Here is a 57671-nt window from a genome sequence, read left to right on the forward strand (position 1 = left end):
ATTCAGCTGGTGCTTTTTTTTGTATTAAATTGTCGACGCGTTTACAAATCATGTTCATCTAAGTAATTTTTTAGTAAAATCTAGAGGAAAAAAAGCTTCTTAAAAGAATTGTTAAACATATATATATTTATACTGATAAATAATACTCACCAATTAGTCAACCTGTAGGTGAAAATAGAAGAGTAATGGCACTTATACTTAATGCATAAAATCGGAAACTATATTGATCTTTCTTGATTGCTACCAACTTATCCTTTCTTAATCGTACAAAAAAAGATTAAGAGCAAAGTAGTTTGGAAAAAATGATAAAGAGATAATAGTTGAAATTTTTTATGAAAGGAATATAATAATAGTCAAAGATAGTCAAAGTCAGTAAAGGTGGTAAATAGGTGAAAAACATATCAGATATCATTGAACAATATCTAATGCACTACTTTGACATATCAGATAAAGAATATGTCGAAATAAAAAGAAGTGAAATAGCAAATAAATTTGACTGTGTTCCTTCTCAAATAAATTATGTAATAAATACAAGATTCACTTTAGAAAGAGGATACGTAGTTGAAAGTAAACGTGGTGGAGGAGGGTATATTCGAATTATTAAAGTGCAATTTCATGATAAAGCAAGTGTAATTGATCAAATATTAGACAGCTTTAGTAATAATATTGCACAGTCTAGCTCTGAAGACTATATTCGCTTACTGCTTGAGAATAGTGTAATTACCCAACGTGAAGCCAAGATGATGTTAAGTGTATTAGACCGTTCAGTAATAATGGTAAATTTACCTTATCGAGATGAGTTAAGAGCAAGAATGTTCAAAGCAATGCTAAGAAGCTTAAAGTTTAAATAGAATATGGAGGTTGCCCAAAATGATTTGTCAAGAATGTCAAGAACGTCCGGCAACATTACACTATTCTAAAATTATTAATGGTGAAAAAACAGATATACACCTATGTGAGAAATGCGCAACTGAATCAAACAATAAATATATTTTTTCTGAAATAGGTGGTTATTCTGTAAATGATCTGTTGGCTGGATTGTTTAAAGGAAATACTGGTATTTATGAAATGAAGAAAAATAAATTTCATCAAGATTCACATATTGAATGTCCCAGATGTAAGATGACTTTTCAAAAGTTTACTAAGATTGGACGTTTAGGTTGTTCAACTTGTTATGAAACATTTATGGATCAGATGAAACCAATTGTTAAAAGAATTCATAGCGGTAACGTAACGCACACAGGTAAGTTACCTCAAAAGATAAATGGTGCTATCTCTTTAAAGAGAAAGCTACAAGATTTGAAGTCTCAAATGAAAAATTTTATTGATAGTGAGAATTTTGAGCAGGCAATTAAGGTCCGGGATGAAATCCGTGATCTTGAGAAAGATTTACAAGCCCTTCAAAAGGAGGTGGAGTAAATTATGTCTATTGACCGTATTATTAATGAGGCAATAAGTCCATGGATGAAACAAGAAGGTCCTGATGACGATATAGTCTTAAGCAGCCGTATTAGGTTAGCTAGAAACTTTAATGCGTATTTGTACCCATCGCTACTTAGCCAAGATAAGGCTAAAGAAATTTGTCATTTAGTTAAACATTATTTTGAAGGAAGTACAGCTTTACCAAACGGACCTTTTGAATATATTGAAATTAATAAGTTAGAACCAGTAGAGAAAAGGGTACTAATTGAGAAGCATTTAATAAGTCCTAATTTAGTTCAAGAGTCCGTACACGGCGCATGTATACTATCCCAAGATGAACAAATTAGCATAATGATAAATGAAGAAGATCATTTACGTATTCAGGCTTTATTTCCTGGGTTACAACTTAGAGAGGCACTTACTCAAGCGAATCATATTGATAATTATATAGAAAGTCAGCTTGAATATGCTTTTGATGAAACAATAGGCTACTTAACGAGCTGCCCTACAAATGTTGGTACCGGATTAAGAGCTTCAGTGATGATGCATCTTCCGGCGCTAGTCATAACAAAACAATTTAACCGATTAATTCCTACAATTAACCAACTTGGATTAGTTGTAAGAGGAATTTACGGTGAAGGTAGCGAAGCTTTAGGTAATATCTTTCAGATTTCAAATCAAATTACTTTGGGGAAATCGGAAGAAGAGATAATAGAAGATTTAACGACAATTGTACAACAACTGATAAAACATGAAAAATCAGCAAGAGACGCACTTGCTAGAACCTCCTTAATTCGCTTAGAGGATCGAGTTTTTCGTTCTCTCGGTACTTTGAAGTACGGAAGAATAATAGAGACAAAGGAAAGTGCTAAATGTTTATCAGACGTACAATTAGGGATTGATTTAGGATTAATTCAAGGTTTGTCTAAAAACTTTTTACATGAATTAATGATATTAACTCAACCAGGTATTTTACAACAATACGTAGGTGATCAACTTACTCCTGAGGAAAGGGATATTAAGAGGGCATCACTAATACGCGAAAGACTATCTGATAAAAATAATTAATTATATGGGAGGAACCAATTATGATGTTTGGTCGATTTACAGAACGTGCTCAAAAAGTATTAGCTCTTTCTCAAGAAGAGGCAATCCGAATTGGACACTCAAATATAGGTACAGAACATATTTTACTAGGACTTGTTCGTGAAGGAGAAGGTATTGCAGCAAAGGCATTACTTGCTCTTGGATTAAGTCCAGAAAAAGTACAACAAGAAGTAGAAACATTAATCGGACGCGGTCAAGGAGTAGCTCAAACAGTTCATTACACACCGAGAGCTAAAAAAGTAATTGAATTATCAATGGATGAGGCTCGTAAATTAGGCCATTCTTATGTAGGAACAGAACATATTCTATTAGGTCTAATTAGAGAAGGAGAAGGCGTAGCAGCAAGAGTATTAAATAATCTTGGTGTTAGCTTAAATAAAGCTCGTCAACAAGTCCTTCAATTGTTAGGTAGTAATGAAAGTTCGTCTAATCATCAAAATGGTTCTGCAAACCAAGCAAATACTCCTACATTAGACAGCTTAGCTCGTGATTTAACAGTATCGGCTAGAGAAGGCCGCTTAGATCCAGTAATTGGACGTAGTAAAGAAATTCAACGAGTTATTGAAGTATTAAGTCGCCGTACAAAAAATAATCCAGTATTAATTGGTGAGCCAGGTGTAGGTAAAACTGCAATTGCGGAAGGATTGGCTCAGCAAATTGTTAATAATGAAGTGCCAGAAATTTTAAGAGATAAACGAGTAATGACTCTTGATATGGGTACTGTAGTAGCCGGAACTAAGTACCGTGGTGAATTTGAAGATCGTTTGAAAAAAGTAATGGATGAAATTCGCCAAGCTGGTAATATTATTCTTTTCATTGATGAACTTCATACATTAATTGGTGCAGGTGGAGCTGAAGGTGCAATTGATGCTTCTAATATCTTAAAGCCATCATTAGCACGTGGTGAGCTACAATGTATCGGCGCTACAACAATTGATGAATACCGAAAATATATTGAAAAGGATGCTGCATTAGAGCGTCGCTTCCAACCAATTCAAGTCGACCAACCAAGCGTAGAAGAGTCAATTCAAATTCTTCAAGGTTTACGTGACCGATATGAGGCGCATCATAGAGTATCAATTTCTGATCAATCAATTATTGAAGCTGTAAAACTATCAGACCGATATATTACAGACCGTTTCTTACCGGATAAAGCGATTGACGTAATTGATGAGGCAGGATCTAAAGTACGCCTACGTAGCTTTACAACACCGCCAAATTTAAAAGAGTTAGAATTAAAGCTAGAGGAAGTTCGTAAAGAAAAAGATGCAGCTGTTCAAAGTCAAGAGTTTGAAAAAGCAGCATCATTAAGAGATTCTGAACAAAGACTACGTGAGCAATTAGAAGATACGAAACGTCAGTGGAAAGAAAAACAAGGCAAAGAAAATTCTGAAGTAACTGTAGAAGATATCGCAAATGTTGTGTCATCATGGACGAATATCCCAGTTACAAAATTAGCACAAACAGAGGCAGATAAACTGTTAAATATGGAAAGTGTTCTTCATAAGCGAGTAATTGGTCAAGAAGAGGCTGTTGTTGCAGTTTCTAAAGCTGTACGACGTGCTAGAGCGGGATTAAAGGATCCAAAGCGTCCGATAGGTTCATTTATTTTCCTAGGGCCTACAGGGGTAGGTAAAACAGAACTAGCGCGTGCATTAGCTGAAACAATTTTCGGTGATGAAGATGCTATGATTCGAATTGATATGTCAGAGTACATGGAAAAACACGCAACTTCTCGTTTAGTAGGGGCACCTCCTGGATATGTAGGATATGATGAAGGCGGTCAATTAACTGAGAAGGTTAGACGTAAACCTTACTCAGTAATTCTACTAGATGAAATTGAGAAAGCTCATCCGGATGTGTTTAATATCTTACTTCAAGTATTAGAGGATGGTCGTTTAACTGATTCAAAAGGACGTACAGTTGACTTTAGAAATACACTTGTCATCATGACATCAAACGTTGGAGCAAGTGCATTAAAAACAAATAAATATGTTGGATTCAATATTAATGATGGTGAAAAAGATTATAAAGATATGAAAGGGAAAGTATTGGAGGAACTGAAAAAAGCATTCCGTCCAGAATTCCTAAACCGTATCGATGAAACAATTGTATTCCATTCATTAGAGAAGAAACATATTAAAGAGATTGTTCACTTAATGGTTAATAGCTTAACGAAACGTTTAAAAGAACAAGAAATTGATTTAGAGTTGTCAGATACAGCGATCGATAAAATTTCTGATGAAGGATTCGATGCTGAATATGGAGCTCGTCCATTAAGAAGAGCAATTCAAAAACAAGTAGAAGATCGTTTATCTGAAGAGTTATTAAAAGGTAATATTGAGAAAGGTCGAAAGGTCGTTCTTGATGTACAGGATAACGAATATGTTATTAGACCAGCAGTTGAAACTGTAAATCAATAAGTATGTATAAAGTTCATCCCTTTTTGTGAAGGAATTTTGAACATTTGATTGTAAAGTTATCTAATTTGTGAAAAAGGGCGTGAAGCCCTTTTTCTTATATCAAAAAAGCGTTAGGATAGACTTAGAATACATACTCTATTAATATAGAAAATCATGTAACAAAAGAGGTATACATATGGCTAAAAAGAAAACTAAATTCGTGTGTCAATCATGTGGGTGCGAATCGGTTAAGTGGGTCGGTAAGTGTCCTGCATGTAACGAATGGAATACAATGGTTGAGTTTATCGAACAACCTCCTAGTTCTAGGAGATTAACTTTTAATACAAATGCTACAACAGAAGGAACTAGACCCATTTCGATTATGGAAGTGGAATTAGGTAATGAAACTCGTATTGGAACTTCCTTCGAAGAGTTTAACCGGGTATTAGGTGGTGGAATCGTTTTAGGCTCATTGGTCTTAATTGGCGGTGATCCTGGGATTGGTAAATCTACGATGCTCTTACAGGTTTCATCTCAATTAGCTAAAAAGGATCATAAAGTTTTATATGTTTCAGGGGAAGAATCTCAGAAACAAATTAAATTAAGAGCAGAACGTCTAGGTGTCGCTACTCAAAACTTATATGTTTTATCAGAGACCGATTTGTCTTATATTGCGAGATATATGGATGAAATGGCACCAGATTTTGTAGTAATCGATTCGATTCAAACGATCTATTTACAAGAAGTAACATCTGCTCCAGGTAGCGTTTCTCAAGTTCGAGAATGTACGTCGGAATTAATGAAAATCGCAAAGACAAAAGGTATTCCGATCTTCATTGTAGGTCATGTGACAAAAGAGGGTGCAATTGCTGGCCCACGATTATTGGAACATATGGTAGATGCAGTGTTATATTTTGAAGGTGAAAGACATCATACATATCGCATATTAAGAGCGGTTAAAAATCGTTTTGGATCTACTAATGAGACTGGTATATTTGAGATGAAAGAGCTAGGATTGGTGGAGGTACTAAATCCATCTGAAATATTTCTAGAAGAAAGGCCATTTGGAGTAGCTGGTTCAACAGTTGTAGCATCGATGGAGGGAACTAGACCGGTACTTGTGGAGCTACAGGCACTAGTTTCACCTACAAGCTTTGGGAATGCAAGACGTATGGCAACAGGTATAGACCATAATAGAGTATCTCTAATAATGGCCGTTTTAGAAAAGAGAATGGGGCTTTTGTTGCAAAATCAAGATGCTTATTTAAAAGTTGCCGGAGGTCTGAAGTTAGACGAACCAGCCGTGGATTTAGCAGTCGCAGTAAGTATAGCATCAAGCTTCCAAGATAAGCCCACAAATCCTACAGATGTAGTAATTGGTGAGATTGGTTTAACTGGAGAAGTGCGAAGAGTATCTAGAATTGAGCAAAGAGTACAAGAAGCGGCAAAGCTTGGATTTAAAAGAGCAATAATTCCATCAAAAAATATTGGAGGATGGAGTTTTCCTGAAGGAATGGAAATAATAGGTGTTAATACAGTACATGAAGCACTAAAATACGTGTTAGGAGGGTAGAAATGGAAGATCAAAAACAAAAAGCTAAATCAATGTTGCCAGTTTTACAAATGATCTCTCCGGGTACACCTTTGCGTGATGGCATAGACAATGTACTTCGGGCACAAACTGGCGGATTAATTGTACTTGGCTTTAATGATGAAACAAAGGAAATGGTCGATGGAGGATTTCATATTAATGACCCTTTCTCTCCAGCAAGTTTATATGAATTAGCAAAAATGGATGGAGCACTTATTTTAAATGAAAGTGGGACAAAAATCCTATTAGCTAATGCACAATTAATTCCGGATCAATCGATCTTTACAAAAGAAACTGGTATGCGCCATCGAACTGCAGAGCGTGTTTCACGGCAGACCGGAAACTTAGTAATCGCTATTTCACAAAGACGTAACGTTATTACACTCTATAAAGGGAACTTACGGTATACTTTGCGAGACATTGGCGTAATTTTAACAAAAGCAAATCAGGCAATTCAAACCCTTGAGAAATATAAGATTGTATGGAATCAAGGGATTACTTCACTTAGCATTTTAGAGTTTGAGGAATTAGTTACTTTATTTGAAGTCGTAAATGTTTTACATAGCGTAGAAATGGTACTTCGAATAAAAAATGAAATTAATAACTATGTAATTGAGCTTGGTGATGAAGGAAGGTTAATCGAACTACAGTTAATAGAGATAATTTCGGACCTTGAGGAGGAGGCATTACTTTTAATAAAGGATTATCATTATAATAAGGAACAGGATCCAAAGACAATCTTGTTAAAGCTACAAGAATTAGCCAATGAAGAATTGTTAGAGGACCATGCCATTATTAAATTGCTTGGTTATCCAAATAACACGAATCTCGAGGAAATGGTAGAACCAAGAGGTTACCGAATGTTGATGAAAATATCTAGATTACCGCCATTAGTAATTGAAAATTTAACACAACGGTTTAAGCATCTTAAAGGGATCTACAAAGCTACCCTTGCCGAGTTAGATGACGTAGATGGCATTGGCGAAATTCGTGCGAAGAAAATCAAAGAAGGTTTAAAGCGAATTCAGGAGCAACTGTATATCAATAGACATAACTAAGTTATTTCGTCTAAGATAGAGTTGATTATATTTTTAGTTAACCTATAATATATAATTATTTATTTAAAGGAGGTGGCGAAGTGATAAAGAGGATCGTTCAAGTCATTTATATCTTTGTCGGAAGTACGCTAGGTTTAGTGCTTTTTCCACTATTAGATAAACTGTTAAAAACAGATATGCCTAATATTTTGCATAATTCATATGTGCAAGCTTTAAGTGGAGCAGTGATCTTTTTTATTTTATCGCTTTGGTTAGTTGATCCAACAGTAACATTTATCAAGTATATTGAGGAAAAATTATTAAAAGCTCCTATTTCAATGATTTTGTTTGGTAGTTTAGGACTTGTTTTTGGACTTATTCTGGCATTTCTTATTTCATTGCCAATTGACTCAATTAGATTACAATACGTTTCATCAATTATACAAATAGTTGTTACGATTTTATTAGGCTATTTAGGCTTTCAAGTTGGAATTAAAAAAAGAGAAGAATTATTAAGTTTGTTTACCTTATCTTCAAGGTCAGCTAAGAAAAAAGCCGCTGAAGAACAGGAAATAGCTGAAATACCAGTAAAAATATTAGATACAAGTGTAATCATCGATGGTCGAATTGCTGATATATGTCAGACTGGATTCATCGAAGGAACAATTGTGATTCCACAATTCGTATTAGCAGAACTACAATATATAGCAGATTCTTCAGATACATTAAAACGAAATAGAGGACGAAGAGGATTAGATATTCTAAACAGAATCCAAAAAGAGCTTGCTATGAAGGTAGAAGTCTACGAAGGGGATTTTGAAGATGTTCCTGAAGTTGACGCAAAGTTAGTTAAGCTTGCAAAATTAAAAAGTGGTATTTTAGTGACGAATGACTTTAATTTAAATAAAGTAAGTGAACTTCAACAAATTAAAGTTTGGAATATTAATGACCTTGCGAATGCAATTAAGCCAGTAGTGTTACCTGGAGAAGTATTAACGGCATTTGTCGTAAAAGAAGGTAAAGAAAAACTACAAGGTGTGGCTTATTTAGATGATGGCACAATGATTGTTGTAGAAGACGGTAAAGAATCAATTGGAAAACGAGTAGAAACAGTGGTTACGAGTGTACTACAAACTTCTGCAGGACGTATGATATTTGCAAAAGTAAAGTAAGTTAGAGGGGTAAACGTAAAATGCAATATAAGGTCATCATTCCAGCAGCGGGATCTGGCTCTCGTATGGGTGCAGGCTTCAATAAATTATTTATTAAAATAATGAACTCACCAATTATTGAATTGACTTTAAAAGTATTTGGTGAAGATGAGCGTTGTAGTGAGATTATCTTACCAATAAAAGAATCAGAGAATCAGTTCTTTGAATCGTTAAATTTACCACACTTTATTAAGCAAAAAATAACCTTTGTAAAGGGTGGCTCAGAAAGACAGGAAAGTGTCTATAACGGTTTAAATTCAATAAAAGATACTGAGAGCTTAGTTTTAGTACATGATGGAGCAAGACCTTTTGTGACTAACTCGGTTATTAATCGGATTCTTAGTAAGATGGAGGAACATCAGGCGGTTATCTGTGCGGTTCCGATGAAAGATACAATAAAGAAGGTTGTTAATCAAGAAGTAGTTGAAACAATCGATCGTTCTACATTATGGGGAGTACAGACTCCCCAAGCATTTACATATAAATGTTTACTTGAGGCGCATCAAAAAGCAACCCGGGCTGGATATTTAGGAACTGATGATGCAAGCTTAGTTGAATGGAACGGAAGTAAAGTTTTTGTAGTAAATGGAGATTATAATAATATTAAAGTAACAACAAAAGAAGATTTGTTTTTTGCCGAAACAATCTATGAACAATATAGAGGTTAGAAGGTGCTTATATGTTTAGAATAGGACAAGGATTTGATGTCCATGCATTTGCGGAAAATCGTCCTTTAATTATAGGTGGAATAGAAATCCCGTATGAATTAGGTTTATTAGGTCATTCTGATGCTGATGTACTCCTTCATACTATATCGGATGCTTTATTAGGAGCTGTTGGAGAAGGAGATATCGGAAAACATTTTCCAGATACAGATCCAGACTTCAAGGATGCTGACTCTGCAAAGCTACTACAGCATGTATTTCAAATTGTAAAAGAAAAAGGCTATGAGCTAGTAAATGCAGACTGCACAATCATTGCTCAAGCACCAAAAATGGCACCATATATACAAGTCATGAGAGAGCGAATAGCAGAATTGCTTGAAACGACAGCCGATCGTATTAATGTAAAAGCGACAACAACTGAAAAGTTAGGTTTTACAGGAAGAAAAGAAGGAATTGCTTCCCAAGCAGTTGTATTGTTACAGAAGAAGGCTTAAACTAATAAAGTATATTAATTATTCAGTGGAGAGTGTCTATAAATGTCAAATAGAGTAAGAGTTCGTTATGCACCTAGTCCAACGGGTCATTTACATATTGGAAATGCACGTACTGCGTTATATGTCTATTTATTTGCTAAACATTTTAATGGTGATATGGTACTACGTATAGAGGATACTGATATTGAGCGTAATGTTGAAGGTGGCGAAGAAAGCCAAGCGAAATATTTACGTTGGTTAGGTATTGATTGGAATGAAGGTCCAGATAAAGGTGGCGAGTACGGTCCTTATCGTCAGTTAGAAAGATTAGACTTATACAAGCAATATGCTAATGAGTTAATTGAAAGTGGACATGCGTATAAATGCTATTGTACAGAGGAAGAACTTACAGCAGAACGTGAAGCACAAATAGCTTCTGGACTTCCAACTACACGTTACAACGGAAAATGTCGTCATTTAACAGACGAAGATCGAGCTGCTAAAGAATCAGCGGGTGCAGAATATACGATTCGTTTTGCAGTTCCTGCTAATGATACTTATGAGTGGGAAGATATCGTTCGTGGAAATATTAAGTTCGAATCGAAAGATATTGGTGACTGGGTTCTTGTTAAAAAGAACGGAATTGCTACTTACAACTACGCGGTAGTAGTTGATGATGCATTAATGAAAATTAGTCACGTACTTCGTGGAGAAGAGCATATTTCAAATACGCCTAAACAATTAATGGTTTATCGTGCATTAAATTGGGATGCTCCAGGTTTTGGTCACATGGCGGTTATCGTAAACGAAAATCGTAAAAAGCTTTCAAAACGTGATGAATCTGTCTTACAATTTATTGAACAATATCAAAACCTTGGTTACTTACCAGAAGCGTTATTTAACTTTATTGCTCTTCTTGGCTGGTCACCAGTTGGTGAGGAAGAAATTTTCAGCGAAGAAGAATTTATTAAAATTTTCGATCCTAGCCGTTTAAGTTCTGCTCCAGCTATGTTTGATAAGCAAAAACTAACATGGATTAACAATCGATATATTAAAGAGCAGCCGTTAGAAAAAGTAGTAGAAATTTCATTACCACATCTAATTAAAGCTGGTTTTGTTAATGAAGAACGCACTGCGGATGAAAATCTATGGGTAACAAATTTAGTTGCTTTATATCAAGATCAAATGAGCTTTGGTGCTGAAATCGTTGAATTATCAAGTTTATTCTTTAAAGAAGAATTAACTTTTGGTGAAGAAGAACAAACTGTTATTTCAGAAGAGCAAGTGAAGGATGTACTTTCAGCATTAGTTGAAGAGCTTAACGCATCTGAAGAGTTTACAGTTGATTCAATCAAAGCAGCAATGAAATCAGTTCAAAAGTCAACTGGTCATAAAGGTAAAAAATTATTTATGCCAATTCGTGTTGCGACAACTGGTCAATGTCATGGTCCGGAATTACCAGCTGCGATGACTTTATTAGGAAAAGAAAAAGTAATTGCTCGTTTACAAAAAATTATTGGTTAACATTTTGTTAAATTTGTAATATATATAAGTAATATTCATATAGGTAAAATGTTGATAGGGAAAAGTACATGTTTACTCGTTACCCAGAGAGAATCACAATGGTGAAAGTGATTTTAACGATATTCATGGAAGTGCCCCCTTGAGTCCTTAGCCGAAAAAATTATTTAGTAGGCTTAGGCGGTGGAAACCGTTACATTACATGAGTTGAGATAAATTATTTTATCTAAACAGAGTGGAACCGCGCTATTAAAGCGTCTCTGTGTATTTAATTACACAGGGACGCTTTTTGTTATTTAGAGACAAAAGATCAAGTTTTTAATAAATTCTTTAAGGGGAAATGAAGATGCTAAAGTACATGAAGGAAGATGTAGCGACGATATTTGAACGCGATCCAGCCGCTACTAGCTATTTAGAAGTAATTCTTACTTATGCTGGTTTACATGCATTATGGCTTTATCGGTTTGCGCATTATTTCTATCGGAAAAAATGGCACTTTATTGCAAGAAGTATTTCACAGTTTGCTCGATTCTTAACAGGAATTGAGATTCACCCAGGGGCTAAAATTGGTAGACGATTTTTTATCGATCACGGAGCAGGAGTAGTAATTGGAGAAACATGTGAAATAGGTGATGATGTTACAATTTATCAGGGAGTAACATTAGGAGGAACTGGTAAGGAAAAAGGCAAAAGGCATCCAACCTTATTAAGTGGAGTACTAGTAGCAACCGGTGCAAAAGTACTAGGCTCAATAACAATCGGAGAAAATGCAAAGATCGGTGCAAACTCAGTTGTATTAAAGGATGTTCCAAATAATACTACGGTTGTTGGTATACCTGGTAAGATAGTTGTTCAAGATGGAATTAGAGTTAATAATCAATTTGATCATTGTGATTTACCTGACCCAGTAGCAGATCGACTACTTCAATTAGAAGCGGAACTAGAAGAGTTAAGAAGTTTAATGAGAATATCTGAAAGGAAGTAAAACTATGGCAATTCAAATTTATAATACATTAACTAGGAACAAGGAAGACTTTAAACCTTTAGAAGAAGGTAAGGTCAAAATGTATGTATGTGGACCAACTGTTTATAACTATATACACATTGGTAACGCAAGACCTGCTATCGTGTTTGATACAGTGAGACGTTATTTCGAATACCGTGGATATGAAGTGAACTACGTTTCAAACTTCACTGATGTTGATGATAAGCTAATTAAAGCAGCAAATGAATTAGGCTCAGATGTTCCAACAATTGCAGATCGTTTTATTAATGCTTATTTTGAAGACGTGCAAGAGTTAGGATGCAAAACAGCAACGAATCATCCTCGTGTAATGGATAATATGGATATTATTATTGAGTTTATTGATGAACTTGTAAAAAAAGGTTATGCGTATGAATCTGAAGGTGATGTCTATTTCAAAACAAAGGAATTTAATGGATACGGTAAACTTTCACACCAATCAATTGAGGACCTTCGTATTGGTGAAAGAATTGAAATAGGTGAAAAGAAAGAAGATCCATTAGATTTCGCTCTATGGAAAGCAGCTAAACCAGGTGAAATATCTTGGGAAAGTCCATGGGGGAAAGGAAGACCGGGCTGGCATATTGAGTGCTCAGCAATGGCTAAAAAATATCTTGGCGAAACAATCGATATCCATGCAGGGGGCCAAGACTTATCATTTCCACATCATGAGAATGAGATTGCTCAGTCTGAAGCATTAAGTGGGAAAACTTTTTCAAACTATTGGATGCATAATGGTTATATCAATATTGATAATGAAAAAATGTCTAAGTCTTTAGGTAACTTTGTACTAGTACATGACATCATTAAGATCATTGATCCAATGTTATTACGTTTCTTCATGTTATCAGTTCATTATCGTCACCCGATTAACTATAGTGAAGAAATTTTACAAGAAGCAAAAAATGGTTTTGAACGTATTAAAACTGCATACCAAAATAGTAAACACCGTCTAGGAAGTAGTACTAATTTAACAGAAGATGACGCTAAGTGGTTAAAAGAAATTGAAGACGAAAAAGCAGTATTTGTAAAAGTAATGGATGATGACTTTAATACAGCTAATGCGATTTCAGTTTTATATCAATTAGTAAAAATAACTAATCAATATTTATTAGAAACTCATACTTCTACGAATGTATTAAATCAGTTAGTTGCAACTTTTGATGAATTATCAAGTGTTCTTGGTATTACATTAGTTAAAGAAGAAGCGATGTTAGATGATGAAATCGAAGCGTTGATTCAAAAACGTACAGATGCACGAAAAAATCGTGACTTTGCTTTAGCGGATCAAATTCGTGATCAATTAAAAGAAATGAATATTATCATTGAAGATACTCCACAAGGCATTCGCTGGAAAAGAGGATGACTTCATGATTGAAAGTAGTCAAAATCTAGATGTTAAACAACTAAACAGTTTAGCACTAGCATATATTGGTGATGCTGTATATGAAATTTATGTACGTCATCACCTCCTTGAAAAAGGAACTGTTAGACCTAATCAACTTCATCGAGCAGCAACAAAATTCGTTTCAGCAAAAGGGCAAGCTAAAGTGATAAGAGAAATACTTTCAACTGATTTCTTGTCCGAAGAGGAAATTGCAGTTGTTAAAAGAGGGCGTAATGCAAAATCAGGTACCGTACCAAAAAATACTGATGTGCAAACGTATCGATACGCAACAGCGATGGAGGCATTAATTGGGTACCATTATTTATTAAAAAATGAAGATAGACTCAATACAATTGTACAAGTTGCAATTCAGTTTATTGAGAATGATAAAGGAGTATAACATGTCTGAGGAATTTATTATAGGGCGTAATCCAGTTATGGAAGCAATACGTTCAGGTCGTGATATAAATAAAATATGGGTTAGTGAAGGAGCAAATAAAGGTCAAATCCATAAGCTCTTAGAATTAGCCAATCAAAACAAAGTAATCGTACAAACTGCACCGAATAAAAAATTGGATGGAATGGTTAAAGGAAACCACCAAGGTGTAGTAGCGCAAGTAGCTGCATATGAGTATGTGGAAATTGATGATTTATTCGATGTAGCGAATAGTCGTAATGAGCAACCATTCTTTTTAATCTTAGACGAAATTGAAGATCCACATAATTTAGGTTCAATTATGAGAACAGCCGATGCAGTTGGCGCACATGGTATTATCATTCCTAAAAGAAGAGCGGTAGGTTTAACTTCAGCGGTTGCGAAAGCTTCGACAGGCGCAATTGAATACATTCCGGTTGCTCGAGTAACAAATTTAGCAAGAACAATAGATGAATTAAAAGAAAGAGGAGTTTGGATATTTGGTACAGATGCAAAAGGTGCAGATGACTATCGAAACATGGATGGCCAAATCTCTCTTGGTTTAATTATTGGTAGTGAAGGTAAAGGTATGAGCAGAATATTAAAGGAAAAATGTGATTTCTTAATTAAGCTACCTATGGTTGGTAAAGTTACATCATTAAATGCGTCTGTTGCGGCAAGTCTATTAATGTACGAAATACATCGTAAGAGACACCCGCTTGGATCATAAAAAGAAAGAAATTCTGATTGTAGATGGATATAACATGATAGGAGCTTGGCCGAATCTTAGAAAACTTCGCGAAATTGATTTTGATAAATCACGTGATTTTCTAATTACGCAACTTGCTGAATATAAGGCATACACAGGTATGTATATAATTGTTGTATTTGATGCTCATTTTGTAAATGGGATTGAAAAAAACGACAAGCATTCAAAAGTTGAAGTGATTTTTACTCGGAAAAGCCAAACGGCTGATGAAAAAATTGAAAAACTTGCAATAGAGCTCCGTCATGTTAACCATCAAATTTATGTCGCGACTTCGGACTTTACAGAGCAATGGCAAATATTTGGACAAGGTGCACTTCGTATACCTGCAATGGAATTATATAGATCAGTTACTCAAAATAAAAAGATGATAAGTACTCAGATTAGTGAAATACCTGATCAAAGACTGACAATTAGTAAAATATTAAATTCGAAACAAACAGAAATTTTAGAAAAATGGCGAAGAGGGGAACGATGACTTATTGTTTCCTTCTTCTTTGTGCTGTATAATTTAATTAAATTGTTAGGTCGGAGGTGCTAATTTTGAACGTTGAACAGGAATTGAAGCTAATGATTGAGTATGGACCCTTAGAAGATGAGGTAATTCTCGAATATGTTCGAGAGGGTGATCAAGAAGCACTAACATTTTTAATTCAAAAGTACCGAAACTTCGTAAAAGCAAAATCTAGGTCTTATTTCCTAATAGGTGCTGACCGCGAAGACATTATTCAAGAAGGTATGATTGGATTATACAAAGCAATTCGTGACTACAAAGAAGATAAACTTTCTTCATTTAAGGCGTTTGCAGAATTATGCATTACAAGACAGATTATTACAGCAATTAAAACAGCAACAAGACAAAAGCATATTCCATTAAATTCTTATGTATCATTGGACAAGCCTATTTATGATGAGGAATCTGACCGCACATTACTTGATGTGTTAACTGAGACAAAAAACATGGATCCAGAAGAACTTGTTATAAATCAAGAAGAAAATGTGGACATAGAGCTTAAAATGTCTGAATTATTGAGCGATTTAGAAAGGAAAGTATTATCACTCTATTTAGATGGTCGATCTTACCAAGAGATATCAGAAGAGTTAAATAGACATGTAAAATCGATTGATAATGCTTTACAACGCGTGAAAAGAAAGCTTGAAAGGTATATGGAAATAAGAGAATTGTCAGTGTGATTTTGATGAAAGAAATCAGTTTGACAGTTTATAGTTCGCATGGTACATTCTAAATGGATAATTATATAGGAATTAGGTTGGTGTATCCATGAGAAAAAAAGTTGTCCTGTCGTGCACTAATTGCAATAATAGAAACTACTCCACGATGAAGAATTCCACTTCTATAGAACGTTTGGAGATGAAAAAGTTTTGTAAAACGTGCAATGAACATACCACGCATAAAGAAACGAAATAATTGAAATAAGATATATGTAAAATACGAATGTCCTTAATCGGTAGATAAACTAATGAGCATGCTTCGTTTTTAGGGGCAAGTTGGACGGTTCGTAAATCTCTAAACTAGTATATGGGGGTTGCATCAGTGGGTCGTATCGGTAAGTTTTTTCGCGAAGTAAAAAGTGAAATGAAAAAAGTTTCATGGCCTAAGCGTAAGGAATTAGTTAATTCTACGGTTACAGTATTAGCTACAGTTTTCTTTTTTGTAGTATTCTTTGCTGTAATTGATTCTGGACTTTCTAAACTAATTCGACTTATTCTTGAATAAGTTAAAACTAATTGTGCTATAATGAGTGATAATGTTTAAAAAAAAAGCCCGGTGACGGGTTTTTTAATTTGCAAAGAAAGTTGACCGGGGAGGGAAGGACAAGTAGTCCTCTAACATGGAAAAAAGATGGTATGTAGTTCATACTTACTCAGGATATGAGAATAAAGTAAAAGCTAATTTAGAAAAACGTGTAGAAACAATGGGAATGCAAGATAAAATTTTCCGTGTAATCGTACCAGAAGAATCAGAAGTAGAAATGAAGAACGGTAAAGAGAAAGTAACAAAGCGCAAAGTATTTCCAGGGTATGTGCTAGTTGAATTAGTGATGACTGACGATTCTTGGTATGTAGTACGTAATACACCAGGAGTAACTGGTTTCGTAGGTTCAGCGGGATCTGGTTCAAAACCAACACCGCTTTTAGAAGAAGAAATTACACATATTCTAAAACATATGGGTCTAGATGAACAAGTTATTGACTTTGATTTAGATATAAATGAAGTCGTTCGCTTAAAAGAAGGTCCATTTGCAAACTATACTGGTTCAATTAAAGAAATCGATTTTGAAAAGAAAAAAGTAACTGTATTAGTAGAATTCTTTAATAAAGAAACGCCAGTTGAACTGGATTTACATCTTGTAGAAAAATTATAATACAAGACCTTGCAATTTTATTTTGAAAGTGTTAGACTTTTAAAGGTCAATATGCATCGAAAAGATGGTATTAACTTCTGAATAAGAATATGCATGCAAGTGCAAAACGATATGAGTGGGAGGGTTTAATAACCCGTTACCACATCACGGACTTAAGGAGGTGTGTCTCGTGGCTAAAAAAGTAATTAAAATGGTAAAATTGCAAATTCCTGCAGGAAAAGCAAACCCAGCACCACCAGTTGGTCCTGCATTAGGACAAGCAGGTGTTAACATCATGGGATTCTGTAAAGAGTTCAACGCTCGTACAGCTGACCAAGCTGGTCTAATTATTCCTGTTGAAATCACTGTATTCGAAGATCGTTCGTTTACATTTATTACGAAAACTCCTCCTGCTGCTGTACTTCTTAAAGTAGCGGCTGGTATTGAGTCTGGTTCTGGTGAACCAAATCGTAAAAAAGTAGCAACAGTAAAACGCGACAAAGTACGTGAGATTGCTGAACAAAAAATGCCTGACTTAAATGCTGCTTCTGTTGAAGCTGCTATGCGTATGGTAGAAGGTACTGCACGTAGTATGGGTATCGTTATTGAAGACTAATCCCATCTTCAGTAAGGTGTGATTGAGGAGGTTGCGAACATCGTATGATGTGTTTTATCGCAACCTTTATTCGTGGGAGGAAAATCCGTTAAAACCACATTAGGAGGAATAGAACATGGCTAACAAAGGTAAAAAATACCAAGAAGCTATTAAATTAGTAGATCGTACAGCTGTTTACGCAGTAAACGAAGCTGTAGAACTTGTTAAAAAGACTACAACTGTTAACTTTGATGCAACAGTTGAAGTAGCATTCCGTTTAGGAGTAGATCCAAAGAAAGCTGACCAACAAATTCGTGGTGCAGTAGTTCTTCCACACGGTACTGGTAAAGTACAACGTGTATTAGTATTCGCTAAAGGTGAAAAAGCTAAAGAAGCTGAAGCTGCTGGTGCTGATTTCGTAGGCGATGCTGACATGATTAACAAAATCCAACAAGGTTGGTTCGATTTTGATGTAGTAGTAGCAACTCCAGACATGATGGCTGAAGTTGGTAAATTAGGACGTGTATTAGGACCTAAAGGTTTAATGCCAAACCCTAAAACAGGTACAGTTACATTTGACGTAACAAAAGCTGTTAACGAAATCAAAGCTGGTAAAGTTGAATACCGTGTTGATAAAGCTGGTAACATTCACGTACCAATCGGTAAAGTATCTTTCGAAAACGAAAAGTTAGTAGAAAACTTTACAACAATCTTTGAAACTATGTTAAAAGTTAAACCTGCTGCTGCTAAAGGAACATACATGAAGAACGTAGCAATCACTTCAACTATGGGCCCTGGTATCAAAGTAGATCCATCTAGTTTCTAAGATATAAAAACAAAGTTGACAATTCGACAAGAACTCTCTATAATGGAGATTGTCTTGCTAATTAAATAGACTACCGTAGACAGTAGGTGCTTACGCTTAATATCCTACCGAGGTGTATAACTGATAAATTCGTGCATATACAACCTCCATGTCTTTTTTTGAAAAATTCGTGGAGGTTTTGCTATGGTTACACTTTTGCGGTATACACACTAAAATCCACAGGAGGTGTAATAAATGAGCGCAGTATTAGAAGCTAAAAAACAAGTTGTATCTGAAGTGGCTGCAAAATTACGTGATAGTAAATCAACAGTTGTTGTTGACTACCGTGGTTTAAATGTTGCTGAAGTAACTGAATTACGTAAGCAATTACGTGAAGCTGGCGTTGAGTTCAAAGTTTACAAAAACACTTTAACTCGTCGTGCTGCTGAAGAAGCTGGTTTAGCTGATTTAAACGAATCGTTAACTGGTCCAAACGCAATCGCGTTTAGTATGGAGGATGTAATCGCTCCTGCTAAAGTAATCAACGATTTCGCTAAGAAACATGAGGCTTTAGAAATTAAAGCTGGTGTAATCGAAGGAAATGTTGCTACTGTTGAAGAAGTTAAAGCTCTTGCTGAACTTCCATCTCGCGAAGGTTTACTTTCTATGTTGCTTAGCGTGCTACAAGCACCAATCCGCAACTTCGCTCTTGCAACTAAAGCAGTTGCAGAACAAAAAGAAGAACAAGGCGCTTAATGCCAAGATCGCTTAAAATATATAATTTATAGGTATAAACAAGGAGGAAATTAACAATGACTAAAGAACAAATCATTGAAGCAGTTAAAAACATGACTGTATTAGAATTAAATGACTTAGTAAAAGCAATCGAAGAAGAGTTCGGCGTAACTGCTGCTGCTCCTATGGTTATGGCTGGTGGAGCTGTTGAAGCTGCTGCTGAGCAAACTGAATTTGATTTAGTATTAGCTAGCCCTGGCGACCAAAAAATTAAAGTAATCAAAGTAGTTCGTGAAATTACTGGTTTAGGATTAAAAGAAGCTAAAGAATTAGTTGACAACACTCCTAAAGCAATTAAAGAAGGAATCAGCAAAGAAGAAGCTGAAGAAATGAAAGCTAAACTTGAAGAAGTTGGCGCTAACGTAGAAGTTAAGTAATTTCTAAAAACTTTTTAGAAAAGCTCGCATTTATGCGAGCTTTTTTTGTGCATATGGAATTACTTTTGGGAAGACTATTGTTAAGTTTATATGGAAGAAGGATTTATTATGGCAGATCATTATTTTACAAATCAACCGAATAGTAAAACTGATAAAAAGGTATTTTCATTTACTTTAAGAGGTAATGATTTGAGGTTTCAATCTGATTCAGGCGTCTTTTCTAGGAATGAAGTAGATTTTGGGTCGCGAGTTTTAATAGACTCTTTCGAATTCCCCGAAATTGAAGGGAATATTTTAGATGTTGGTTGTGGTTATGGTCCGATCGGGTTATCGATTGCGAAAGATGATGCTGGTCGTATGGTAGAAATGATCGATGTGAATTTACGAGCGATTGAGCTTGCAAAAGACAACGCGAATGTAAATAAAATAGAAAATGTAAAAATCTATGAAAGTAGTATCTATGAAAATGTTACGGGTGAATATGCAGCTATTTTAACAAATCCTCCGATTCGAGCTGGTAAAGCTGTGGTTCATGAGATTTTGGCCGGTGCTCATGAAAAAATACTTCCTGGTGGAGAGTTATGGGTAGTGATTCAAAAGAAACAAGGAGCACCTTCAGCACTTGAATTGTTAAAGGGGATCTTTGATGAAGTAGAGGTTGTAAAAAAAGATAAAGGATATTATATCATAAAAAGTAAAAAAGATTGACTCTAAATTTTGCTTGTGATAGTATTATTAAATGCCAATATATATTTATTTTCAAAAATGATTTTTTTGGAAATATGTATATTTCTATATTCTTTGGAAATGATAGTAAAATGACTGTCGTTAAGTTTAATAAATGGTTTTCATTTTGAAACCATTTTATTTTTTGTTTAACAAGTAAGGGAGTTTTTTGCTTATTTGTTACTATTTTTTTGTATTAAATACTCTTGATTTAAGGGGTGAATATGTTGACAGGTCAACTAGTTCAATATGGACGACACCGCCAACGCAGAAGCTATGCTCGTATCAGTGAAGTTTTAGAGTTACCTAACTTAATTGAAATTCAAACAGCATCTTACCAATGGTTTTTAGATGAAGGTTTGAGAGAGATGTTCCAAGACATTTCACCGATTGAGGATTTCACAGGTAATCTATCATTAGAATTCATTGATTACAGTTTAGGTGAGCCGAAGTATGTTGTAGAAGAATCAAAAGAGCGTGACGTAAACTACGCTGCTCCACTTCGAGTGAAAGTTCGCCTATTAAATAAGGAAACTGGCGAAGTTAAGGAGCAAGACGTTTTCATGGGTGATTTCCCATTGATGACAGACACAGGTACATTCATTATTAATGGTGCTGAACGTGTAATCGTTTCACAATTAGTACGTTCACCAAGTGTGTACTATAGTGGGAAGATCGACAAAAATGGTAAAAAAGGTTTTACTGCTACAGTTATTCCTAACCGTGGTGCTTGGTTAGAGTACGAAACGGACGCGAAGGATGTAGTTTATGTACGTATTGACCGTACGAGAAAATTACCTGTAACGGTACTACTACGTTCGCTTGGGTTTGGTACAGACCAAGAGATTCTAGACTTACTAGGCGAGAATGAATACCTACGTAATACGCTTGAAAAAGATAACACAGATAGCACTGAAAAGGCGCTTCTTGAAATCTATGAAAGATTACGTCCAGGTGAACCACCTACAGTAGAAAATGCTAAAAACTTATTAATTACTCGCTTCTTTGATCCGAAGCGTTATGATTTAGCTAGCGTTGGACGCTACAAAATAAATAAAAAATTACACATTAAAAATAGACTGTTTAACCAACGTATTGCAGAAACATTAGTGGATCCAGAAACTGGTGAAATTATTGTGGAAAAAGGGACAACTCTTGATCGTCGTACTTTAGACCGCATTATTCCGTTCTTAGAGAAGAATATCGGTGAAAAAATTGCTCACCCTGCTGCTGGCGTATTAGATGAAGAGATTACTCTACAATCTATTAAAATTTACGCTCCAGTTGAAGGTGATGGCGAACAAGTTATTCAAGTAATCGGAAATGCTAATGTAAGTAAAAGTGTGAAAAATATTTCACCTGCCGACATTATCGCTTCTATTTCTTACTTCTTTAACCTGCTACATAACGTAGGTGACACTGACGATATTGACCATTTAGGAAATCGTCGTTTACGTTCAGTTGGAGAATTACTTCAAAACCAATTCCGTATCGGTTTATCTCGTATGGAGCGTGTAGTTCGTGAACGTATGTCAATTCAAGATACAAATGCAGTTACTCCACAGGCGTTAATTAACATTCGCCCTGTAATTGCTTCAATAAAAGAATTCTTTGGTAGCTCACAGTTATCACAATTCATGGACCAAACAAACCCTCTTGCAGAATTAACTCATAAACGAAGACTATCAGCTTTAGGACCAGGTGGTTTAACGCGTGAGCGTGCAGGCTTTGAAGTGCGTGACGTTCATTACTCTCACTATGGTCGTATGTGTCCGATTGAAACGCCTGAGGGACCGAATATCGGGTTAATTAACTCGCTTTCTTCTTATGCAAAGGTAAATCAATTTGGATTTATTGAAACTCCATATCGTCGTGTAGACCCTGAAACAGGTCGTCTAACTGATAAAATTGATTACTTAACTGCTGATGAAGAGGATCTATACGTTGTAGCCCAAGCGAATGCTCGTTTAGGTGATGACGGAAGCTTCTTAGATGAAGATGTAGTAGCTCGTTTCCGTGGAGATAACACAGTTGTTAAACGTGAACGTATCGACTACATGGATGTATCTCCAAAACAAGTAGTATCAGCTGCGACAGCATGTATTCCTTTCTTAGAGAACGATGACTCTAACCGTGCCCTAATGGGAGCGAACATGCAACGTCAAGCAGTTCCATTGTTAAACCCTGAATCTCCAATCGTAGGTACAGGTATGGAATACGTATCAGCAAAAGACTCTGGTGCTGCAGTAATCTGTAAACATCCTGGTATTGTTGAACGTGTTGAAGCGAAAGAAGTTTGGGTACGTCGCTACTCAGAAGTAGATGGACAAAAAGTTAAAGGTGACCTTGATAAATACCGTATGTTAAAATTCGTACGTTCTAACCAAGGTACTTGTTATAACCAACGCCCAATCGTAAGTGTTGGTGATGAAGTAGTAAGAGGCGAAATTCTTGCAGATGGACCTTCAATGGAAAAAGGTGAATTAGCACTAGGACGTAACGTATTAGTAGCATTCATGACATGGGACGGTTACAACTACGAGGATGCGATCATTATGAGTCGCCGTCTAGTAAAAGAAGATGTTTACACTTCAGTTCATATTGAAGAATATGAATCAGAAGCTCGTGATACAAAATTAGGACCTGAAGAAATCACTCGTGATATTCCAAACGTTGGTGAAGATGCACTTAAAAATCTTGATGAGCGTGGAATCATCCGAATTGGTGCAGAAGTAAAAGATGGTGACTTATTAGTTGGTAAAGTAACACCTAAAGGGGTTACTGAGTTAACTGCTGAAGAACGTCTTCTACACGCAATCTTCGGTGAAAAAGCTCGTGAAGTTCGTGATACATCTTTACGTGTTCCACACGGTGGAGGCGGAATTATTCTTGATGTGAAAGTATTCACTCGTGAAAACGGTGATGAATTACCACCAGGAGTAAACCAACTTGTTCGTGTATATATCGTTCAGAAACGTAAAATCTCTGAAGGGGATAAAATGGCTGGACGACATGGTAATAAAGGGGTTATCTCTCGTATCTTACCAGAAGAAGATATGCCATTCTTACCTGATGGAACGCCAGTTGATATCATGTTAAACCCATTAGGGGTACCTTCTCGTATGAACATCGGTCAAGTATTAGAGCTACACTTAGGTATGGCTGCAAGATATCTTGGCGTTCATGTTGCTTCTCCAGTATTTGACGGAGCGCGTGAGGAAGATGTTTGGGGAACAATTGAAGAAGCTGGTATGGCACGTGATGCAAAAACTGTACTATATGATGGACGTAGTGGTGAGCCTTTCGATAACCGTGTTTCTGTAGGTGTCATGTATATGATCAAACTTGCGCACATGGTTGACGATAAGTTACATGCTCGTTCAACAGGACCTTACTCATTAGTAACGCAACAACCACTTGGTGGTAAAGCACAATTTGGTGGACAACGTTTTGGTGAGATGGAGGTTTGGGCACTTGAAGCATACGGTGCTGCATACACATTACAAGAAATCTTAACAGTTAAATCCGATGACGTTGTTGGACGTGTTAAAACATACGAAGCAATCGTTAAGGGTGAAAACGTACCAGAACCTGGTGTACCTGAATCATTCAAAGTATTAATTAAAGAATTACAGTCACTTGGTATGGATGTTAAGATGATGTCTGCTACAGATCAAGAAATCGAAATGCGCGATACTGAAGATGATGATGATCAAGCTTCAGAACATTTAGCGATGGATATGGAATACGTAAAAGAATAAGTAATATATTGGGTAAAACCTTAGGACAGAAAGGGAGGTAGGCCCCTTGATAGATGTAAATAAATTCGAGTATATGAAGATCGGACTTGCATCGCCTGACAAAATTCGCTCGTGGTCATACGGGGAAATTAAAAAACCTGAAACAATTAACTACCGTACGTTAAAACCAGAAAAAGATGGACTTTTTTGTGAACGTATTTTCGGTCCAACAAAAGACTGGGAATGTCATTGCGGTAAGTACAAACGTGTACGTTATAAAGGTGTAGTTTGTGATCGTTGTGGAGTTGAGGTTACTCGTGCAAAAGTACGTCGTGAGCGTATGGGTCACATTGAATTAGCTGCACCAGTTTCACATATTTGGTATTTCAAAGGTATTCCAAGCCGAATGGGACTTGTTTTAGACATGTCCCCTCGTGCTCTGGAAGAAGTAATCTACTTTGCTTCTTACGTAGTAACTGAAGCAGGAGATACTCCTTTAGAAAAGAAACAATTGCTTTCTGAGAAAGAATTCCGTGCTTATCGTGAGCGCTATGGTCAAACTTTCCAAGCATCTATGGGTGCAGAAGCAATTAAAAAATTATTAAGCGATATTAACCTTGAAAAAGATGTTGACTCTTTAAAAGAAGAGTTAAAAACTGCTCAAGGTCAACGTCGTACAAGAGCAATTAAACGTTTAGAAGTGTTAGAAGCTTTCCGTAACTCTGGTAATGAGCCATCTTGGATGATCTTAGATGTGCTACCAGTAATTCCACCTGAATTACGACCAATGGTTCAATTAGATGGTGGGCGTTTTGCAACATCAGATCTAAACGATTTATATCGTCGAGTAATTAACCGTAACAATCGTTTAAAACGTTTATTAGACCTTGGTGCACCTAGCATCATCGTACAAAACGAAAAACGTATGCTTCAAGAAGCTGTTGATGCGTTAATTGACAATGGTCGTCGTGGCCGTCCAGTTACTGGACCAGGTAACCGTCCATTAAAATCTCTTTCTCACATGCTTAAAGGTAAGCAAGGACGTTTCCGTCAAAACTTACTTGGTAAACGTGTTGACTACTCTGGTCGTTCGGTTATCGTTGTAGGACCAAACTTACAGATGTACCAATGTGGATTACCAAAAGAAATGGCGATTGAATTATTCAAGCCATTCGTGATGAAAGAATTAGTAGAGCGTGGATTAGCACATAACATTAAGTCAGCGAAACGTAAAATTGAGCGTTTACACCCAGAAATTTGGGATGTGTTAGAATCAGTTATTCGTGAGCATCCAGTGTTACTAAACCGTGCCCCAACTCTACACAGACTTGGTATCCAAGCGTTCGAACCTACATTAGTAGAAGGCCGCGCAATCCGTCTACATCCGCTTGTATGTACTGCATACAACGCCGATTTTGATGGTGACCAAATGGCTGTTCACGTACCGTTATCAAGTGAAGCTCAAGCAGAAGCTCGTATTTTAATGCTTGCAGCACAAAACATCCTGAACCCGAAAGATGGTAAACCAGTAGTTACACCATCTCAAGATATGGTATTAGGTAACTATTACCTAACTCTTGAGCGTGCAGGCGCAGTCGGTGAAGGTATGGTATTTAAAGATATTAATGAAGCGTTAATCGCATACCAAAATGGTTATGTACATTTACATTCTCGAGTTGCTGTTGCAGCAAATTCGTTAAATAACGAAACATTTACTGAAGAACAAAATAACTCATTATTAATCACAACGGTTGGTAAGCTAATCTTCAATGAAATCTTACCTACTTCGTTCCCGTTTATTAATGAACCTACTCAAAGTAACCTTGAGAAGGAAACTCCTCAGATGTATTTCGTGGCTAAAGGCGCGAATATTAAAGAGATTATCGAAAGTAGAGAAGAAATTGCTCCTTTCAAAAAGAAAATACTTGGAAATATCATCGCTGAAGTATTTAAACGTTTCAAAATTACTGAAACATCTAAAATGCTTGACCGCATGAAGGATCTTGGATTTAGACACTCTACAAAAGCTGGTATTACAGTTGGTGTATCCGATATCATCGTATTACCTGAGAAGCAATTAATTATTGCTGAAGCGCAAGAAAAAGTAGATAAAGTTCTAAAACAATTCCGTCGTGGTTTAATCACAGAAGATGAGCGTTACGATCGTGTAATCGCAATTTGGAGTGATGCGAAGGATGTAATTCAAGGGAAACTGATGGCTTCCCTAAATAAACGTAACCCAATCTTTATGATGAGTGACTCTGGTGCCCGTGGTAATGCATCGAACTTCACTCAGCTTGCAGGTATGCGTGGTCTGATGGCCAACCCGGCTGGACGTATTATTGAGTTACCAATCAAATCTTCATTCCGTGAAGGTCTAACGGTACTTGAATACTTCATCTCAACACACGGTGCGCGTAAAGGTCTTGCCGATACAGCACTTAAAACAGCCGATTCAGGTTACTTAACTCGTCGTCTTGTAGACGTTGCACAAGATGTAATTGTTCGTCAAGATGATTGTGGTACTGACCGCGGTTTACATGTAAAGGCGATTAAAGAAGGTAACGAAATTATTGAAGGATTGTATGATCGTCTAGTTGGTCGTCATTTACGTGCAACTATACGTCACCCAGAAACAGGTGTATTACTTGCGCAAGAAAACGATTTAATTACTGAAGACTTAGCTCGAGAAATTATCGATGCAGGTATTGAAGAAGTTAATATCCGTTCTGCATTTACATGTAATACTAGCCATGGAGTATGTAAAAAATGTTATGGTCGCAACTTAGCTACAGGTGCCGAGGTTGAAGTTGGTGAGGCAGTTGGTATTATCGCTGCTCAATCAATCGGTGAGCCAGGTACACAGTTAACGATGCGTACATTCCATACTGGTGGGGTAGCAGGAGACGATATCACTCAAGGTTTACCTCGTATTCAAGAGCTATTTGAAGCGCGTAATCCTAAAGGTCAAGCAGTTATATCTGAAATTGATGGTATTATTTCAATTTCTACTGATGCTAAAGACAAACAAGAAATTATTGTTCAAGGCACAGTTGAATCTAGAAATTACCCAGTTCCTTATGGTGCTAGACTAAAAGTTCAAGAAGGTGAAAAGATTGAACGCGGTCAAGTAATGACTGAAGGTTCAATTGATCCGAAAGAACTTCTAAAAGTAAAAGGTACAAATGCTGTTCAAGAATACTTACTACGTGAAGTACAAAAAGTATACCGTATGCAAGGGGTAGAAATTGGAGACAAACACGTAGAGGTAATGGTACGTCAAATGCTGAAAAAAGTTCGTGTAATGGATGCGGGTGAAACTGATTTATTACCTGGTACATTATTAGAACTACACCAGTTTACTGAAGCGAATAAAGAAGCTTTATTTGCAGGTAAACAACCGGCTACTGCACGCCCATTATTACTAGGTATTACAAAAGCATCATTAGAAACAGACTCATTCCTATCTGCTGCATCATTCCAAGAAACAACGCGTGTATTAACAGACGCTGCGATTAAAGGAAAACGAGATGAGTTGCTAGGATTAAAAGAGAATGTTATTATAGGTAAGTTGGTTCCAGCTGGTACTGGTATGAATAGATACCGCAGAGTAGATCTTGTTAAAGATTTAAATGAATCAGTTGAAATAAACGAAGAAGTATTAGTTGAAAAATAAACTTAAAATATTTTAAAACTTGAGTTGACATCATTTGATGAAAAATGATAAGATATTCAAGGTTGCTCCTAGACAATAGCACTGCTAATCTAAGCAGGTTAGATCCGGGGCTAATTTAGGAATATACAGTTAAAACTGTTTTTGTGAGAAGGAAGTCTTCTTCCTTCTTGCAAAAACTTTGTTTTCAACTTATTATGAACCACCTGGATGTGTGGTCTTATAAATATTTGAAGGGAGGAAAACTCATGCCTACTATTAACCAGTTAGTGCGTAATGGACGTACTTCTAAAGTATGGAAATCAAAATCACCAGCATTAAATAAAGGTTTCAACTCATTAAAGAAAAAATCAACTGATTTATCAGCTCCACAAAAACGTGGTGTTTGTACTCGTGTTGGTACTATGACTCCAAAGAAACCGAACTCAGCATTACGTAAATATGCTCGTGTACGTTTAACAAACCAAATCGAGGTAACTGCTTATATCCCAGGTATCGGACACAACTTACAAGAGCACAGTGTTGTTCTTATCCGTGGTGGACGAGTAAAAGATTTACCGGGGGTACGTTACCATATCGTTCGTGGTGCATTAGATACTGCAGGTGTTGACAAGCGTATGCAAGGTCGTTCTAAATACGGAACTAAGAGACCAAAAGCAGCTAAGAAGTAATAAATAACAACTAGCCGAAAGGAGGAAATAACATGCCACGTAAAGGTCCTGTTGCAAAAAGAGATGTATTACCAGATCCACTTTATAATTCAAAGTTAGTTTCTCGTTTAATCAACAAAATGATGATTGACGGAAAAAGAGGAAAATCTCAAGCTATCTTATACGGAGCATTTGAATTAATCCAAGAACGTTCTGGTAAAGAACCAATGGAAGTATTCGAAGCAGCTCTTAAAAATATCATGCCAGTTCTAGAAGTAAGAGCTCGTCGTGTTGGTGGTTCTAACTACCAAGTACCAGTTGAGGTACGTCCAGAGCGTCGTACTACTCTAGGTCTACGTTGGTTAGTAAACTATGCTCGTCTTCGTGGAGAAAAAACGATGGAAGAGCGTTTAGCTAACGAAATTCTTGACGCAGCTAACAACTCAGGTTCTGCAGTTAAGAAACGTGAAGATACACACAAAATGGCAGAAGCGAACAAAGCGTTTGCTCACTACCGTTGGTAAGATTAAAAGCAATTTAGTTATTTCTGCACATAATGAATGTTGGTTAAGTCGTTCACCTATTTATTATTTAGCTTGCTAGATAAAGTAGGTGAACGTCGGATTACATAACTTAGGATCATAATTGTTCTTTGATTGTAGTGCTTGCTTAACTTAATAACATGAGGTATGTATAGGAATAACTTTTTCTTGTACTAAAAAATCCTAACTAATACTGGAAGGGAGAAAGAACCCTGATGACAAGAGAGTTCTCCTTAAATAACACTCGTAATATTGGGATCATGGCTCACATTGATGCTGGTAAAACAACAACAACTGAGCGTATCCTTTATTACACAGGTCGTATTCACAAAATTGGTGAAACTCATGAAGGAGCTTCACAAATGGACTGGATGGAGCAAGAGCAAGAGCGTGGTATCACTATCACATCTGCTGCTACAACAGCTCAATGGGATAACCACCGTGTAAATATCATTGATACTCCAGGTCACGTAGACTTCACTGTAGAAGTTGAACGTTCACTACGTGTACTTGATGGCGCAGTAGCAGTACTTGATGCACAATCAGGTGTTGAGCCTCAAACTGAAACAGTTTGGCGTCAAGCAACTACTTACGGAGTTCCACGTGTAGTATTCGTTAATAAAATGGATAAAATCGGCGCGGATTTCTTATACTCTGTAGGTACATTACATGACCGTTTACAAGCTAACGCACACCCAATCCAATTAGCGATGGGTGCTGAAGATAACTTCTGGGGTATTGTTGACCTAGTTGAAATGAAAGCTATTAAGTACAATAATGACTTAGGAACTGACATTGAAACTATCGAAATTCCTGAAGAATATCAAGAACTAGCTGATGAGTACCGTGGTCGTTTAATCGAAGCGGTAGCTGAGCTAGACGAAGAATTAATGATGAAATATCTTGAAGGTGAAGAAATCACACTTGCTGAATTAAAAGCTGCTATTCGTACAGCTACATGTTCAGTACAATTCTACCCAGTAGTTTGTGGTTCTGCTTTCAAAAACAAAGGTGTTCAATTAATGCTTGATGCAGTTATTGATTACCTACCATCTCCATTAGATGTACCAGCTATCAAAGGAACGTTACCTGATACTGAAGAAGAGAAAGTAGTTCCATCAAGTGATGAAGAGCCTTTCGCAGCTTTAGCATTCAAAATCATGACTGATCCTTATGTTGGTAAATTAACGTTCTTCCGAGTTTACTCAGGTACGTTAGAATCTGGTTCATACGTTCAAAACTCTACAAAAGGTAAGCGTGAGCGTGTAGGACGTATCCTACAAATGCATGCTAACTCTCGTCAAGAGATTTCGAAAGTATATGCTGGAGATATCGCTGCGGCTGTAGGTCTTAAAGATACTACAACTGGAGATACTTTATGTGATGAAAAGAATCTAGTAATTCTTGAGTCTATGGAGTTCCCAGAACCAGTTATCTCGATCGCAATCGAGCCAAAATCTAAGGCTGACCAAGATAAAATGGGTCAAGCATTAGTTAAATTAACTGAAGAAGATCCAACATTCCGTGCACATACTGATCAAGAAACTGGTCAAGTAATCATCGCTGGTATGGGTGAACTTCACCTTGATATCATCGTTGACCGTATGCGTCGTGAATTTAAAGTAGAAGCTAACGTTGGTGCTCCTCAAGTAGCATACCGTGAAACTTTCCGTTCTTCTGCACAAGTAGAAGGGAAATTCGTTCGTCAGTCAGGTGGACGTGGACAATTCGGACACGTTTGGATTGAATTCTCACCTAACGAAGAAGGAAAAGGCTTTGAATTTGAAAATGGTATCGTTGGTGGTGTTGTTCCTCGTGAATACATCCCAGCAGTAGCTGCAGGTCTTGAAGACTCTCTTAAAAATGGTGTATTAGCTGGATTCCCACTAATCGACATTAAAGCTCGTCTTTTTGACGGTTCATACCATGATGTTGACTCAAACGAGATGGCGTTTAAAGTTGCTGCTTCTTTAGCTCTTAAAAACGCTGTTAAGAAATGTAACCCAGTTCTACTTGAACCATTAATGAAAGTAGAAGTTGTTATCCCTGAGGAATACTTAGGAGATATCATGGGTGATATTACTTCTCGTCGTGGACGCGTTGAAGGTATGGAAGCACGTGGTAACGCTCAAGTTGTTCGTGCTATGGTACCTCTTTCTGAAATGTTTGGTTATGCAACTTCATTACGTTCTAACACTCAAGGTCGTGGAACGTTCTCAATGGTATTTGACCACTATGAAGATGTACCAAAATCAATTTCAGAAGAAATTATCAAAAAATATAAAGGTGAGTAATTGATTATTTAGTTCTCATCATGTATAACTATTTATGTTAGCTACAAAGGGTGTCTAACCTTTTGTAGCATAATAATAAAACTAAAAATTAATTTTCTTAATTATAAGGAGGATTTTTACAATGGGTAAAGCTAAATTCGAACGTGTAAAACCACACGTTAACATTGGTACAATCGGACACGTTGACCATGGTAAAACTACATTAACTGCTGCTATTACAACTGTATTAGCTAAAGTAGGTGGAGCTGAAGCTCGCGCTTACGATCAAATCGATGGTGCTCCAGAAGAAAGAGAACGTGGTATCACAATCTCTACTGCACACGTTGAGTACGAAACTGAAACTCGTCACTATGCACACGTTGACTGCCCAGGTCACGCTGACTATGTTAAAAACATGATCACTGGTGCTGCTCAAATGGACGGTGGTATCTTAGTAGTATCTGCTGCTGATGGTCCAATGCCTCAAACTCGTGAGCACATTCTTTTATCTCGTCAAGTAGGTGTACCTTACATCGTAGTATTCATGAACAAATGTGACATGGTTGACGACGAAGAATTACTTGAATTAGTTGAAATGGAAATCCGTGATCTTTTATCAGAATACGAATTCCCTGGCGATGACATTCCAGTAATCAAAGGTTCTGCACTTAAAGCTCTTGAAGGAGATGCTGAGTGGGAAGCTAAAATTCATGAATTAATGGCTGAAGTTGATTCTTACATTCCAACACCAGCTCGTGAAACTGACAAGCCTTTCTTAATGCCAGTTGAGGATGTATTCTCAATCACTGGTCGTGGAACAGTTGCTACTGGTCGTGTTGAGCGTGGAGTAGTTAAAGTTGGTGAAGTAATCGAGATCATCGGTTTCACTGAAGAGCCAAAATCAACTACTGTAACAGGTGTTGAAATGTTCCGTAAACTTCTTGATCAAGCAGAAGCTGGAGATAACATCGGTGCACTTCTTCGTGGGGTTGCTCGTGACGATATCCAACGTGGTCAAGTTTTAGCTAAACCAGGTTCAGTTAAACAACACACTAAGTTCAAAGCTGAAGTTTACGTTTTATCTAAAGAAGAAGGTGGACGTCATACTCCATTCTTCGCTAACTACCGTCCACAATTCTATTTCCGTACAACTGACGTAACTGGAATCATCCAATTACCAGAAGGCGTTGAAATGGTTATGCCTGGCGACAACATCGAAATGACTGTTGAATTAATCAACGCAATCGCTGTTGAAGAAGGTACTAAGTTCTCTATCCGTGAGGGCGGACGTACTGTAGGCGCTGGTGTAGTTGCTACAATCGTTGAATAATTAAACTTAAAAGCTTAGAAGATTTATTCTTCTAAGCTTTTTTTTATGTAAATTGGAAATATTTTTATTATAATAGAAAACCGATTCTTGCTTGATTTTAATAAACGAAGATAATATAATAACTAAGTACTAAAGACGGCAAAACATTAATTTATTTAAACTTATAACAAATGCTTGCAATAGCATTATTTTTTATGTATAATAGATGATGTTGGTCTTTGACTGCGTAGAAATGGAAGGTTGCTGATACACCCGGCCGCTTTGCCATGGCGAGTGTAAGGAAATTTCCATGGAGTATGTCTATTACTTAAATAGGCGAAAAAGGAGGGAAAATTATGGCAAAAGAAAAAATTCGTATTCGTTTAAAAGCTTATGATCACCGTATTTTAGATCAATCTGCAGAGAAAATCGTTGAAACAGCGAAACGTTCTGGTGCTTCTGTATCTGGTCCGATTCCATTACCAACTGAGAAATCAGTTTACACGATCCTTCGTGCGGTTCATAAATACAAAGATTCTCGTGAGCAATTCGAAATGCGCACACACAAACGTTTAATCGATATCGTGAATCCAACTCCACAAACAGTTGATTCATTAATGAGACTAGATTTACCATCTGGCGTTGATATTGAAATCAAACTTTAATAACATTATATATAAATTCAGGAGGTGTGACTTATGACTAAAGGAATCTTAGGGAAAAAGATCGGTATGACACAAGTATTTGCTGAAAACGGTGAGTTAATTCCAGTAACTGTAATCGAAGCTACTCCAAACGTGGTTTTACAAAAGAAAACTACTGAAACTGACGGTTATGAAGCAATCCAAATCGGATTTGCTGACAAACGTGAGAAATTAGCTAACAAACCAGAAAAAGGACACTCTGCTAAAGCAAACACTGCACCTAAGCGCTTCGTTCGTGAACTTCGCAATGCTGACGTAACAGCTTATGAAGTTGGTCAAGAAGTCAAAGTAGATATTTTTGCAAATGGTGACATCGTTGATGTAACTGGTACTTCAAAAGGTAAAGGATTCCAAGGTAGCATTAAACGCCACAACCAATCTCGTGGACCAATGTCTCACGGTTCTCGTTACCACCGTCGTCCAGGTTCAATGGGTCCTGTTGCTCCGAACCGTGTATTCAAAAACAAAGCTTTACCTGGTCAAATGGGTGGAGAAAAAGTAACTGTACAAAACCTACAAATCGTTAAAGTTGACGTTGAACGTAACTTACTTTTAGTAAAAGGTAATGTACCTGGTTCTAAAAAATCTTACGTAACAATCCGTACTGCGGTTAAATCTAAATAATTAATTTAGAAGAAAGGAGGAAATGAAATGCCTAAAGTTACTATGTTTAATCAAACAGGTGCTCAAGTAGGAGAAATCGAATTAGCAGATGCTGTTTTCGGAATTGCTCCAAACGAACACGTTTTATTTGATGCTGTAATGATGCAACGTGCGTCTTTACGTCAAGGTACTCACAAAGTAAAAACACGTTCTGAAGTACGTGGTGGTGGTCGTAAACCATGGAGACAAAAAGGAACTGGCCGTGCTCGTCAAGGTTCAATCCGTTCTCCACAATGGCGTGGTGGTGGTATCGTATTCGGTCCAGCTCCAAGATCATATTCATATAAATTACCTAAAAAGGTACGTCGCTTAGCGATTAAATCTGCTTTATCTACAAAAGTATTAGAGCAAAGCATGTTAGTGCTTGAAGATTTAGCGTTAAACGCACCAAAAACAAAAGATATGGTTACTGTATTACAAGGCTTATCAGTTCAAAAGAAAGTCTTAATCGTAACAGCTGACCTAAATGAAAACGTAGCTTTATCTGCTCGCAACTTACCTGGTATTACAGTTCTTGCGGCTAATGAAGTAAACGTAATCGACGTTTTACATCATGATACTCTAATCATGACTAAAGCTGCGGTGCAAAAAGTAGAGGAGGTGCTTGTATAATGAAGGATCCTCGCGATATTATCAAACGCCCAGTTATCACTGAAGCTTCTATGGAAGCAATTTCTGAAAAAAAATACACTTTTGAAGTTGATGTAAGAGCTAATAAAACTGAAGTTAAAGATGCTATTGAAGCAATCTTCGGTGTTAAAGTAGAGAAAGTTAACGTAATGAACTACAAAGGTAAGTTTAAACGTATGGGTAAACATGCTGGTTACACTAACCGTCGTAGAAAAGCAATCGTTAAATTAACTACTGATAGCCAAGAAATCACATTATTCGAAGGCGTTTAATACTAATTACTAGAAAAGGAGGGAAATTACGATGGGAATCAAAAAGTATAAACCAACCACTAACGGTCGCCGTGGTATGACTACTAATGATTTTGCTGAGATCACTACTGATAAACCAGAAAAATCATTACTAGCACCACTTAGCAAAAAAGCTGGCCGTAACAACCAAGGTAAAATTACTGTTCGTCACCAAGGTGGTGGACACAAACGTCAATACCGTATCATCGATTTCAAACGAGATAAAGATGGTATACCAGGACGCGTTGCTACAATCGAGTACGATCCAAACCGTTCTGCAAACATTGCTTTAATTAACTACGCTGATGGAGAAAAACGTTACATCCTAGCTCCTAAAAACTTAGTAGTAGGAATGGAAATCGTTTCAGGTCCTGAAGCTGATATTAAAGTAGGTAACGCTTTACCACTTGTAAACATTCCAGTAGGTACTACAATTCACAACATCGAGTTAAAACCAGGTCGTGGAGGACAATTAGTACGTTCAGCTGGTACTTCTGCACAAGTATTAGGTAAAGAAGACCGTTATGTACTAGTTCGTTTAAACTCTGGTGAAGTACGTATGATCTTAGCTACTTGCCGCGCGACAGTAGGTCAAGTAGGTAACGAACATCACGAACTTATTAACATCGGTAAAGCAGGTCGTTCTCGTTGGATGGGTAAACGCCCAACTGTACGTGGATCTGTAATGAACCCAGTTGATCACCCACACGGTGGTGGTGAAGGACGCTCTCCAATCGGACGTAAATCACCAATGTCTCCATGGGGTAAACCAACTCTTGGTTACAAAACTCGTAAGAAAAACAAAGCGTCAGACAAATTTATCGTTCGTCGTCGTAAAAAATAACGCGGTTGTGCTACGGTTCACTAGAACCGTAGGTCAATCACGAAGGGAGGTACCACAATGGGACGCAGCCTGAAAAAAGGTCCATTTATTGATGATCACTTATTAACTAAAGTTGAGAAATTAAACGAAACTGACTCTAAGCAAGTTGTAAAAACTTGGTCACGTCGTTCGACTATTTTCCCACAATTTATCGGACATACTATTGCAGTATACGATGGTCGTAAACACGTACCTGTATATGTATCGGAAGATATGGTAGGTCACAAACTTGGTGAATTTGCTCCAACTCGTACTTACAAAGGTCACGATGCGGATGACAAGAAAACTAGAAGATAATGAGAGGAGGCACTCCAATGCAAGCTAAAGCTGTACTGAGAACAGTTCGTATCGCTCCTCGTAAAGTTCGTCTAGTAGTCGATTTAATCCGAGGTAAACAAGTGGGCGAAGCGATCGCAATCCTTCGACACACACCGAAAACTGCTTCTCCTGTTGTAGAAAAATTATTAAAATCTGCTATTGCTAACGCAGAGCATAACTATGATATGGATGTTAATAACTTATACATCGAAAAAGTATTCGTTGATGAAGGTGCTACTTTAAAACGTTTCCGCCCTCGTGCACAAGGACGTGCTAGCGCAATCAACAAACGTACAAGCCACATTACAATCGTGGTATCAGAGAAGAAGGAGGGATAATCGATGGGACAAAAGGTAAATCCAGTCGGACTTCGAGTTGGTATTATTAAAGATTGGGAATCTAAATGGTACGCTGAAAAAGACTACGCTGATCTTTTACATGAAGATATCAAAATTCGTGAATACATTAGCACTCGTTTAAAAGATTCTGCTGTATCTAAAGTAGAAATCGAAAGAGCTGCTAACCGTGTAAACATCACTGTACACACTGCAAAACCAGGTATGGTAATCGGTAAAGGTGGTTCAGAAGTTGAAGCTCTTCGTAAGGCTTTAAACAAACTTACTGGCAAACGTGTTCATATTAACATCATCGAAATTAAAAGAGCAGATCTTGATGCTAAATTAGTAGCTGAAAACATCGCTCGTCAATTAGAAAACCGTGTTTCATTCCGTCGTGCTCAAAAGCAAGTACTTCAACGTGCTATGCGTGCTGGTGCATTAGGTATTAAAACACAAGTTTCTGGTCGTCTTGGCGGAGCAGATATTGCTCGTGCAGAATCATATAGTGAAGGTACAGTGCCACTTCATACATTACGTGCGGATATCGATTATGCAACTGCAGAAGCAGATACAACATACGGTAAACTAGGCGTAAAAGTATGGATCTACAAAGGTGAAGTTCTTCCTACAAAAAAGAAAGCTTCTGAGGAAGGAGGAAATTAATTATGTTAATGCCTAAACGTGTTAAATATAGAAGAGAACATCGTGGAAAAATGCGTGGACGTGCCAAAGGTGGTACTGAAATTGCATTCGGTGAATTCGGTTTACAATCAACTGAAGCTTCTTGGATTACTAACCGTCAAATTGAAGCAGCGCGTCGTGCAATGACTCGTTACATGAAACGTGGCGGTAAAGTATGGATTAAGATCTTCCCTTCTAAACCTTACACTGCTAAACCTCTTGAGGTTCGTATGGGTAGTGGTAAAGGTGCTCCAGAAGGTTGGGTTGCAGTTGTTAAACCTGGCAAAATTATGTTCGAAATCGCTGGTGTATCTGAAGAGGTAGCTCGTGAAGCACTTCGCTTAGCTGCTCACAAATTACCAGTTAAATGTAAATTCGTAAAACGCGAAGACAATGGTGGTGATTCTAATGAAAACTAATGAGATTCGCGATCTTACTACTGCTGAAATTGAATTAAAAGTGAAATCTCTTAAAGAAGAGTTATTCAACCTTCGTTTCCAATTAGCTACAGGTCAATTAGAGAACACTGCGCGTATTCGTGAGGTTCGTAAAGGTATTGCTCGTATGAAAACTGTAGTACGTGAAAGAGAAATTAACTCTAATAATTAATAATGAGGGGAGGTTTGCACAGTGAGCGAACGTAACCAACGTAAAGTTTACACAGGACGTGTAGTTTCTGACAAGATGGATAAGACAATTACTGTTGTAGTTGAAACTTATAAAACACATAAACTATACGGAAAACGCGTTAAATATTCTAAGAAATATAAAACGCACGATGAGCTAAACGCTGCAAAAGTTGGCGATATCGTAAAAATCATGGAGACTCGTCCATTATCAGCTACAAAACGTTTCCGTTTAGTTGAAATCGTACAAGAAGCTGTTATTATCTAATAGATGATCGGATATCATTCTTAATCCGAAAGGAGGTCAATTTGACATGATCCAACAAGAAACTCGTTTAAAAGTTGCTGACAATTCAGGTGCACGTGAATTACTTACTATTAAAGTATTAGGTGGTTCAGGCCGTAAAACTGCAAACATTGGTGATATCATCGTTTGTACAGTGAAACAAGCAACACCAGGTGGCGTTGTTAAAAAAGGTGATGTAGTCAAAGCTGTTATCGTTCGTACGAAACGTGGTGTTCGTCGTCCAGATGGTACTTACATCCGTTTTGATGAAAACGCAGCTGTTATCATTAAAGATGATAAGAGCCCACGTGGTACTCGTATTTTCGGACCAGTTGCACGTGAATTACGTGATAGCAACTTCATGAAAATCGTATCATTAGCTCCAGAAGTACTTTAATTAATGTACTTTAATAAATACTTCAGAAAGCCTTATTAAGGAGGTGCACGAAGAAGATGCATGTAAAAAAAGGTGATAAAGTTCAAGTTATCTCTGGTAAAGACAAAGGAAAACAAGGTGTGATCCTTGCTGCTTTTCCAAAGAAAAACCGCGTACTTGTTGAGGGTGTTAACATCATTAAAAAACACTCAAAACCTACTCAAGCTAACCCACAAGGTGGCATCATCGAGAAAGAAGCACCAATCCATGTTTCTAATGTTATGGCATTAGATCCAAAAACTGGAGTACCTACACGCGTAGGTTACCAATTAGTGGATGGTAAAAAAGTACGTATTGCAAAAAAATCAGGCGAATTACTTGATAAATAATAGAAATTTGTGAAAGGAGGTCAACTGAATGAACCGCCTAGTCGAGAAATATCAAAACGAAATCACTCCTGCTCTTGTGAGCAAGTTTAACTATAAATCAGTTATGCAAGTGCCAAAAATTGAAAAGATCGTCATCAACATGGGTGTTGGTGAGGCTGTTTCAAATTCAAAAGCATTAGATACTGCTGTTGAGGAATTAACTTTAATCGCAGGTCAAAAGCCTGTTGTAACTAGAGCTAAAAAATCAATCGCTCAATTCCGTCTTCGTGAAGGAATGCCTATCGGTGCGAAAGTTACATTACGCGGTGAGCGTATGTACGAATTCTTTGAAAAATTAGTTGCTGTTACTTTACCTCGTGTACGTGACTTCCGTGGGATCTCTAAAAAGTCATTCGATGGCCGTGGAAACTACACATTAGGTGTTAAAGAGCAATTAATCTTCCCAGAGATTGATTATGATAAAGTAAACAAAGTACGTGGTATGGACATCGTTATTGTAACTACTGCAAATACTGATGAAGAAGCTCGTGAAATGCTAACATTATTTGGAATGCCTTTTCAAAAATAATGAAAGCCAGCGCTAAAGAAGAGGAGGCGAAAACGTGGCTAAAAAATCAATGATTGCGAAACAAAAACGTGCTCAGAAATTTAAAGTACAAGAGTATACACGTTGCGAACGTTGCGGACGTCCACACTCAGTATTACGTAAATTTAAACTTTGCCGTATTTGTTTCCGTGAACTTGCTTATAAAGGACAAATCCCTGGCGTTAAAAAAGCTAGTTGGTAATTCAATAGATATTAGGAAGGAGGTTATCTGAACATGGTCATGACAGATCCTATTGCAGATATGCTTACTCGCATTCGTAATGCGAACATGGTACGTCACGAGAAATTAGAATTCCCAGGTTCTAACCTAAAGAAAGAAGTTGCTGAAATTCTAAAACGTGAAGGTTTCATCCGTGACGTTGAGTACATTGAAGATGATAAACAAGGTATCATCCGTATTTTCTTAAAATATGGTGTGAACAACGAACGTGTTATCACTGGATTAAAAAGAATCTCTAAGCCTGGCTTACGTGTTTACGCGAAAGCTGACGAAGTACCTCGCGTACTTAACGGTTTAGGTGTTGCAATTATTTCAACATCTAAAGGTGTAATGACAGATAAAGAAGCTCGTCAAGCTAAAACTGGTGGCGAAATCTTAGCATACGTTTGGTAATAAAACACAGAGAGAATGGAGGTGTAGTGAATGTCTCGTGTTGGTAAAAAAGAACTTGTAATTCCTGCTGGAGTTACTCTTACTAATAACAACAATACTATTACAGTAAAAGGACCTAAAGGTGAGTTAACTCGTACTTTTAGTCCTGATATGACAATCGAATTAAACGAGAATGTATTAACAGTTGCACGTCCAACTGATAATAAAGAGCACCGTGCTCTTCATGGTACAACTCGTGCTATCTTAGGAAACATGGTTGAAGGTGTAACTAATGGTTATACTCGTAACCTTGAACTAGTTGGGGTAGGTTACCGTGCTACAAAAACAGGTGACAAACTTGTTTTAGCTGTTGGTTTCTCTCACCCAGTTGAGATCACTCCTGAGAATGGTGTTGAAATCGAAGTACCTTCAAATACTAAAATCAGTATTAAAGGTATCGACAAAGAACGTGTAGGCGCACTTGCTGCTTACATCCGTCAAGTACGTCCACCAGAGCCTTACAAAGGTAAAGGTATCCGTTACGAAGGCGAAATGGTTCGTCGTAAAGAAGGTAAAACTGCGAAGTAATCTATAACTAGATAAGAGAAAGGAGTGACCAAGATGATCTTTAAGGCTGATAAAAATGCAGTACGTAAAAAAAGACATGCTCGTGTTCGTACTAAATTATCTGGTACTCAAGAACGTCCACGTTTAAACGTTTATCGTTCAAACAACCATATCTATGCTCAAATCATTGATGATGTTAATGGTGTTACATTAGCAAGTGCATCAACTTTAGATAAAGAATTAACTTTAAATGGTACTGGTAATATCGATGCAGCATCTTTAGTAGGTGGTTTAGTTGCAAAACGCGCTACTGAAAAAGGTGTTACTGAAGTTGTATTCGACCGCGGTGGTTACTTATATCATGGTCGCGTAAAAGCTTTAGCTGAAGCTGCTCGTGAAGCTGGTTTACAATTTTAATAAAAGAAGGAGGGACATACATGCGTCGCATTGATCCTAATAAATTAGAGCTTGAAGAACGCTTAGTTACGATCAACCGTGTTGCTAAAGTTGTAAAAGGTGGACGTCGTTTCCGCTTTGCAGCATTAGTAGTTGTTGGTGACAAAAACGGTCATGTTGGTTTTGGTACTGGTAAAGCTCAAGAAGTACCTGATGCAATCCGTAAAGCTGTTGAAGATGCTAAGAAAAATCTAATTAATGTACCAATCGTTGGAACTACAATTCCTCACGTAATTACTGGTCGTTTTGGAGCTGGTGAAGTATTCTTAAAACCTGCTTCTGAAGGTACTGGAGTTATCGCAGGAGGTCCTGTTCGTGCGGTATTAGAACTTGCTGGAGTACATGATATTTTATCTAAATCTCTTGGTTCAAACACACCAGTAAACATTGTACGTGCTACTATCGAAGGTTTAAGTAACTTGAAACGTGCGGATGAAGTTGCTAAATTACGTGGTAAATCTGTAGAAGAATTACTAGGTTAATAAGGAGGGATAACGATGGCTAAACAGTTAGAAATTACCCTTACTCGTAGTGTTATTGGTCGTAAACAAGATCAAATAGCAACAGTTCGTGCTTTAGGAATTACTAAAACAAACCAAACTGTTGTTAAAGAAGATAACGCTGCAATGCGTGGGATGATTAACAAAGTTTCTCACCTTGTATCTGTAAAAGAAATTTAATGAAACATGAATAAGTAAGGAGGTGCCCTAATGAAACTTCATGAATTAAAACCTACAGAAGGTTCTCGTAAAGTATCTAAACGTATCGGTCGTGGTATCGGTTCTGGTACTGGTAAAACTGCTGGTAAAGGTCATAAAGGACAAAACGCTCGTTCAGGTGGCGGTGTTCGTCTTGGATTTGAAGGTGGTCAAACTCCTTTATTCCGTCGTTTACCAAAACGTGGTTTCACTAACATCAACCGTAAAGATTACGCAATCGTTAATGTTGAAACGTTAAACCGCTTCGAAAACGGAACTGAAGTAACTCCTGAGTTACTGATTGAAACTGGTATTGTTCGTAAAGAATTATCTGGTATTAAAATTTTAGGTAATGGTAAGTTAGAAGTTAAACTTACTGTTAAAGCTCACAAGTTCTCATCTTCTGCAGTAGAGGCAATCGAAGCAGCTGGTGGAAATGCTGAGGTGATCTAAAATGTTCCGGACAATCTCCAACTTTATGCGCATTGCAGATATTAGAAAAAAAATATTCTTTACGTTATTAATGTTAATTGTATTTCGTATTGGAACGTTTATACCTGTTCCAAACGTCAACGCTGAGGTTTTAGCTTCTCAAGATAGCTCATTGAGCGTATTTGGAGTTCTAAATACTTTCGGTGGAGGAGCTCTTAAACAGTTCTCGATTTTTGCAATGGGTATAATGCCTTACATTACTGCTTCAATCATTATCCAGTTACTTCAAATGGACGTAGTTCCTAAATTAACTGAATGGTCGAAGCAAGGTGAGATTGGTCGACGTAAACTAACTCAACTGACTAGATACATCACAATTATTCTTGGTTTTGTAGAAGCAATTGGGTTATCAATCAGTATGAATAATGTTACTGGCGGAATGTTAATAGAAAATCCAGGTTGGTCAACCTATCTTTATATAGCAATTGTACTAACAGCTGGAACATCTTTCTTATTGTGGTTAGGTGAGCAGATTACTGCTAAAGGTGTTGGGAACGGTATATCAGTTATCATCTTTGGTGGTATAGTTGCTGCTATACCTAATACAATGAATCAAGTCTATCAGCAACAATTTAAAGGTGCTGGAGACGCGCTATTCTTAAACATTGTGAAAGTTGGCTTAGTTGTTTTAGTTTTACTATTAGTAATCGTAGCTGTAATTTACATCCAACAAGCTAATCGTAAAATTCCGATTCAATATGCTAAACGAAACAATGGTAATAATAGTTATGTTGGAGGACAATCTACTCACTTGCCATTAAAAGTAAATGGTGCTGGGGTTATTCCGGTAATCTTCGCTGTTTCATTTTTAATCACTCCATCAACAATCGCTTCGTTTTTACCTAGTAACAACGTAACTGATTGGATTAAAACGCATTTTACGTATAACAATCCATGGGGAATGGCATTTTATTTAATCTTGATCATTGCATTCACTTATTTTTATACATTTGTTCAGGCTAACCCAGAACAAATGGCTGAAAATTTACAGAAGCAAGGTGGCTATATCCCAGGCATTCGCCCAGGTAAAAGCACTCAAGAATATATCATTAAAGTCTTATATCGCTTAACTTTCGTAGGAGCTATTTTCTTAGCTGTCATCGCTTTATTACCAATTGTATTTGGTAAAATTGCGAACTTACCACCTTCAGCTCAAATTGGAGGAACAAGTTTACTAATCGTAGTCGGAGTTGCACTTGAGACAATGAAACAATTAGAAAGTCAGCTTGTTAAGAGAAACTACAAAGGCTTTATTAAAGATCGAGCGTAGGGAATTGATTATTTTCCCTATTGCTCACCTAATTTAGAGGAGGATTAACCATGAATTTAATTCTAATGGGACTTCCTGGTGCAGGCAAAGGCACACAAGCTGAGAAAATTGTCGAAAAATACGGCATTCCTCATATATCTACTGGCGATATGTTCCGTGCAGCGATTAAAGACGGCACAGAACTAGGTCTTCAAGCAAAATCGTTTATGGATCAAGGTCATCTTGTTCCCGATGAGGTAACAATTGGTATTGTACGTGAACGATTAGCAAAAGATGATTGCCAAAACGGTTTCTTATTGGATGGCTTTCCTAGAACAGTTGCGCAGGCTGAAGCACTAGAAGAGACTCTGAAAGTAATGAATCGTAAAATTGACTTCGTGTTAAACATTCATGTAGACCAACAACTTTTAATTGAACGTTTAACAGGTCGTCGTATTTGCAAAGAATGTGGAGCTACTTATCACTTAATTTTCAATCCTCCTGTTGAAGAAGGTATTTGCCCAAAATGTGGTGGAGAACTTTATCAACGTGCGGATGATAATGAAGAAACAGTTGCGAACCGTCTTGAAGTAAATATCAAACAAACTCAGCCTTTACTTGATTTTTATAATAACCTTGGTTATGTAAAAACAATTCAAGGTGAACAAGAGATTAACAAAGTTTTTACGGACATTGATAATCTTTTAAAAGAGTTAGTTTAATAATTGAACGATATGATCGTCGTTCCATGGGTATGACGTTTTGTCGTTTCGTCAAAACTGATACTATTATTTAAAAGCTTAAACTTAGCTTTGCTTGGAACGATTGATATAACATAGGTCTTTTGTAGGCCAAAAAATCTCCAACTTATCAGAGCACTTTGGCTTAATGTTCCTAAGCGTATGTTTGCCTACAAGCAAGCTACTGATTTGAAGAAAGGAGAATGCCCTAATGGCGAAAGATGATGTAATTGAAATTGAAGGTACCGTTACGGAAACACTTCCGAATGCGATGTTCAAAGTTGAATTAGAAAATGGTCATGTAGTTCTTGCACACGTTTCTGGTAAAATTCGTATGAACTTCATTCGTATTCTTCCAGGTGACAAGGTAACTGTTGAACTATCTCCATATGATTTAACTCGTGGCCGTATTACGTACCGTTTTAAATAATAAATATGCACTCCGTAATCTACAAGGAGGTTGAAATCATGAAAGTGAGACCATCAGTAAAACCAATCTGTGAAAAATGTAAAGTTATCCGCAGACGTGGTAAAGTAATGGTAATTTGTGAAAATCCAAAACATAAACAAAAACAAGGTTAATAAAGAAGGAGGTGCACTAGAATGGCTCGTATTGCTGGTGTAGATATTCCTCGCGACAAACGCGTGGTTGTTTCTTTAACTTATGTATACGGAATCGGTCGTGCAACTTCTGAAAAAATCTTAGCTGAAGCTGGTATTTCAGAAGACACACGTGTACGTGATTTAACAGAAGAAGAATTAGGTAAAATTCGTGAATTAGTCGACAAGTTAAAAGTTGAAGGGGATCTTCGTCGTGAAGTTTCTTTAAACATTAAACGTTTAATCGAAATCGGTTCATATCGTGGTATTCGCCACCGTCGTAACTTACCTGTTCGTGGTCAAAACACTAAAAACAATGCTCGTACTCGTAAAGGCCCACGCCGTACGGTAGCGAACAAGAAGAAATAATATTTTTTAAGTAAAGGAGGGTATTCAACATGGCACGTAAAACAAATGTACGTAAACGTCGTGTGAAAAAGAATATTGAAGCTGGTACAGCTCATATTCGTTCAACTTTCAATAACACAATCGTAACAATCACTGATGTTCATGGTAACGCAATTTCTTGGTCAAGTGCTGGAGCATTAGGTTTCAGAGGTTCTCGTAAATCTACTCCTTTCGCTGCACAAATGGCTGCTGAAACTGCTGCTAAAACTTCTATGGAACATGGTTTAAAAACTCTTGACGTAACGGTTAAAGGTCCGGGTGCTGGTCGTGAGGCTGCTATCCGTGCTCTTCAAGCTGCTGGTCTTGAAGTAACTGCTATCAGAGACGTTACTCCAGTTCCACATAACGGATGCCGTCCACCAAAACGTCGTCGTGTATAATTTGTCTGTATAAATTTTCAAAAATTGTCTATAATGGATTATGATATATGTTTGGCAAATATTAACAGACATCTCTTGTTGTGCACAATTAGGAACTGCCTAATAGGGACTTTCGGTTAGCATCGTCTAACCGAGGGTTTCGACGTTTTGAAGGAGGGTTTAAAAAATGATTGAAATCGAAAAGCCGAAAATCGAAACGGTTGAGATCAGTGACGATTCCAAATATGGTAAATTCGTTATTGAACCACTTGAGCGTGGATATGGTACAACGCTGGGTAACTCCTTACGTCGTATCCTTTTATCCTCACTTCCTGGTGCCGCTGTAACTGCTATTCAAATTGATGGCGTGCTACATGAGTTCTCTACAGTTGAAGGTGTTGTAGAAGACGTTACAACAATTATTCTTAATGTGAAAAAACTTGCTCTGAAAATTTATTCAGATGAAGAAAAAACATTAGAAATTGATGTACGCGGAGAAGGACCAATTACTGCGGCCGATATTACGCATGATAGCGATGTTGAAGTTCTAAATCCAGATCTTCATATTGCAACTCTTGCTAAAGATGCTCATTTACGTATGCGTCTAACTGCTAGACGTGGTCGTGGATACATCCCTGCAGATGGTAACAAAAGAGAGGATCAAGCAATAGGTGTTATTCCTATCGACTCGATTTACACTCCAGTGTCTCGTGTCACATACCAAGTTGAAAATACACGTGTGGGACAGGTTTCAAATTTCGATAAGTTAACACTTGATGTTTGGACTGACGGAAGCATTGGACCTAAAGATGCAATCGCACTTGGTTCAAAAATTCTTACTGAACACTTAAACATTTTTGTAGGTTTAACTGACGAAGCTAAAAATGCAGAAATCATGGTCGAAAAAGAAGAAGATCAAAAAGATAAAGTCCTTGAAATGACGATTGAAGAACTTGATCTTTCTGTTCGTTCATATAACTGCTTAAAGCGAGCAGGTATTAATACAGTACAAGAGCTTGCTAATAAGACAGAAGAAGACATGATGAAAGTACGTAACTTAGGTCGTAAGTCTTTAGAAGAAGTAAAACATAAGTTAGAAGAGTTAGGTCTAGGCCTGCGTAAAGAAGACTGATTGTAGCTTCGATAAAGGGAGAGGCGTTCTCTTCATGTCTATATGACCCAATTTTGATACTACTTACAAAGGAGGGAACTAGAAATGGGATACAGAAAATTAGGACGTACTAGCTCACAACGTAAAGCTATGTTACGTGACTTAGCTACTGACTTAATCATTAACGAACGTATTCAAACAACTGAAACACGTGCGAAAGAATTACGTTCAGTTGTTGAAAAAATGATTACTTTAGGTAAACGTGGAGATTTACATGCTCGTCGTCTAGCTGCTGCTTACATCCGTAATGAAGTTGCTAACGCTGAAACTAATCAAGACGCTTTACAAAAGTTATTTGCTGACATCGCTCCTCGTTACACTGAGCGTCAAGGTGGATACACTCGTATCGCAAAAATTGGTCCTCGTCGCGGAGACGCAGCACCAATGGTTGTTATCGAATTAGTTTAATATTCGTATACAAAAGGGCTCGACGTTTCTTGTAAACATGTCGTTGCCCTTTTTTTCTGTTTACTTTTAGACTATTATATATCTATAAACAATGAGAAATTATAGGTGAAATAATGAGAAAAGATAGTATTAAAGTAGATAACATATCTTTTAAATATCCACAGGCACAATCGAATGCAGTTCATTCTGTATCATTTAACATAAAGGAAAATGAATGGATTGCAATAGTTGGTAGAAATGGGTCGGGAAAGTCAACATTAGCAAAACTTTTAAATGGATTAATTTTACCCGAAGAAGGCCAAATAGTGATTGATGAGGAGATTACCTTATCAGAGCAAACAATATGGGATGTTCGAAAGAAAATAACGATGGTATTTCAAAATCCTGATAACCAATTTGTTGGGACAACAGTAATTGATGATATAGCATTTGGATTAGAGAACCATGGTGTCGATAAAGCAGAAATGGATCGTCGCATCGAAGAGGTTCTTAATATCGTCAAAATGAATGATTTTAAACTTCATGAACCACATTCACTTTCTGGTGGTCAAAAGCAAAGAGTAGCGATAGCAGGATCATTAGCGATTCAGCCTAGTATATTAATATTGGATGAAGCTACTTCAATGTTAGATCCCTTTGGAAGAAAAGAAGTAATCGAAACTATTCGTAATTTACATAAGGAAATTAATATGACAGTTATTTCGATTACACATGATATAGAAGAAGCTATACATGCAGACCGTATTTTGATTATGCATGATGGTCATTTAGTTCAAAGCGTCACTCCAGAAGAGCTTTTAAAGACAGAGTTTTCCCTAGAGTCGCTTGGATTAGCATCTCCTTTTACAAATAACCTTTCTAATTTATTGATAGAAAAAGGTTTACCTTTGAGACAAGACCATCTAGAGCAAGAAAGCTTGGTGAGCGAATTATGCAAATTACTTTTGAAAAAGTAGGATATACTTATCAGCCGAAGACACCGTTTGAGCATCGTGCTCTTTACGATATAGATGTAACGATACCTGATGGGTCTTACTACGCTGTAATTGGTCACACAGGCTCAGGTAAATCTACCTTTCTGCAACATTTAAATGGCCTCTTACAACCAACTGAGGGAATCGCCAAAATAGACGATATAACCCTTGTATCAAATAAGAAAAACAAAAATTTAAAATCATTAAGAAAAAAAGTAGGATTAGTATTTCAATTTCCAGAACAGCAATTGTTTGAAGAAACTGTTGAAAAAGATATTTGCTTTGGTCCGATGAATTTTGGTGTTTCTGAAGACGAAGCCAAAAAAAGAGCAAAGGATTTAATTGAAAAAGTAGGTTTAAGTGAAGATTTTTTAATGAAGTCACCATTTGAGCTAAGTGGTGGTCAAATGAGAAGGATTGCCATAGCTGGAGTATTAGCAATGGAACCGGATGTACTTGTATTAGATGAACCGACTGCTGGACTTGATCCTAGTGGCCAAAAGGCGTTAATGGATATGTTTTATGAATTACACAAAGAAAAGGGGCTTACGATCATTTTAGTGACCCATAGCATGGAAGATGCAGCAAGGTACGCTGATACAATCCATGTGCTTCAAAAAGGTACTACGTACTTAAAGGGAAGTCCTTTAGAAGTATTTTCATTCGAAAGTGAATTAGAGGAAATTGGCTTACAAATACCACTTTCTTTAAAATTCCATCAAGAGCTAAATCAAAAATTAGGTATTAACGAAAAAGCAACAAGCTTAACAATTGAACAACTCGCTGATTATATAGCGAGTCTTTATAATGGGGAAACAACATGAATAGTCTAATAATCGGAAAATATATACCAATCGATTCACTCATTCATCGTCTAGATGCTAGAGCAAAACTTCTAACAATGTTTTTATTTATATTTATTGTTTTCTTTGCAAATAATTTTGTTACCTACGGTGTTTTATTACTATTCTCGATTATCACAGTATCACTATCGAGAGTACCGCTTAATTATTATTTAAAAGGATTAAGAGCAATCTGGTTGTTAGCAGCTTTTACGTTTTTATTGCATGTATTTACAAATAAAGAAGGGCCTTTGATTTATCATTTTGGTTGGATTGAAATCCATAAAGAAGGTATTATCCAAGGGATTTATATATCGGCGAGATTTTTTCTTTTAGTTTCAATTACAACTTTACTGACATTAACAACAAATCCAATCGAAATTACAGATGGGCTGGAGTCATTATTTAACCCTTTTAAAAGATTTGGTCTACCAGTGCATGAAATGGCTTTAATGATGTCTATTTCATTGCGATTTATACCAACGCTTATGGAAGAGACCGAAAAGATTATGAAGGCACAGTCATCAAGAGGAGTGGATTTCTCATCGGGTCCAATAAAAGACAGATTAAAAGCGTTAGTCTCCTTACTTGTACCGTTATTTATTCATTCATTTAAACGAGCTGAAGACTTAGCAGTTGCGATGGAAGCTAGAGGTTACCAAGGTGGAGAAGGACGATCAAAGTTTCGGGTAATGAAGTGGCATTTACGTGATACAGCATGTTTACTTGCATTACTGATTTTATTTTTATTATTATTGTTTTTACGTAAGTGATGGAGATTGATAAGTTATGAATCGAATTAAATGTATAATTTCATATGATGGCACCTTATTTAGTGGATACCAAGTTCAACCAAACCAGAGAACCATTCAAACTGATATTGAAACAGTTCTAACTAAAATGCATAAAGGGAACCCTATAAAAATCCATGCCTCAGGTAGAACAGATACTGGCGTACACGCAGTAGGTCAAGTTATTCATTTTGATAGTGAATTTAATCTTTTACCTGAAGCATGGAAGAGAGCCTTAAATGCACAACTACCTAAAGATATTTATATTAAATCGGTAGAAATTGTTGATGACAAATTTCATTCTAGATTTGATGTTGTTCGGAAAGAATATCGATACTTTATTTGGAATGAGAAGGACGAAAATATTTTTTCGAGAAATCAGCATTATTTTTTCCCATTTGAGCTAGATATTGTTAAAATGCAAGAGGCACTTAATTGTTTATTAGGTACTCATGATTTTAGTTCATTTTGTGCATCGAATACCGATATAAAGGAAAAAGTACGCACCATATACAAAGGTACCATTAATAAATCAGAGCAAGGAATTGTCATTGCTCTTGAAGGAAATGGATTTCTATATAATATGGTAAGAATAATTGTTGGAACACTAATTGAAGTTGGTCAAGGAAAACGCGACGTAATTAGTGTGAAAAACGCATTATTAGCATGCGATCGAGCCAAGGCTGGCAAGACTTCACCGCCTAATGGATTATTTTTATGGAAAGTTGATTATAACAACTAATCCTGGTGTAACATTTGCTTGACATTAGAAGGTAGAAAGTTTAATATTAAATACGGTATTGTTTTAAGAACCACGATTAGCCCCGGAACCAGTCGTGTTATAGATAAACAATAAAAACAATTTTACTTTATGTATATTGTATTAGGAGGAAATTAGAATGCGCACAACTTATATGGCAAAAGCTAGCGAAGTTGAACGTAAGTGGTTCGTTGTAGACGCTGAAGGAAAAACTTTAGGTCGTCTTGCAACTGAAGTAGCTACTTTACTTCGCGGTAAGCACAAACCAACTTTCACACCACACGTTGATACAGGTGATAACGTAATCATCATCAATGCTGAGAAAGTTGAATTAACAGGAAACAAATTAAACAATAAAATTTACTACCGTCACACAATGTATGCTGGTGGTTTAAAAGAGCGTACAGCTTTAGAAATGCGTACTAACTACCCAGTTAAAATGCTTGAATTAGCTGTTAAAGGTATGCTTCCAAAAGGACGTCTTGGACGTGCTCAAGTAAAAAAATTACACGTGTATGCTGGTAACGAGCATCCACACCAAGCACAAAAACCAGAAGTTTACGAACTTCGCGGATAATTATAAAAGGAGGGCATTCACATGGCACAAGTACAATACTATGGCACAGGACGTCGTAAAAGCTCAGTAGCTCGTGTACGTTTAGTTCCTGGCGAAGGACGCGTTATCATTAACGGTCGTGATTTTGAAGATTACATCCCATTCGCTGCATTAAGAGAAGTTGTTAAACAACCACTTGTTGCAACTGAAACTTTAGGTAGCTATGATATTTTAGTAAACGTTAACGGTGGTGGATACACTGGTCAAGCTGGTGCAATTCGTCACGGTATCTCAAGAGCTTTATTACAAGTTGATCCTGAATACCGCGGAACTTTAAAACGCGCTGGATTATTAACTCGTGATGCACGTATGAAAGAGCGTAAAAAATACGGTCTTAAAGGTGCACGTAGAGCTCCTCAGTTCTCAAAACGTTAATTTTCATATACGTTCAAAACTCCTTTCCACAATGTGGACAGGAGTTTTTTTATTTTTTTAATGCTTTTCACTAGTATTAGCACTTTCTTGATTACTGTCCTTTCTAACGTTCGTCAATTTATTGTCCCTCCTATTCATACGTCGCCGAAGCATTTTATGAAACTTTTTCAAATAATTTCAAAAGTCCTTGTAGGTTTTTGTATTGTTTTGTAGGTTTACATATAGAATTAGGTATGTATTTCATTAAAATGTTTGAAAGCGTTAACAAGGGGGATTTATATATGAAAAAATTTGGTTTAGCTACTCAAATTTTTATAGCGTTGATATTAGGTATTATTGTTGGGGCACTAGTATATGGAAATGAAACGGCAACTTCGTATATTCAGCCGATCGGTGATATTTTTATTCACTTAATCAAAATGATCGTTATGCCAATAGTTATTTCAGCATTAATTGTTGCTGTGGCTGGAGTAGGGGATATTAAGAAGTTAGGAAAACTTGGGGGAAAGACACTTCTTTATTTTGAAATTATTACGACGATCGCACTTGGAGTTGGGTTGTTAGCGGCAAACTTGTTCCATCCTGGTAAAGGTGTCGATATGAGCCATCTACAAAAAGGTGACATTTCAGCATATGAACAAACAGCAACTGCAACACAACAAAGTGGCTTTGCAGAAACAATCGTTCATATCTTCCCAAAAAATGTGTTTGAATCGATGGCACAAGGTGATCTTTTACCGATTATTTTCTTCTCTGTTCTTTTCGGTTTAGGAGTAGCAGCAATCGGAGAAAAAGGAAAGCCTGTTTTAGGATTTTTTGAAGGCGTATTAGAAGCAATGTTTTGGGTGACAAATCAAGTTATGAAAACTGCTCCAATCGGAGTATTCGCGTTAATTGCAGTAACAGTTGCAAAGTTCGGTGTAGGTACTTTATTACCACTTGGTAAGCTTGTTATAGCTGTTTATATAACTGTAGCATTTTTTGCTATTGTTATTTTAGGTATAAATGCTAAAATGACAGGGACGAATATTTTTACGCTAATTAAGATTTTAAAGGACGAGCTGATTCTTTCCTTTACAACAGCAAGTTCGGAAGCAGTACTTCCAAACATTATGAAAAAAATGGAGCAAATGGGTTGTCCAAAGGCAATCGTATCTTTCGTTATTCCGACTGGATATTCGTTTAATTTAACGGGGTCAGCTATCTACCAAGCTCTTGCTGCGTTATTTGTTGCTCAGATGTATAATATACACATGACATTTATGGAGCAGGTTACGTTATTATTTGTACTAATGCTTACATCAAAAGGGATGGCCGGTGTCCCTGGTGCATCGTTCGTAGTTGTACTGGCAACACTAGGTTCAATGGGATTACCTTTAGAAGGAATCGCATTAATTGCAGGTATTGACCGTATTTTAGACATGGTTCGTTCTGCAGTAAATGTATTAGGAAACTCATTAGCGGCAATCACAATGGCTAAATGGGAAGGCGAATACGATAAAGATAAAGCGCAAGCATTTATTGATTCATATAAGGAATCAAAAGTTGCGTAAAGATGGGAGAAAAACAAATGGCGGCTACTGAAATTAAACCAAACATACGTATTGAAAAAGATTTCTTAGGGGAAAAAGAAATTCCAGCAGATGCCTACTATGGTGTCCAAACATTACGTGCAGTTGAAAATTTTCCGATTACTGGATATAAAATTCACGAAGAGCTTATTAAGGCTTTAGCAATTGTAAAGAAGGCAGCTGCACTTGCTAATGTGGAAACAAAACGTCTTTATGAGGGAAATGGTAATGCAATTGCAGAAGCTGCTCAAGAAATTATTGATGGCAAATGGCATGATCAGTTCATTGTAGATCCTATTCAAGGTGGCGCAGGTACATCAATGAATATGAATGCAAATGAGGTTATTGCTAATCGTGCGCTTGAAATTTTAGGCAAAGAAAAAGGTGACTATTTCTGTATTAGTCCAAACACCCATGTAAATATGTCGCAGTCTACAAATGATGCATTTCCAACTGCAATTCACATCGCGACTTTAAATATGTTAGATAAATTATTAAATACGATGAAATATATGCACGATGTATTTGAGTTAAAGGCAAAAGAATTTGATCATGTTATTAAAATGGGTCGTACTCACTTACAAGATGCTGTACCGATTCGTTTAGGACAAGAGTTCGAAGCTTATTCTCGAGTTCTTGCACGTGATATAAAACGTATCGAACAATCACGTCAGCACTTATACGAGGTAAATATGGGAGCTACAGCGGTTGGGACAGGCTTAAATGCTGATCCTCGCTATATTGAACTTGTTGTTAAGCAACTTGCTGAAATTAGTGGCTTATCACTTGTTGGAGCTGAGCATCTTGTTGATGCTACTCAAAACACTGATGCTTACACAGAAGTATCGGCTGCTCTTAAAGTATGTATGATGAATATGTCTAAAATTGCGAATGATTTACGTTTAATGGCTTCTGGTCCACGTGCAGGCCTTGGTGAAATTTCATTACCAGCACGTCAACCAGGTTCATCCATTATGCCAGGAAAAGTAAATCCTGTAATGGCTGAAGTAATTAACCAAGTTGCATTCCAAGTAATCGGTAATGATCATACAATTTGTTTAGCATCAGAAGCAGGACAATTAGAATTAAATGTTATGGAGCCTGTACTAGTATTCAATTTACTTCAATCAATTAACATTATGAATAATGCATTCCGTGCATTTACTGATAACTGTTTAAAAGGAATTGAAGCAAATGAAGACAGAATGAAAGAATATGTAGAGAAGAGCGTTGGACTAATCACAGCTGTTAATCCACATATCGGCTATGAAGTTGCTGCAAGAATTGCGAGGGAAGCAATTCTAACAGGAAAGCCAATTCGTGAACTTTGCTTAAAATATGATGTGTTATCAGAAGATGAGCTGGATTTAATTTTAGACCCATTTGAAATGACTCACCCAGGTATTGCTGGTGCAGTTCTTTTAGAGCGTCAATAAATCACTCAGACAGCATTCTTTGTTGGTTAGCCTGTTTGAGGCGCTTGTTACCATTCAACGGTAACTCTGCGCTTCTACAGGCTTAGCTTATTGAAAGACGAATGTTTTTCAATCAGAATGACAATTTTTAAAAGGGAAGGGCGAAGAGCCCTTTTTTGCTTAACTTAAATAGATAAATATAAAAAGAAAAAGATAAGGGATGGGATTGTATGCATAAATTCAAGGTAGGTTCGAATGGTGAGGTAGAGACTACCTTGCGAGGTGCCGAATTATTAGGTGTGCCAATGCTTAATAAAGGAGTTGCATTTACTCAAGAGGAACGAAAAGAGTTAGGTTTAACAGGATTATTACCGCCAGCTGTACTAACACTGGAGGAGCAAGCTAAACGAGCTTACGCGCAATTCTCGTCACAGCCTACTGATTTGCATAAGAATGTAACATTATCAGCTTTACATGATCGTAATGAAACATTATTTTATCGTATACTAACTGATCACTTACCTGAAATGCTTCCGGTTGTCTATACACCGACAGTTGGTCTAGCAATTCAGCGTTATAGTCATGAATATAGAAGACCTCGTGGATTGTATCTATCGATCAATGAAGCAGATAGTATTGAACAAGTTTTTGATAATTACGGAGCAAATGCAGACGAAATTGATTTAATCGTTATTACTGACGGTGAGGGAATATTAGGAATTGGTGACTGGGGAGTTGGAGGTATTAATATCGCAATCGGTAAATTAGCAGTTTATACAGCTGCAGCAGGTATCGATCCAGCACGTGTAATGCCAGTTATTTTAGATGTTGGTACAGATCGTGAAGAACTACTAAATAACCCATTTTATGTAGGAAATCGTCACCCTCGTATTCGCGATAGTCGCTATGATGAATTCATCGATAAGTTTGTAAATGCGGCCGTGGAAAAATATCCAAATGCATTATTACATTGGGAAGATTTTAGCTCTAAAAATGCAAGAAATATTTTAGATAAGTATCGTCATCAAGTTTGTACTTTCAATGATGATATTCAAGGTACTGGAGCAGTATCACTTGCCGCTGTACTAGCAGCAGTAAACGCATCTGGTATCCCATTAAGTGAACACAGAGTAGTTGTATTCGGTTCAGGAGCGGCTGGTATTGGGATCGCTGATCAGGTACGTGATGCAATGGTACGTGAAGGTCTTTCGTTAGAATCAGCAAACCGTTGTTTCTGGTGTATTGATCGCAATGGTTTGCTTGCTGATGATATGGACGGGTTGTTCGACTTCCAACAACCTTATGCACGCCCAGCTGAAGAAAATAATTCAGGTGCAAGCTTAGCTGAGGTCGTTAGTCAAGTTCACCCTACAATATTAATTGGTACTTCAACTGTTGCTGGTGCTTTCACAGAAGAAATTGTTAAAGAAATGGCTGCACATGTTGAAAGACCTGTAATTTTACCAATGTCAAACCCTACACCACTTGCGGAAGCAAAACCTTCTGATCTAATCAAATGGACTGAAGGAAGAGCGTTAGTCGCGACAGGTAGTCCTTTCGCTCCTGTAACATATAACAAAACTGTTTATGTCATTGGGCAATCAAACAATGCTCTTGTTTTCCCAGGGTTAGGACTTGGAACAAATGTTTCAAGAGCAAGTGTAATAACAGATGGCATGTTTGCAGCGGCGGCAGAAGCGGTAGCTCAAATGATCGACGTTAGTAAGTTAGGTGCACCTTTACTACCACAAATCGAGAATCTACGTACTATTTCAGAAGTGGTTGCAATCGAAGTAGCAAAAGCAGCAGTTGCAGATGGCGTCGCACGAGTAGTACATGACGATATTGAGCAAGCTGTACGAAGCGCAATGTGGGAGCCTGCTTACAGACCTATTAAAGCAGCCAAAGAATTAGTTACTGTATAAAAGACCTAAATACAGCTTGTAAATCAAGCTGTATTTTCTTATGACATTTAGTAGTACGGAGGAACATTGTGTTAGCATCTACAAGGCGATATACTAGTAGCAAAAATCAGGAAGTGACAGATTTGAAATCTAATGAACTAGAGATTAAAGATTTCTGGATAGTTGTTGCACTGATGGTTATTATTCCAATAGCAGGGGAACTTAACTTTCATCCATTTGATAATATATTTCGAGTTAGTTTTGGAACACCTATTTTCTTCTTTTCATTATTGTACTTCCGGAATATACACTCTGTTATATTTGGTCTGTTAATAGGAGTATCCGTTTTTGTATTTCGCTTCGGACTTGATTGGTTTGTATTGACGGATTTTAATTTAACTTCATCCTTTTCAGTTAGATTTCCTACTTTTCTATATTATTTCTCCTATTCTGTTTTATTTTATTTATTAAAGCTGAATCGGTACCAACACCCAATGCTCATAGGAATTTTTGGTATTACTATTGAGATTACTTCAAGTTTAATTGAACTAATCCTTCAATTGTATGGAATGGGAGCTACACTTACCGTAGAAGAATTAAACAAAATTATCATTATTGCTGTGTTTAGAAGTTTTTTTGTATTAGCTTTTATCAATATGATGAAGCTTTACGAATTAAGGCTAAAGGAGTCACAAACTCGAAAAGAAAATGAGAATATGCTTATGCATTTATCTAATTTGTATGTAGAGTCTGCTTATTTAAGAAAGACGCTGCAAAATGCAGAAACAATAACGAAAGAATCTTACAATTTATATAGAAACATGAATAAATATAAACATGAATTAGAAGTCCCTATTGAGGAGTGGGGGAGCAAGGCTTTAAGAATTGCTGGAGAGGTACATGAAATTAAGAAGGATAATCAAAGAATTTTTGCTGGACTCTCTAAATTAATTACGAGTGAAAGTTTACCTGAATATATGGGAGTAAATGATTTAGCAACAATGATTATTAGAATCAATC

The 57671-nt window shown here is 36.9% G+C and carries 69 protein-coding genes and 2 other annotated features (1 of these 71 running past the window's edge); all 69 genes read left to right on the forward strand.

Features of this window, described 5'->3' with window-relative positions; all coding sequences use genetic code 11:
- Positions 1-425 precede the first annotated feature (425 nt).
- Complete coding sequence (locus CN601_RS17250; protein ID WP_373604989.1) at positions 426-851, forward strand: CtsR family transcriptional regulator; 426 nt, start codon at positions 426-428, stop codon at positions 849-851.
- Between the two features lie 19 nt (positions 852-870).
- On the forward strand, positions 871-1419 hold the full coding sequence (gene mcsA, locus CN601_RS17255) for a protein-arginine kinase activator protein McsA (RefSeq protein WP_098121831.1): 549 nt from the start codon (positions 871-873) through the stop codon (positions 1417-1419).
- A 3-nt stretch (positions 1420-1422) separates the two neighbouring features.
- A complete protein-coding gene (gene mcsB / locus CN601_RS17260; protein ID WP_098121832.1) occupies positions 1423-2490 on the forward strand; it encodes a protein-arginine kinase McsB in 1068 nt (355 codons plus the stop codon).
- A 20-nt stretch (positions 2491-2510) separates the two neighbouring features.
- Positions 2511-4952 (forward strand): ATP-dependent protease ATP-binding subunit ClpC, encoded by a 2442-nt coding sequence (gene clpC / locus CN601_RS17265; protein ID WP_098121833.1) that lies wholly within the window; start codon positions 2511-2513, stop codon positions 4950-4952.
- Between the two features lie 175 nt (positions 4953-5127).
- Positions 5128-6504 carry a DNA repair protein RadA gene (radA, locus tag CN601_RS17270; RefSeq protein WP_098121834.1) on the forward strand — a complete coding sequence of 459 codons (1377 nt, stop codon included), beginning with the start codon at positions 5128-5130 and terminating at the stop codon, positions 6502-6504.
- A 2-nt stretch (positions 6505-6506) separates the two neighbouring features.
- The gene (gene disA, locus CN601_RS17275; protein ID WP_098121835.1) at positions 6507-7580 is read left to right on the forward strand and encodes a DNA integrity scanning diadenylate cyclase DisA; all 1074 of its coding nucleotides are present in this window, start codon (positions 6507-6509) and stop codon (positions 7578-7580) included.
- An 80-nt stretch (positions 7581-7660) separates the two neighbouring features.
- Entirely contained in the window at positions 7661-8731 is a 1071-nt protein-coding gene (locus CN601_RS17280) for a PIN/TRAM domain-containing protein (protein ID WP_098121836.1), read from the forward strand.
- 20 nt (positions 8732-8751) lie between these two features.
- Positions 8752-9438, forward strand: coding sequence for a 2-C-methyl-D-erythritol 4-phosphate cytidylyltransferase (gene ispD, locus CN601_RS17285; protein ID WP_098121837.1), 687 nt, complete (start codon positions 8752-8754; stop codon positions 9436-9438).
- A gap of 11 nt (positions 9439-9449) precedes the next feature.
- A complete protein-coding gene (gene ispF / locus CN601_RS17290; protein WP_098121838.1) occupies positions 9450-9929 on the forward strand; it encodes a 2-C-methyl-D-erythritol 2,4-cyclodiphosphate synthase in 480 nt (159 codons plus the stop codon).
- A gap of 42 nt (positions 9930-9971) precedes the next feature.
- Positions 9972-11432 carry a glutamate--tRNA ligase gene (gene gltX, locus CN601_RS17295; RefSeq protein ID WP_098171785.1) on the forward strand — a complete coding sequence of 487 codons (1461 nt, stop codon included), beginning with the start codon at positions 9972-9974 and terminating at the stop codon, positions 11430-11432.
- A 42-nt stretch (positions 11433-11474) separates the two neighbouring features.
- Positions 11475-11694: a binding site (T-box leader), on the forward strand.
- A gap of 81 nt (positions 11695-11775) precedes the next feature.
- Positions 11776-12414, forward strand: coding sequence for a serine O-acetyltransferase (gene cysE, locus CN601_RS17300; protein WP_097978211.1), 639 nt, complete (start codon positions 11776-11778; stop codon positions 12412-12414).
- Between the two features lie 4 nt (positions 12415-12418).
- Entirely contained in the window at positions 12419-13819 is a 1401-nt protein-coding gene (cysS, locus tag CN601_RS17305) for a cysteine--tRNA ligase (RefSeq protein ID WP_098171786.1), read from the forward strand.
- Positions 13820-13823: 4 nt separating this feature from the next.
- A complete protein-coding gene (locus tag CN601_RS17310; protein ID WP_098171787.1) occupies positions 13824-14240 on the forward strand; it encodes a Mini-ribonuclease 3 in 417 nt (138 codons plus the stop codon).
- 1 nt (position 14241) lies between these two features.
- Positions 14242-14985: a 23S rRNA (guanosine(2251)-2'-O)-methyltransferase RlmB gene (gene rlmB, locus CN601_RS17315; protein WP_098171788.1), complete on the forward strand. Its 744-nt coding sequence runs from the start codon at positions 14242-14244 to the stop codon at positions 14983-14985.
- 34 nt (positions 14986-15019) lie between these two features.
- Positions 15020-15499: an NYN domain-containing protein gene (locus CN601_RS17320; RefSeq protein WP_098171792.1), complete on the forward strand. Its 480-nt coding sequence runs from the start codon at positions 15020-15022 to the stop codon at positions 15497-15499.
- Positions 15500-15564: 65 nt separating this feature from the next.
- A complete protein-coding gene (sigH, locus tag CN601_RS17325; protein ID WP_056467364.1) occupies positions 15565-16215 on the forward strand; it encodes an RNA polymerase sporulation sigma factor SigH in 651 nt (216 codons plus the stop codon).
- An 88-nt stretch (positions 16216-16303) separates the two neighbouring features.
- The gene (gene rpmG, locus CN601_RS17330; RefSeq protein ID WP_098121843.1) at positions 16304-16450 is read left to right on the forward strand and encodes a 50S ribosomal protein L33; all 147 of its coding nucleotides are present in this window, start codon (positions 16304-16306) and stop codon (positions 16448-16450) included.
- Between the two features lie 126 nt (positions 16451-16576).
- A complete protein-coding gene (secE, locus tag CN601_RS17335) occupies positions 16577-16759 on the forward strand; it encodes a preprotein translocase subunit SecE (protein ID WP_098121844.1) in 183 nt (60 codons plus the stop codon).
- 115 nt (positions 16760-16874) lie between these two features.
- Positions 16875-17408, forward strand: a complete 534-nt coding sequence (nusG, locus tag CN601_RS17340; RefSeq protein ID WP_098121845.1) for a transcription termination/antitermination protein NusG — start codon at positions 16875-16877, stop codon at positions 17406-17408.
- A gap of 169 nt (positions 17409-17577) precedes the next feature.
- Positions 17578-18003, forward strand: a complete 426-nt coding sequence (gene rplK / locus CN601_RS17345) for a 50S ribosomal protein L11 (RefSeq protein WP_056467373.1) — start codon at positions 17578-17580, stop codon at positions 18001-18003.
- A 115-nt stretch (positions 18004-18118) separates the two neighbouring features.
- On the forward strand, positions 18119-18808 hold the full coding sequence (gene rplA / locus CN601_RS17350) for a 50S ribosomal protein L1 (protein WP_098121847.1): 690 nt from the start codon (positions 18119-18121) through the stop codon (positions 18806-18808).
- Positions 18809-18863: 55 nt separating this feature from the next.
- Positions 18864-18999: a sequence feature (ribosomal protein L10 leader region), on the forward strand.
- Between the two features lie 43 nt (positions 19000-19042).
- Complete coding sequence (gene rplJ, locus CN601_RS17355; RefSeq protein WP_098121848.1) at positions 19043-19543, forward strand: 50S ribosomal protein L10; 501 nt, start codon at positions 19043-19045, stop codon at positions 19541-19543.
- Positions 19544-19599: 56 nt separating this feature from the next.
- Positions 19600-19959 (forward strand): 50S ribosomal protein L7/L12, encoded by a 360-nt coding sequence (gene rplL / locus CN601_RS17360; protein WP_098121849.1) that lies wholly within the window; start codon positions 19600-19602, stop codon positions 19957-19959.
- Positions 19960-20067: 108 nt separating this feature from the next.
- On the forward strand, positions 20068-20667 hold the full coding sequence (locus CN601_RS17365; RefSeq protein WP_098121850.1) for a class I SAM-dependent methyltransferase: 600 nt from the start codon (positions 20068-20070) through the stop codon (positions 20665-20667).
- Positions 20668-20912: 245 nt separating this feature from the next.
- On the forward strand, positions 20913-24446 hold the full coding sequence (gene rpoB / locus CN601_RS17370; protein WP_098121851.1) for a DNA-directed RNA polymerase subunit beta: 3534 nt from the start codon (positions 20913-20915) through the stop codon (positions 24444-24446).
- A gap of 46 nt (positions 24447-24492) precedes the next feature.
- On the forward strand, positions 24493-28101 hold the full coding sequence (gene rpoC, locus CN601_RS17375; protein WP_098121852.1) for a DNA-directed RNA polymerase subunit beta': 3609 nt from the start codon (positions 24493-24495) through the stop codon (positions 28099-28101).
- Positions 28102-28346: 245 nt separating this feature from the next.
- On the forward strand, positions 28347-28769 hold the full coding sequence (gene rpsL / locus CN601_RS17380) for a 30S ribosomal protein S12 (RefSeq protein WP_056467392.1): 423 nt from the start codon (positions 28347-28349) through the stop codon (positions 28767-28769).
- 32 nt (positions 28770-28801) lie between these two features.
- Positions 28802-29272 (forward strand): 30S ribosomal protein S7, encoded by a 471-nt coding sequence (gene rpsG, locus CN601_RS17385; RefSeq protein WP_056467395.1) that lies wholly within the window; start codon positions 28802-28804, stop codon positions 29270-29272.
- Between the two features lie 233 nt (positions 29273-29505).
- On the forward strand, positions 29506-31584 hold the full coding sequence (fusA, locus tag CN601_RS17390; RefSeq protein ID WP_098121853.1) for an elongation factor G: 2079 nt from the start codon (positions 29506-29508) through the stop codon (positions 31582-31584).
- A 121-nt stretch (positions 31585-31705) separates the two neighbouring features.
- Positions 31706-32893 carry an elongation factor Tu gene (gene tuf, locus CN601_RS17395; RefSeq protein ID WP_098121854.1) on the forward strand — a complete coding sequence of 396 codons (1188 nt, stop codon included), beginning with the start codon at positions 31706-31708 and terminating at the stop codon, positions 32891-32893.
- 335 nt (positions 32894-33228) lie between these two features.
- Entirely contained in the window at positions 33229-33537 is a 309-nt protein-coding gene (rpsJ, locus tag CN601_RS17400; protein ID WP_056467407.1) for a 30S ribosomal protein S10, read from the forward strand.
- A 33-nt stretch (positions 33538-33570) separates the two neighbouring features.
- Complete coding sequence (gene rplC / locus CN601_RS17405) at positions 33571-34200, forward strand: 50S ribosomal protein L3 (protein WP_098121855.1); 630 nt, start codon at positions 33571-33573, stop codon at positions 34198-34200.
- Between the two features lie 27 nt (positions 34201-34227).
- Positions 34228-34851 (forward strand): 50S ribosomal protein L4, encoded by a 624-nt coding sequence (gene rplD, locus CN601_RS17410; protein ID WP_098121856.1) that lies wholly within the window; start codon positions 34228-34230, stop codon positions 34849-34851.
- Complete coding sequence (rplW, locus tag CN601_RS17415; protein ID WP_098121857.1) at positions 34851-35141, forward strand: 50S ribosomal protein L23; 291 nt, start codon at positions 34851-34853, stop codon at positions 35139-35141. The genes rplD and rplW overlap by 1 nt, the downstream gene beginning before the upstream one ends.
- Positions 35142-35172: 31 nt before the next feature.
- Positions 35173-36003, forward strand: coding sequence for a 50S ribosomal protein L2 (gene rplB / locus CN601_RS17420; RefSeq protein WP_056467419.1), 831 nt, complete (start codon positions 35173-35175; stop codon positions 36001-36003).
- Between the two features lie 57 nt (positions 36004-36060).
- Positions 36061-36339, forward strand: coding sequence for a 30S ribosomal protein S19 (gene rpsS / locus CN601_RS17425; RefSeq protein WP_056467422.1), 279 nt, complete (start codon positions 36061-36063; stop codon positions 36337-36339).
- 17 nt (positions 36340-36356) lie between these two features.
- Complete coding sequence (gene rplV, locus CN601_RS17430; protein WP_056467425.1) at positions 36357-36698, forward strand: 50S ribosomal protein L22; 342 nt, start codon at positions 36357-36359, stop codon at positions 36696-36698.
- Between the two features lie 3 nt (positions 36699-36701).
- Entirely contained in the window at positions 36702-37361 is a 660-nt protein-coding gene (gene rpsC, locus CN601_RS17435) for a 30S ribosomal protein S3 (protein ID WP_098121859.1), read from the forward strand.
- Between the two features lie 2 nt (positions 37362-37363).
- On the forward strand, positions 37364-37798 hold the full coding sequence (rplP, locus tag CN601_RS17440; RefSeq protein ID WP_056467431.1) for a 50S ribosomal protein L16: 435 nt from the start codon (positions 37364-37366) through the stop codon (positions 37796-37798).
- Entirely contained in the window at positions 37788-37988 is a 201-nt protein-coding gene (gene rpmC, locus CN601_RS17445) for a 50S ribosomal protein L29 (RefSeq protein ID WP_088044553.1), read from the forward strand. Before rplP ends, rpmC begins: the two co-directional genes overlap by 11 nt.
- 21 nt (positions 37989-38009) lie before the next feature.
- The gene (gene rpsQ / locus CN601_RS17450; protein ID WP_098121860.1) at positions 38010-38273 is read left to right on the forward strand and encodes a 30S ribosomal protein S17; all 264 of its coding nucleotides are present in this window, start codon (positions 38010-38012) and stop codon (positions 38271-38273) included.
- Positions 38274-38319: 46 nt separating this feature from the next.
- Complete coding sequence (gene rplN, locus CN601_RS17455) at positions 38320-38688, forward strand: 50S ribosomal protein L14 (protein ID WP_088003815.1); 369 nt, start codon at positions 38320-38322, stop codon at positions 38686-38688.
- 56 nt (positions 38689-38744) lie between these two features.
- The gene (gene rplX / locus CN601_RS17460) at positions 38745-39056 is read left to right on the forward strand and encodes a 50S ribosomal protein L24 (RefSeq protein WP_098121861.1); all 312 of its coding nucleotides are present in this window, start codon (positions 38745-38747) and stop codon (positions 39054-39056) included.
- A 28-nt stretch (positions 39057-39084) separates the two neighbouring features.
- Positions 39085-39624: a 50S ribosomal protein L5 gene (rplE, locus tag CN601_RS17465; protein ID WP_098121862.1), complete on the forward strand. Its 540-nt coding sequence runs from the start codon at positions 39085-39087 to the stop codon at positions 39622-39624.
- A 34-nt stretch (positions 39625-39658) separates the two neighbouring features.
- Positions 39659-39844 carry a type Z 30S ribosomal protein S14 gene (locus CN601_RS17470; protein ID WP_056467450.1) on the forward strand — a complete coding sequence of 62 codons (186 nt, stop codon included), beginning with the start codon at positions 39659-39661 and terminating at the stop codon, positions 39842-39844.
- A 33-nt stretch (positions 39845-39877) separates the two neighbouring features.
- Positions 39878-40276 carry a 30S ribosomal protein S8 gene (gene rpsH / locus CN601_RS17475; RefSeq protein WP_098121863.1) on the forward strand — a complete coding sequence of 133 codons (399 nt, stop codon included), beginning with the start codon at positions 39878-39880 and terminating at the stop codon, positions 40274-40276.
- A 30-nt stretch (positions 40277-40306) separates the two neighbouring features.
- Complete coding sequence (rplF, locus tag CN601_RS17480) at positions 40307-40843, forward strand: 50S ribosomal protein L6 (RefSeq protein WP_098121864.1); 537 nt, start codon at positions 40307-40309, stop codon at positions 40841-40843.
- Between the two features lie 33 nt (positions 40844-40876).
- Positions 40877-41239 carry a 50S ribosomal protein L18 gene (gene rplR, locus CN601_RS17485; RefSeq protein ID WP_098121865.1) on the forward strand — a complete coding sequence of 121 codons (363 nt, stop codon included), beginning with the start codon at positions 40877-40879 and terminating at the stop codon, positions 41237-41239.
- A 20-nt stretch (positions 41240-41259) separates the two neighbouring features.
- Positions 41260-41760 carry a 30S ribosomal protein S5 gene (gene rpsE / locus CN601_RS17490; RefSeq protein WP_056467462.1) on the forward strand — a complete coding sequence of 167 codons (501 nt, stop codon included), beginning with the start codon at positions 41260-41262 and terminating at the stop codon, positions 41758-41760.
- A gap of 15 nt (positions 41761-41775) precedes the next feature.
- On the forward strand, positions 41776-41958 hold the full coding sequence (gene rpmD, locus CN601_RS17495) for a 50S ribosomal protein L30 (protein ID WP_088070790.1): 183 nt from the start codon (positions 41776-41778) through the stop codon (positions 41956-41958).
- 30 nt (positions 41959-41988) lie between these two features.
- Positions 41989-42429 (forward strand): 50S ribosomal protein L15, encoded by a 441-nt coding sequence (gene rplO, locus CN601_RS17500; protein ID WP_098121866.1) that lies wholly within the window; start codon positions 41989-41991, stop codon positions 42427-42429.
- 1 nt (position 42430) lies between these two features.
- Positions 42431-43738: a preprotein translocase subunit SecY gene (secY, locus tag CN601_RS17505; RefSeq protein ID WP_098121867.1), complete on the forward strand. Its 1308-nt coding sequence runs from the start codon at positions 42431-42433 to the stop codon at positions 43736-43738.
- A 50-nt stretch (positions 43739-43788) separates the two neighbouring features.
- Positions 43789-44439, forward strand: a complete 651-nt coding sequence (locus tag CN601_RS17510) for an adenylate kinase (protein ID WP_098121868.1) — start codon at positions 43789-43791, stop codon at positions 44437-44439.
- Between the two features lie 229 nt (positions 44440-44668).
- On the forward strand, positions 44669-44887 hold the full coding sequence (gene infA / locus CN601_RS17515) for a translation initiation factor IF-1 (protein WP_056467475.1): 219 nt from the start codon (positions 44669-44671) through the stop codon (positions 44885-44887).
- Positions 44888-44925: 38 nt separating this feature from the next.
- Entirely contained in the window at positions 44926-45039 is a 114-nt protein-coding gene (rpmJ, locus tag CN601_RS17520; protein WP_000868344.1) for a 50S ribosomal protein L36, read from the forward strand.
- Positions 45040-45060: 21 nt separating this feature from the next.
- A complete protein-coding gene (gene rpsM / locus CN601_RS17525) occupies positions 45061-45426 on the forward strand; it encodes a 30S ribosomal protein S13 (protein WP_098121869.1) in 366 nt (121 codons plus the stop codon).
- 29 nt (positions 45427-45455) lie between these two features.
- Positions 45456-45845, forward strand: a complete 390-nt coding sequence (gene rpsK / locus CN601_RS17530; protein WP_098121870.1) for a 30S ribosomal protein S11 — start codon at positions 45456-45458, stop codon at positions 45843-45845.
- A 166-nt stretch (positions 45846-46011) separates the two neighbouring features.
- Positions 46012-46956, forward strand: a complete 945-nt coding sequence (locus tag CN601_RS17535; protein ID WP_056467484.1) for a DNA-directed RNA polymerase subunit alpha — start codon at positions 46012-46014, stop codon at positions 46954-46956.
- 84 nt (positions 46957-47040) lie between these two features.
- On the forward strand, positions 47041-47403 hold the full coding sequence (gene rplQ / locus CN601_RS17540) for a 50S ribosomal protein L17 (protein WP_098121871.1): 363 nt from the start codon (positions 47041-47043) through the stop codon (positions 47401-47403).
- Between the two features lie 113 nt (positions 47404-47516).
- Positions 47517-48359 carry an energy-coupling factor ABC transporter ATP-binding protein gene (locus tag CN601_RS17545; RefSeq protein ID WP_098171789.1) on the forward strand — a complete coding sequence of 281 codons (843 nt, stop codon included), beginning with the start codon at positions 47517-47519 and terminating at the stop codon, positions 48357-48359.
- Positions 48335-49201: an energy-coupling factor ABC transporter ATP-binding protein gene (locus CN601_RS17550; protein WP_098121873.1), complete on the forward strand. Its 867-nt coding sequence runs from the start codon at positions 48335-48337 to the stop codon at positions 49199-49201. The genes CN601_RS17545 and CN601_RS17550 overlap by 25 nt, the downstream gene beginning before the upstream one ends.
- Positions 49198-49992, forward strand: coding sequence for a cobalt ECF transporter T component CbiQ (gene cbiQ / locus CN601_RS17555; protein ID WP_098121874.1), 795 nt, complete (start codon positions 49198-49200; stop codon positions 49990-49992). The genes CN601_RS17550 and cbiQ overlap by 4 nt, the downstream gene beginning before the upstream one ends.
- 16 nt (positions 49993-50008) lie before the next feature.
- Positions 50009-50752, forward strand: a complete 744-nt coding sequence (gene truA, locus CN601_RS17560) for a tRNA pseudouridine(38-40) synthase TruA (RefSeq protein ID WP_098121875.1) — start codon at positions 50009-50011, stop codon at positions 50750-50752.
- A gap of 157 nt (positions 50753-50909) precedes the next feature.
- Complete coding sequence (rplM, locus tag CN601_RS17565; protein ID WP_098121876.1) at positions 50910-51347, forward strand: 50S ribosomal protein L13; 438 nt, start codon at positions 50910-50912, stop codon at positions 51345-51347.
- A gap of 21 nt (positions 51348-51368) precedes the next feature.
- Complete coding sequence (rpsI, locus tag CN601_RS17570; protein ID WP_056467505.1) at positions 51369-51761, forward strand: 30S ribosomal protein S9; 393 nt, start codon at positions 51369-51371, stop codon at positions 51759-51761.
- Between the two features lie 281 nt (positions 51762-52042).
- Positions 52043-53314, forward strand: coding sequence for a cation:dicarboxylate symporter family transporter (locus tag CN601_RS17575; protein ID WP_098121877.1), 1272 nt, complete (start codon positions 52043-52045; stop codon positions 53312-53314).
- Between the two features lie 17 nt (positions 53315-53331).
- Entirely contained in the window at positions 53332-54768 is a 1437-nt protein-coding gene (gene aspA, locus CN601_RS17580; RefSeq protein ID WP_098121878.1) for an aspartate ammonia-lyase, read from the forward strand.
- A 209-nt stretch (positions 54769-54977) separates the two neighbouring features.
- Positions 54978-56672 carry an NAD-dependent malic enzyme gene (locus tag CN601_RS17585; RefSeq protein WP_098121879.1) on the forward strand — a complete coding sequence of 565 codons (1695 nt, stop codon included), beginning with the start codon at positions 54978-54980 and terminating at the stop codon, positions 56670-56672.
- 122 nt (positions 56673-56794) lie between these two features.
- Positions 56795-57671, forward strand: partial view of a sensor histidine kinase gene (locus tag CN601_RS17590; RefSeq protein ID WP_098121889.1) — the 5' portion only. The gene runs 419 nt beyond the window's last position; the window shows 877 of its 1296 coding nt (coding positions 1-877); the start codon lies at positions 56795-56797; its stop codon lies off the right edge, out of view.

Origin of the sequence: Bacillus sp. AFS017336, assembly GCF_002555445.1 — a bacterium.
Classification (GTDB): Bacteria; Bacillota; Bacilli; order Bacillales; family Bacillaceae_G; genus Gottfriedia.

Coding starts and splice junctions, on each gene's coding strand:
- CN601_RS17250 (WP_373604989.1), top strand. CDS start 426: ATGCACTACTTTGACATATCAGATAAAGAATATGTCGAAATAAAAAGA.
- mcsA (WP_098121831.1), top strand. CDS start 871: ATGATTTGTCAAGAATGTCAAGAACGTCCGGCAACATTACACTATTCT.
- mcsB (WP_098121832.1), top strand. CDS start 1,423: ATGTCTATTGACCGTATTATTAATGAGGCAATAAGTCCATGGATGAAA.
- clpC (WP_098121833.1), top strand. CDS start 2,511: ATGATGTTTGGTCGATTTACAGAACGTGCTCAAAAAGTATTAGCTCTT.
- radA (WP_098121834.1), top strand. CDS start 5,128: ATGGCTAAAAAGAAAACTAAATTCGTGTGTCAATCATGTGGGTGCGAA.
- disA (WP_098121835.1), top strand. CDS start 6,507: ATGGAAGATCAAAAACAAAAAGCTAAATCAATGTTGCCAGTTTTACAA.
- ispD (WP_098121837.1), top strand. CDS start 8,752: ATGCAATATAAGGTCATCATTCCAGCAGCGGGATCTGGCTCTCGTATG.
- ispF (WP_098121838.1), top strand. CDS start 9,450: ATGTTTAGAATAGGACAAGGATTTGATGTCCATGCATTTGCGGAAAAT.
- gltX (WP_098171785.1), top strand. CDS start 9,972: ATGTCAAATAGAGTAAGAGTTCGTTATGCACCTAGTCCAACGGGTCAT.
- cysE (WP_097978211.1), top strand. CDS start 11,776: ATGCTAAAGTACATGAAGGAAGATGTAGCGACGATATTTGAACGCGAT.
- cysS (WP_098171786.1), top strand. CDS start 12,419: ATGGCAATTCAAATTTATAATACATTAACTAGGAACAAGGAAGACTTT.
- CN601_RS17310 (WP_098171787.1), top strand. CDS start 13,824: ATGATTGAAAGTAGTCAAAATCTAGATGTTAAACAACTAAACAGTTTA.
- rlmB (WP_098171788.1), top strand. CDS start 14,242: ATGTCTGAGGAATTTATTATAGGGCGTAATCCAGTTATGGAAGCAATA.
- CN601_RS17320 (WP_098171792.1), top strand. CDS start 15,020: ATGATAGGAGCTTGGCCGAATCTTAGAAAACTTCGCGAAATTGATTTT.
- rpmG (WP_098121843.1), top strand. CDS start 16,304: ATGAGAAAAAAAGTTGTCCTGTCGTGCACTAATTGCAATAATAGAAAC.
- nusG (WP_098121845.1), top strand. CDS start 16,875: ATGGAAAAAAGATGGTATGTAGTTCATACTTACTCAGGATATGAGAAT.
- rplA (WP_098121847.1), top strand. CDS start 18,119: ATGGCTAACAAAGGTAAAAAATACCAAGAAGCTATTAAATTAGTAGAT.
- rplJ (WP_098121848.1), top strand. CDS start 19,043: ATGAGCGCAGTATTAGAAGCTAAAAAACAAGTTGTATCTGAAGTGGCT.
- rplL (WP_098121849.1), top strand. CDS start 19,600: ATGACTAAAGAACAAATCATTGAAGCAGTTAAAAACATGACTGTATTA.
- CN601_RS17365 (WP_098121850.1), top strand. CDS start 20,068: ATGGCAGATCATTATTTTACAAATCAACCGAATAGTAAAACTGATAAA.
- rpsL (WP_056467392.1), top strand. CDS start 28,347: ATGCCTACTATTAACCAGTTAGTGCGTAATGGACGTACTTCTAAAGTA.
- rpsG (WP_056467395.1), top strand. CDS start 28,802: ATGCCACGTAAAGGTCCTGTTGCAAAAAGAGATGTATTACCAGATCCA.
- fusA (WP_098121853.1), top strand. CDS start 29,506: ATGACAAGAGAGTTCTCCTTAAATAACACTCGTAATATTGGGATCATG.
- tuf (WP_098121854.1), top strand. CDS start 31,706: ATGGGTAAAGCTAAATTCGAACGTGTAAAACCACACGTTAACATTGGT.
- rpsJ (WP_056467407.1), top strand. CDS start 33,229: ATGGCAAAAGAAAAAATTCGTATTCGTTTAAAAGCTTATGATCACCGT.
- rplC (WP_098121855.1), top strand. CDS start 33,571: ATGACTAAAGGAATCTTAGGGAAAAAGATCGGTATGACACAAGTATTT.
- rplD (WP_098121856.1), top strand. CDS start 34,228: ATGCCTAAAGTTACTATGTTTAATCAAACAGGTGCTCAAGTAGGAGAA.
- rplW (WP_098121857.1), top strand. CDS start 34,851: ATGAAGGATCCTCGCGATATTATCAAACGCCCAGTTATCACTGAAGCT.
- rplB (WP_056467419.1), top strand. CDS start 35,173: ATGGGAATCAAAAAGTATAAACCAACCACTAACGGTCGCCGTGGTATG.
- rpsS (WP_056467422.1), top strand. CDS start 36,061: ATGGGACGCAGCCTGAAAAAAGGTCCATTTATTGATGATCACTTATTA.
- rplV (WP_056467425.1), top strand. CDS start 36,357: ATGCAAGCTAAAGCTGTACTGAGAACAGTTCGTATCGCTCCTCGTAAA.
- rpsC (WP_098121859.1), top strand. CDS start 36,702: ATGGGACAAAAGGTAAATCCAGTCGGACTTCGAGTTGGTATTATTAAA.
- rplP (WP_056467431.1), top strand. CDS start 37,364: ATGTTAATGCCTAAACGTGTTAAATATAGAAGAGAACATCGTGGAAAA.
- rpmC (WP_088044553.1), top strand. CDS start 37,788: ATGAAAACTAATGAGATTCGCGATCTTACTACTGCTGAAATTGAATTA.
- rplN (WP_088003815.1), top strand. CDS start 38,320: ATGATCCAACAAGAAACTCGTTTAAAAGTTGCTGACAATTCAGGTGCA.
- rplX (WP_098121861.1), top strand. CDS start 38,745: ATGCATGTAAAAAAAGGTGATAAAGTTCAAGTTATCTCTGGTAAAGAC.
- rplE (WP_098121862.1), top strand. CDS start 39,085: ATGAACCGCCTAGTCGAGAAATATCAAAACGAAATCACTCCTGCTCTT.
- rpsH (WP_098121863.1), top strand. CDS start 39,878: ATGGTCATGACAGATCCTATTGCAGATATGCTTACTCGCATTCGTAAT.
- rplF (WP_098121864.1), top strand. CDS start 40,307: ATGTCTCGTGTTGGTAAAAAAGAACTTGTAATTCCTGCTGGAGTTACT.
- rplR (WP_098121865.1), top strand. CDS start 40,877: ATGATCTTTAAGGCTGATAAAAATGCAGTACGTAAAAAAAGACATGCT.
- rpsE (WP_056467462.1), top strand. CDS start 41,260: ATGCGTCGCATTGATCCTAATAAATTAGAGCTTGAAGAACGCTTAGTT.
- rpmD (WP_088070790.1), top strand. CDS start 41,776: ATGGCTAAACAGTTAGAAATTACCCTTACTCGTAGTGTTATTGGTCGT.
- rplO (WP_098121866.1), top strand. CDS start 41,989: ATGAAACTTCATGAATTAAAACCTACAGAAGGTTCTCGTAAAGTATCT.
- secY (WP_098121867.1), top strand. CDS start 42,431: ATGTTCCGGACAATCTCCAACTTTATGCGCATTGCAGATATTAGAAAA.
- CN601_RS17510 (WP_098121868.1), top strand. CDS start 43,789: ATGAATTTAATTCTAATGGGACTTCCTGGTGCAGGCAAAGGCACACAA.
- infA (WP_056467475.1), top strand. CDS start 44,669: ATGGCGAAAGATGATGTAATTGAAATTGAAGGTACCGTTACGGAAACA.
- rpmJ (WP_000868344.1), top strand. CDS start 44,926: ATGAAAGTGAGACCATCAGTAAAACCAATCTGTGAAAAATGTAAAGTT.
- rpsM (WP_098121869.1), top strand. CDS start 45,061: ATGGCTCGTATTGCTGGTGTAGATATTCCTCGCGACAAACGCGTGGTT.
- rpsK (WP_098121870.1), top strand. CDS start 45,456: ATGGCACGTAAAACAAATGTACGTAAACGTCGTGTGAAAAAGAATATT.
- CN601_RS17535 (WP_056467484.1), top strand. CDS start 46,012: ATGATTGAAATCGAAAAGCCGAAAATCGAAACGGTTGAGATCAGTGAC.
- rplQ (WP_098121871.1), top strand. CDS start 47,041: ATGGGATACAGAAAATTAGGACGTACTAGCTCACAACGTAAAGCTATG.
- CN601_RS17545 (WP_098171789.1), top strand. CDS start 47,517: ATGAGAAAAGATAGTATTAAAGTAGATAACATATCTTTTAAATATCCA.
- CN601_RS17550 (WP_098121873.1), top strand. CDS start 48,335: ATGCAAATTACTTTTGAAAAAGTAGGATATACTTATCAGCCGAAGACA.
- cbiQ (WP_098121874.1), top strand. CDS start 49,198: ATGAATAGTCTAATAATCGGAAAATATATACCAATCGATTCACTCATT.
- truA (WP_098121875.1), top strand. CDS start 50,009: ATGAATCGAATTAAATGTATAATTTCATATGATGGCACCTTATTTAGT.
- rplM (WP_098121876.1), top strand. CDS start 50,910: ATGCGCACAACTTATATGGCAAAAGCTAGCGAAGTTGAACGTAAGTGG.
- rpsI (WP_056467505.1), top strand. CDS start 51,369: ATGGCACAAGTACAATACTATGGCACAGGACGTCGTAAAAGCTCAGTA.
- CN601_RS17575 (WP_098121877.1), top strand. CDS start 52,043: ATGAAAAAATTTGGTTTAGCTACTCAAATTTTTATAGCGTTGATATTA.
- aspA (WP_098121878.1), top strand. CDS start 53,332: ATGGCGGCTACTGAAATTAAACCAAACATACGTATTGAAAAAGATTTC.
- CN601_RS17585 (WP_098121879.1), top strand. CDS start 54,978: ATGCATAAATTCAAGGTAGGTTCGAATGGTGAGGTAGAGACTACCTTG.